Source organism: Limnohabitans sp. Jir72 (genome assembly GCF_003063575.1).
Classification (GTDB): domain Bacteria; phylum Pseudomonadota; class Gammaproteobacteria; order Burkholderiales; family Burkholderiaceae_C; genus Limnohabitans_A.
In genome coordinates this window covers 1-54540 of sequence record NZ_NESC01000005.1, presented here as the reverse complement: position 1 = coordinate 54540, position 54540 = coordinate 1, and the positions used below count along the sequence as shown (strand labels likewise).

At 59.1% G+C, this 54540-nt stretch carries 60 protein-coding genes; 38 read left to right on the top strand and 22 right to left on the bottom strand.

Going from position 1 to position 54540, the window contains the following annotated elements; all coding sequences use genetic code 11:
• Window positions 1–132 precede the first annotated feature (132 nt).
• From B9Z52_RS08215 to B9Z52_RS08175, 9 genes are all read left to right on the top strand, one after another.
• Window positions 133–321: a Flp family type IVb pilin gene (locus B9Z52_RS08215; protein ID WP_108413371.1), complete on the top strand. Its 189-nt coding sequence runs from the start codon at window positions 133–135 to the stop codon at window positions 319–321.
• 29 nt (window positions 322–350) lie between these two features.
• Entirely contained in the window at window positions 351–887 is a 537-nt protein-coding gene (locus B9Z52_RS08210; RefSeq protein WP_158270524.1) for a prepilin peptidase, read from the top strand.
• Between the two features lie 22 nt (window positions 888–909).
• On the top strand, window positions 910–1776 hold the full coding sequence (gene cpaB / locus B9Z52_RS08205; RefSeq protein WP_108413369.1) for a Flp pilus assembly protein CpaB: 867 nt from the start codon (window positions 910–912) through the stop codon (window positions 1774–1776).
• A 132-nt stretch (window positions 1777–1908) separates the two neighbouring features.
• Window positions 1909–3183 (top strand): type II and III secretion system protein family protein, encoded by a 1275-nt coding sequence (locus B9Z52_RS08200; RefSeq protein WP_233251889.1) that lies wholly within the window; start codon window positions 1909–1911, stop codon window positions 3181–3183.
• Window positions 3180–3497, top strand: a complete 318-nt coding sequence (locus B9Z52_RS08195) for a hypothetical protein (RefSeq protein WP_146182812.1) — start codon at window positions 3180–3182, stop codon at window positions 3495–3497. Before B9Z52_RS08200 ends, B9Z52_RS08195 begins: the two co-directional genes overlap by 4 nt.
• 8 nt (window positions 3498–3505) lie before the next feature.
• The gene (locus B9Z52_RS08190; protein WP_146182811.1) at window positions 3506–4687 is read left to right on the top strand and encodes an AAA family ATPase; all 1182 of its coding nucleotides are present in this window, start codon (window positions 3506–3508) and stop codon (window positions 4685–4687) included.
• Window positions 4680–6080, top strand: a complete 1401-nt coding sequence (locus tag B9Z52_RS08185) for a CpaF family protein (protein ID WP_108413365.1) — start codon at window positions 4680–4682, stop codon at window positions 6078–6080. Before B9Z52_RS08190 ends, B9Z52_RS08185 begins: the two co-directional genes overlap by 8 nt.
• Entirely contained in the window at window positions 6077–7054 is a 978-nt protein-coding gene (locus tag B9Z52_RS08180) for a type II secretion system F family protein (RefSeq protein ID WP_108413364.1), read from the top strand. The genes B9Z52_RS08185 and B9Z52_RS08180 overlap by 4 nt, the downstream gene beginning before the upstream one ends.
• Before the next feature lie 14 nt (window positions 7055–7068).
• The gene (locus B9Z52_RS08175; protein WP_108413363.1) at window positions 7069–8028 is read left to right on the top strand and encodes a type II secretion system F family protein; all 960 of its coding nucleotides are present in this window, start codon (window positions 7069–7071) and stop codon (window positions 8026–8028) included.
• A gap of 15 nt (window positions 8029–8043) precedes the next feature.
• Here B9Z52_RS08175 and B9Z52_RS08170 read toward each other — a convergent pair whose 3' ends face one another.
• Window positions 8044–8640, bottom strand: coding sequence for a hypothetical protein (locus B9Z52_RS08170; RefSeq protein WP_108413362.1), 597 nt, complete (start codon window positions 8638–8640; stop codon window positions 8044–8046).
• A 185-nt stretch (window positions 8641–8825) separates the two neighbouring features.
• On the opposite strand from B9Z52_RS08170, the gene phaP reads away from it, so the two are divergent.
• The 3 genes from phaP (at window position 8826) to B9Z52_RS08155 (ending at window position 12312) form a co-directional block, all read left to right on the top strand.
• Window positions 8826–9383 carry a TIGR01841 family phasin gene (gene phaP, locus B9Z52_RS08165; protein WP_108413361.1) on the top strand — a complete coding sequence of 186 codons (558 nt, stop codon included), beginning with the start codon at window positions 8826–8828 and terminating at the stop codon, window positions 9381–9383.
• A gap of 74 nt (window positions 9384–9457) precedes the next feature.
• Window positions 9458–10246, top strand: coding sequence for an enoyl-CoA hydratase/isomerase family protein (locus B9Z52_RS08160; RefSeq protein WP_108413580.1), 789 nt, complete (start codon window positions 9458–9460; stop codon window positions 10244–10246).
• Window positions 10247–10254: 8 nt separating this feature from the next.
• The gene (locus B9Z52_RS08155) at window positions 10255–12312 is read left to right on the top strand and encodes a TonB-dependent receptor (protein ID WP_233251888.1); all 2058 of its coding nucleotides are present in this window, start codon (window positions 10255–10257) and stop codon (window positions 12310–12312) included.
• 3 nt (window positions 12313–12315) lie between these two features.
• On the opposite strand, the gene B9Z52_RS08150 is transcribed toward B9Z52_RS08155, so the two are convergent.
• Complete coding sequence (locus tag B9Z52_RS08150) at window positions 12316–13173, bottom strand: DMT family transporter (protein ID WP_233251887.1); 858 nt, start codon at window positions 13171–13173, stop codon at window positions 12316–12318.
• A gap of 164 nt (window positions 13174–13337) precedes the next feature.
• Between B9Z52_RS08150 and yajC the strand changes: the two genes are divergently transcribed.
• From yajC to secF, 3 genes are all read left to right on the top strand, one after another.
• Complete coding sequence (gene yajC / locus B9Z52_RS08145; protein WP_108413359.1) at window positions 13338–13670, top strand: preprotein translocase subunit YajC; 333 nt, start codon at window positions 13338–13340, stop codon at window positions 13668–13670.
• A gap of 70 nt (window positions 13671–13740) precedes the next feature.
• A complete protein-coding gene (gene secD, locus B9Z52_RS08140; RefSeq protein ID WP_108413358.1) occupies window positions 13741–15618 on the top strand; it encodes a protein translocase subunit SecD in 1878 nt (625 codons plus the stop codon).
• Window positions 15619–15630: 12 nt separating this feature from the next.
• Entirely contained in the window at window positions 15631–16581 is a 951-nt protein-coding gene (gene secF / locus B9Z52_RS08135) for a protein translocase subunit SecF (RefSeq protein ID WP_108413357.1), read from the top strand.
• A 129-nt stretch (window positions 16582–16710) separates the two neighbouring features.
• Here the strand turns inward: secF and B9Z52_RS08130 are convergent, their stop codons facing one another.
• Both B9Z52_RS08130 and purU read right to left on the bottom strand, forming a co-directional pair.
• Entirely contained in the window at window positions 16711–17586 is an 876-nt protein-coding gene (locus B9Z52_RS08130) for a LysR substrate-binding domain-containing protein (protein ID WP_108413356.1), read from the bottom strand.
• A 7-nt stretch (window positions 17587–17593) separates the two neighbouring features.
• Window positions 17594–18442 carry a formyltetrahydrofolate deformylase gene (gene purU / locus B9Z52_RS08125; RefSeq protein ID WP_108413355.1) on the bottom strand — a complete coding sequence of 283 codons (849 nt, stop codon included), beginning with the start codon at window positions 18440–18442 and terminating at the stop codon, window positions 17594–17596.
• A gap of 224 nt (window positions 18443–18666) precedes the next feature.
• On the opposite strand from purU, the gene B9Z52_RS18115 reads away from it, so the two are divergent.
• The 4 genes from B9Z52_RS18115 (at window position 18667) to B9Z52_RS08105 (ending at window position 22378) form a co-directional block, all read left to right on the top strand.
• The gene (locus B9Z52_RS18115) at window positions 18667–19101 is read left to right on the top strand and encodes a hypothetical protein (RefSeq protein ID WP_146182810.1); all 435 of its coding nucleotides are present in this window, start codon (window positions 18667–18669) and stop codon (window positions 19099–19101) included.
• 250 nt (window positions 19102–19351) lie between these two features.
• Window positions 19352–19753 (top strand): hypothetical protein, encoded by a 402-nt coding sequence (locus B9Z52_RS08115; protein ID WP_146182809.1) that lies wholly within the window; start codon window positions 19352–19354, stop codon window positions 19751–19753.
• Window positions 19754–19903: 150 nt separating this feature from the next.
• Window positions 19904–21238 carry an aminotransferase class III-fold pyridoxal phosphate-dependent enzyme gene (locus B9Z52_RS08110; protein WP_108413352.1) on the top strand — a complete coding sequence of 445 codons (1335 nt, stop codon included), beginning with the start codon at window positions 19904–19906 and terminating at the stop codon, window positions 21236–21238.
• A 63-nt stretch (window positions 21239–21301) separates the two neighbouring features.
• Window positions 21302–22378 carry an AbrB family transcriptional regulator gene (locus B9Z52_RS08105; protein WP_108413351.1) on the top strand — a complete coding sequence of 359 codons (1077 nt, stop codon included), beginning with the start codon at window positions 21302–21304 and terminating at the stop codon, window positions 22376–22378.
• A gap of 27 nt (window positions 22379–22405) precedes the next feature.
• On the opposite strand, the gene B9Z52_RS08100 is transcribed toward B9Z52_RS08105, so the two are convergent.
• The 3 genes from B9Z52_RS08100 to B9Z52_RS08090 are packed head-to-tail and all read right to left on the bottom strand — an operon-like array spanning window position 22406 to window position 24707.
• Window positions 22406–22687, bottom strand: a complete 282-nt coding sequence (locus B9Z52_RS08100) for a DUF3567 domain-containing protein (protein WP_108413579.1) — start codon at window positions 22685–22687, stop codon at window positions 22406–22408.
• Window positions 22688–22740: 53 nt separating this feature from the next.
• Complete coding sequence (locus tag B9Z52_RS08095) at window positions 22741–23871, bottom strand: DUF3108 domain-containing protein (protein WP_233251886.1); 1131 nt, start codon at window positions 23869–23871, stop codon at window positions 22741–22743.
• Window positions 23872–23885: 14 nt separating this feature from the next.
• Window positions 23886–24707 (bottom strand): IclR family transcriptional regulator, encoded by an 822-nt coding sequence (locus B9Z52_RS08090; RefSeq protein ID WP_108413349.1) that lies wholly within the window; start codon window positions 24705–24707, stop codon window positions 23886–23888.
• Between the two features lie 102 nt (window positions 24708–24809).
• On the opposite strand from B9Z52_RS08090, the gene B9Z52_RS08085 reads away from it, so the two are divergent.
• On the top strand, window positions 24810–25820 hold the full coding sequence (locus tag B9Z52_RS08085) for a fumarylacetoacetate hydrolase family protein (RefSeq protein WP_108413348.1): 1011 nt from the start codon (window positions 24810–24812) through the stop codon (window positions 25818–25820).
• Between the two features lie 34 nt (window positions 25821–25854).
• Here the strand turns inward: B9Z52_RS08085 and B9Z52_RS08080 are convergent, their stop codons facing one another.
• From B9Z52_RS08080 to gatC, 5 genes are all read right to left on the bottom strand, one after another.
• A complete protein-coding gene (locus B9Z52_RS08080) occupies window positions 25855–26574 on the bottom strand; it encodes an alpha/beta fold hydrolase (protein ID WP_108413347.1) in 720 nt (239 codons plus the stop codon).
• Window positions 26575–27210: 636 nt separating this feature from the next.
• On the bottom strand, window positions 27211–27699 hold the full coding sequence (locus tag B9Z52_RS08070) for a hypothetical protein (RefSeq protein WP_108413346.1): 489 nt from the start codon (window positions 27697–27699) through the stop codon (window positions 27211–27213).
• A gap of 17 nt (window positions 27700–27716) precedes the next feature.
• Window positions 27717–29213, bottom strand: coding sequence for an Asp-tRNA(Asn)/Glu-tRNA(Gln) amidotransferase subunit GatB (gatB, locus tag B9Z52_RS08065; protein WP_108413345.1), 1497 nt, complete (start codon window positions 29211–29213; stop codon window positions 27717–27719).
• Between the two features lie 4 nt (window positions 29214–29217).
• Entirely contained in the window at window positions 29218–30678 is a 1461-nt protein-coding gene (gene gatA, locus B9Z52_RS08060; RefSeq protein WP_108413344.1) for an Asp-tRNA(Asn)/Glu-tRNA(Gln) amidotransferase subunit GatA, read from the bottom strand.
• Between the two features lie 3 nt (window positions 30679–30681).
• Complete coding sequence (gatC, locus tag B9Z52_RS08055) at window positions 30682–30981, bottom strand: Asp-tRNA(Asn)/Glu-tRNA(Gln) amidotransferase subunit GatC (RefSeq protein WP_090140383.1); 300 nt, start codon at window positions 30979–30981, stop codon at window positions 30682–30684.
• Window positions 30982–31190: 209 nt separating this feature from the next.
• Between gatC and B9Z52_RS08050 the strand changes: the two genes are divergently transcribed.
• The 4 genes from B9Z52_RS08050 (at window position 31191) to mrdA (ending at window position 35771) form a co-directional block, all read left to right on the top strand.
• The gene (locus B9Z52_RS08050) at window positions 31191–32234 is read left to right on the top strand and encodes a rod shape-determining protein (RefSeq protein ID WP_108413343.1); all 1044 of its coding nucleotides are present in this window, start codon (window positions 31191–31193) and stop codon (window positions 32232–32234) included.
• A 71-nt stretch (window positions 32235–32305) separates the two neighbouring features.
• Entirely contained in the window at window positions 32306–33265 is a 960-nt protein-coding gene (gene mreC, locus B9Z52_RS08045) for a rod shape-determining protein MreC (RefSeq protein WP_108413342.1), read from the top strand.
• Window positions 33262–33783 (top strand): rod shape-determining protein MreD, encoded by a 522-nt coding sequence (mreD, locus tag B9Z52_RS08040; RefSeq protein WP_108413341.1) that lies wholly within the window; start codon window positions 33262–33264, stop codon window positions 33781–33783. The genes mreC and mreD overlap by 4 nt, the downstream gene beginning before the upstream one ends.
• 2 nt (window positions 33784–33785) lie before the next feature.
• Window positions 33786–35771 carry a penicillin-binding protein 2 gene (gene mrdA / locus B9Z52_RS08035; protein ID WP_108413340.1) on the top strand — a complete coding sequence of 662 codons (1986 nt, stop codon included), beginning with the start codon at window positions 33786–33788 and terminating at the stop codon, window positions 35769–35771.
• A gap of 38 nt (window positions 35772–35809) precedes the next feature.
• On the opposite strand, the gene B9Z52_RS08030 is transcribed toward mrdA, so the two are convergent.
• The 4 genes from B9Z52_RS08030 to B9Z52_RS08015 form a co-directional block, all read right to left on the bottom strand.
• On the bottom strand, window positions 35810–36223 hold the full coding sequence (locus B9Z52_RS08030; protein ID WP_108413339.1) for a VOC family protein: 414 nt from the start codon (window positions 36221–36223) through the stop codon (window positions 35810–35812).
• Between the two features lie 41 nt (window positions 36224–36264).
• Complete coding sequence (locus tag B9Z52_RS08025; RefSeq protein WP_108413338.1) at window positions 36265–36639, bottom strand: hypothetical protein; 375 nt, start codon at window positions 36637–36639, stop codon at window positions 36265–36267.
• A 22-nt stretch (window positions 36640–36661) separates the two neighbouring features.
• On the bottom strand, window positions 36662–37021 hold the full coding sequence (locus B9Z52_RS08020; RefSeq protein ID WP_108413337.1) for a TraR/DksA family transcriptional regulator: 360 nt from the start codon (window positions 37019–37021) through the stop codon (window positions 36662–36664).
• A gap of 163 nt (window positions 37022–37184) precedes the next feature.
• On the bottom strand, window positions 37185–37832 hold the full coding sequence (locus B9Z52_RS08015; RefSeq protein ID WP_108413578.1) for a glutathione S-transferase: 648 nt from the start codon (window positions 37830–37832) through the stop codon (window positions 37185–37187).
• Window positions 37833–37963: 131 nt separating this feature from the next.
• Here B9Z52_RS08015 and B9Z52_RS08010 point away from each other — a divergent pair, with 131 nt between their 5' ends.
• The 6 genes from B9Z52_RS08010 (at window position 37964) to B9Z52_RS07985 (ending at window position 43844) form a co-directional block, all read left to right on the top strand.
• Window positions 37964–38320 (top strand): DUF2946 family protein, encoded by a 357-nt coding sequence (locus tag B9Z52_RS08010; RefSeq protein WP_233251885.1) that lies wholly within the window; start codon window positions 37964–37966, stop codon window positions 38318–38320.
• 159 nt (window positions 38321–38479) lie between these two features.
• The gene (locus B9Z52_RS08005; RefSeq protein ID WP_108413335.1) at window positions 38480–40762 is read left to right on the top strand and encodes a TonB-dependent receptor; all 2283 of its coding nucleotides are present in this window, start codon (window positions 38480–38482) and stop codon (window positions 40760–40762) included.
• Between the two features lie 14 nt (window positions 40763–40776).
• Window positions 40777–41319, top strand: a complete 543-nt coding sequence (locus B9Z52_RS08000; RefSeq protein ID WP_108413334.1) for a YcnI family protein — start codon at window positions 40777–40779, stop codon at window positions 41317–41319.
• 36 nt (window positions 41320–41355) lie between these two features.
• Window positions 41356–41829: a copper chaperone PCu(A)C gene (locus B9Z52_RS07995; RefSeq protein WP_108413577.1), complete on the top strand. Its 474-nt coding sequence runs from the start codon at window positions 41356–41358 to the stop codon at window positions 41827–41829.
• 66 nt (window positions 41830–41895) lie between these two features.
• Window positions 41896–42603 (top strand): PhaM family polyhydroxyalkanoate granule multifunctional regulatory protein, encoded by a 708-nt coding sequence (locus B9Z52_RS07990; protein WP_108413333.1) that lies wholly within the window; start codon window positions 41896–41898, stop codon window positions 42601–42603.
• Window positions 42600–43844, top strand: coding sequence for an FIST N-terminal domain-containing protein (locus B9Z52_RS07985; RefSeq protein WP_108413332.1), 1245 nt, complete (start codon window positions 42600–42602; stop codon window positions 43842–43844). Before B9Z52_RS07990 ends, B9Z52_RS07985 begins: the two co-directional genes overlap by 4 nt.
• 81 nt (window positions 43845–43925) lie before the next feature.
• Here B9Z52_RS07985 and tgt read toward each other — a convergent pair whose 3' ends face one another.
• Together tgt and B9Z52_RS07975 are read right to left on the bottom strand one after the other, a co-directional pair.
• Window positions 43926–45098 (bottom strand): tRNA guanosine(34) transglycosylase Tgt, encoded by a 1173-nt coding sequence (tgt, locus tag B9Z52_RS07980; protein WP_108413331.1) that lies wholly within the window; start codon window positions 45096–45098, stop codon window positions 43926–43928.
• Between the two features lie 21 nt (window positions 45099–45119).
• Window positions 45120–46034: a LysR family transcriptional regulator gene (locus B9Z52_RS07975; protein WP_108413330.1), complete on the bottom strand. Its 915-nt coding sequence runs from the start codon at window positions 46032–46034 to the stop codon at window positions 45120–45122.
• Window positions 46035–46240: 206 nt separating this feature from the next.
• Here B9Z52_RS07975 and B9Z52_RS07970 point away from each other — a divergent pair, with 206 nt between their 5' ends.
• From B9Z52_RS07970 to B9Z52_RS07960, 3 genes are read left to right on the top strand one after another with little or no spacing between them, the layout of a single operon-like run.
• Window positions 46241–47506: an aromatic ring-hydroxylating dioxygenase subunit alpha gene (locus B9Z52_RS07970; protein WP_108413329.1), complete on the top strand. Its 1266-nt coding sequence runs from the start codon at window positions 46241–46243 to the stop codon at window positions 47504–47506.
• Between the two features lie 11 nt (window positions 47507–47517).
• Window positions 47518–47982: a nuclear transport factor 2 family protein gene (locus B9Z52_RS07965; RefSeq protein WP_369907869.1), complete on the top strand. Its 465-nt coding sequence runs from the start codon at window positions 47518–47520 to the stop codon at window positions 47980–47982.
• Window positions 47983–47996: 14 nt separating this feature from the next.
• Window positions 47997–48308, top strand: coding sequence for a non-heme iron oxygenase ferredoxin subunit (locus B9Z52_RS07960; RefSeq protein ID WP_108413327.1), 312 nt, complete (start codon window positions 47997–47999; stop codon window positions 48306–48308).
• Window positions 48309–48329: 21 nt separating this feature from the next.
• On the opposite strand, the gene B9Z52_RS07955 is transcribed toward B9Z52_RS07960, so the two are convergent.
• Genes B9Z52_RS07955 through queA form a run of 3 tightly spaced genes read right to left on the bottom strand, consistent with a single transcriptional unit; the run spans window position 48330 to window position 50049 of the window.
• Window positions 48330–48638: a type II toxin-antitoxin system RelE/ParE family toxin gene (locus B9Z52_RS07955; RefSeq protein ID WP_108413326.1), complete on the bottom strand. Its 309-nt coding sequence runs from the start codon at window positions 48636–48638 to the stop codon at window positions 48330–48332.
• An 18-nt stretch (window positions 48639–48656) separates the two neighbouring features.
• Entirely contained in the window at window positions 48657–48941 is a 285-nt protein-coding gene (locus B9Z52_RS07950; RefSeq protein ID WP_233251883.1) for a YlcI/YnfO family protein, read from the bottom strand.
• Between the two features lie 37 nt (window positions 48942–48978).
• Complete coding sequence (gene queA / locus B9Z52_RS07945; protein ID WP_108413325.1) at window positions 48979–50049, bottom strand: tRNA preQ1(34) S-adenosylmethionine ribosyltransferase-isomerase QueA; 1071 nt, start codon at window positions 50047–50049, stop codon at window positions 48979–48981.
• Window positions 50050–50242: 193 nt separating this feature from the next.
• Between queA and B9Z52_RS07940 the strand changes: the two genes are divergently transcribed.
• The 5 genes from B9Z52_RS07940 (at window position 50243) to B9Z52_RS07920 (ending at window position 54324) form a co-directional block, all read left to right on the top strand.
• Window positions 50243–51274, top strand: a complete 1032-nt coding sequence (locus tag B9Z52_RS07940; RefSeq protein WP_108413324.1) for an ABC transporter substrate-binding protein — start codon at window positions 50243–50245, stop codon at window positions 51272–51274.
• Window positions 51252–52091: an ABC transporter ATP-binding protein gene (locus B9Z52_RS07935; RefSeq protein WP_369907868.1), complete on the top strand. Its 840-nt coding sequence runs from the start codon at window positions 51252–51254 to the stop codon at window positions 52089–52091. Before B9Z52_RS07940 ends, B9Z52_RS07935 begins: the two co-directional genes overlap by 23 nt.
• A gap of 9 nt (window positions 52092–52100) precedes the next feature.
• Entirely contained in the window at window positions 52101–52940 is an 840-nt protein-coding gene (locus tag B9Z52_RS07930; RefSeq protein ID WP_108413323.1) for an ABC transporter permease, read from the top strand.
• 128 nt (window positions 52941–53068) lie between these two features.
• A complete protein-coding gene (locus tag B9Z52_RS07925) occupies window positions 53069–53614 on the top strand; it encodes a porin family protein (RefSeq protein WP_158270523.1) in 546 nt (181 codons plus the stop codon).
• 158 nt (window positions 53615–53772) lie between these two features.
• The gene (locus tag B9Z52_RS07920) at window positions 53773–54324 is read left to right on the top strand and encodes an outer membrane beta-barrel protein (protein ID WP_108413321.1); all 552 of its coding nucleotides are present in this window, start codon (window positions 53773–53775) and stop codon (window positions 54322–54324) included.
• 84 nt (window positions 54325–54408) lie between these two features.
• On the opposite strand, the gene B9Z52_RS07915 is transcribed toward B9Z52_RS07920, so the two are convergent.
• The coding region (locus B9Z52_RS07915) for an IS3 family transposase (protein WP_146182808.1) at window positions 54409–54540 on the bottom strand (132 nt) is incomplete at its 5' end.

The window sequence follows — 54540 nt, the reverse complement described above, 5'->3', positions numbered from 1 at the left end:
TGCATGGTTTTTGTGTGCTGGAGAACAGACCCAAGCCTTTTCGATTTTTAAAGTTGCTCCACGGTGCTTGGAAATTCCTTCAGGACCGGCGTGAACCATCACGTTTCATTACTTTTGATTTGGAGTTCCATCATGAAAAACTGGACAACAGCTGTAACGCAATTTTTGAACGATGAGTCTGGCGCGACGGCCATTGAATACGGCCTGATTGCAGGCCTGATTTCGGTGGTCATCGCCGCCTCAGTGACCACCATCGGCAGTGATTTGAAAACCATCTTTGCATCGATTGCCACCAAGCTGACCACAGCCGCAACGCCTTGATGGTCCAGAGAAACACCAGGAGGGTCACCATGCACAGCTTTAACACCCATTCGTTCGGCTTGTGGGTCTTGGGCCTTGTTTTGCTGATTGCCATGTGGAAAGACATGACGCAACGCAGGATTCCCAATGCCTTGCTGGTCGTGGCCAGTGGTCTGGCATTGCTGTGGTCCATGACCGCAGGCGGTGTGGGCCTGAGCGCTGCATTGGCCGGTGGCTTGGCGGCACTTTTGGTGTTTCTCGTTTTCCATGTCATCGGCGCCATGGGCGCTGGTGACGTCAAGCTCATGGCGACTGTGGGCTTGTTTCTGGGTCAGGCCGATGTGTTGGGGTTGTGCATCTCGGTGTTGATTGCAGGCGGTGTGCAGTCTCTGATCTGGGCCATCTGGACATCGCGGCTGCGTGAAGTCTTGCGCAGCACTTGGCAGTCATTGAGCAACAGCATGTTCTCTTTGGCCGGTGGTGCTTGGCCCGTCACCTCAGAGCCGACCACCGTGCACGGCTCGATGCCGTATGCATTGGCCATCGGTGCAGGCACTTTCTCGCACCTGCTGCTGAAGTTTTGGTAATGCCAATCAGAAAGACAAAAACATGAGAAACATTCGCGTCGCAGTGATGCTGTTGCTGGCCCTTGGTATGGGCATCGCTGCGGTGGTGATGGCCGCGTACTGGCTCAACAGCAAGTCTTCGGTCATGACCAGCCATGTGGTGGTGAGCAAGGAAGATTTGCAACTTGGCACACGTTTGCAGCCCAACATGGTGGAGGTGGTCGATTGGCCCAGCACCAGCCCGATCAAAAACCCCATGACCTCGGTTCAGCAGGCATCAGACCGGGTGGTCAATGTGCCTGTGTTCAGAGGCGAGCCGATCTTGATGTCCAAGTTGGCAGCCGTCGGCGAGACCGGGGGCTTGTCAGCGGTGCTGCACGAGGGGCGACGTGCTGTGACCGTGAAGGTCAATGAAATTGTGGGTGTGGCCGGATTTGCCTTGCCCGGGACTTTTGTGGATGTGATGGTCAACACCGTGGATGTACACAACAGCGCGGTCTCCAAGATCGTGATTGAGCGCATCAAGGTGCTGGCGGTGGCACAAGACGTCTCCAATCTGGAGACCAAACCCAAAGTCGTGAATGCCGTCACGCTGGAAGTCACACCTGCGCAGGCCGAAAAGATCGACCTGGCGCGCAGCGTGGGCTCTTTGTCATTGGTGTTGCGCAGCCAGGTGGACATGCAAAGCGTCTCGACCCTTGGGGCACGCAAGGACGATTTGCTCGAAGGCAGCGAAAGTCCATCCAGCAGTTTGACGGGTGTCTTGAGCAGTGCGATGTCCAACATCAAGACACAGGTGGCCAAACTGAGCGCGCAGCCCGTGCGCACGCCAAGCAACGCCAGCAAAAGCAACGTCCCGATGACGGACAAGACCGAAGTCATTCGCGGACTGAATAAAACCACGGAGTAAGAGATGAAGTTTCCTCATAAGCGCAACACAACGAAAAGTGTGCCCAGGCCCTTGTGGGGTCAAGGGCCTGTGGTATTGGCTTGTCTTTGGGTTGGCATGGTCTGTGCGGCAGAGCCCTCCGGGGTAAACACCATGGGCAAAGCGGCTTTGCATGGCAGCAAAGCCACGGTGGTGGCCACCGGTGGTCATGGCCCTGTGCAGGTAGAAGCGCCCGTGCGTTTGACTGCTGGCAAATCGATGGTCATGGGTTTGCCCGAAAAGGCGGTTCGCATCTCGATTGCCAATCCGGATGTGGCCGATGTGATGTTGGTGAGCCCCAAAGAAGTTTATTTGTTGGGCAAAAAAACCGGCACAACCAACTTGTTCGTCTGGTCAGCGGGCGGTGCCACCAGCCTGCGCGATGTCATGGTGAATGTGGATACCGATGCCTTGCAGTCCAAGCTGCGGGAGTGGGTGCCAACCGCCGGGGGCGTGAGCGTGGATTCTGTTGCCGACACTTTGGTGGTGCGTGGACAGGTGAGCGATGCCCTGAAGGCACAGCGGATCATGGGCTTGGCCGATGCGTTTACGGGTGGCAAAAAGGCCATCAACATGCTGCGTGTGGAAGGCGGACAACAGGTGATGCTGGAGGTCAAAGTGGCCGAGGTGTCCAAGACCTTGCTGGAAGATTTGGGTGTGGACTTGAACTTCACACGCAACATTGGTGGGGCATCGGTGAATTTGTTGTCACAGTTGTTGACCAACGGCTCCACCACCATCACCAGCACGCGCACGGGCAACAACGTCGCCTTGACGGCTGAGATGAAAAAAGGCTTGGTCAAAGTGTTGGCCGAGCCGACCATCACTGCGGTCAATGGGCAGGAAGGATCGTTCTTGGCGGGCGGGCGAATTTACATTCCCGTACCGCAATCGAACGGGCTGGGAGGCACTTCGATCATTCTGGAAGAAAAAGAATTTGGTGTGGGTCTGAAGTTTTTGCCCACAGTGCTGGAAGACGGGCTGATCAATTTGCGGGTCACACCCGAGGTGTCTGAGTTGTCGCAATACGGCACCACGATCCAAAGTCCAGGCGGGCAAGTCAGTTTGCTGCCGTCCATCACGACACGGCGCGCATCGACCACGGTGCAGCTGCGTGACGGAGAGAGCTTCGCCATCGGCGGCTTGATCAAGAGCAACGTGACGGAGTCGATCAAGGCGCTTCCCCTGCTGGGCGAGTTGCCGGTCTTGGGGGCTTTGTTTCGCAGCACGGCGTTTCAAAAAGAGCAATCTGAGCTGTTGTTTGTGGTGACGCCGCGCTTGGTCAAGCCCACCGCAGCGAGGACGGTGCTGCCCACCGACAACTTCAAACAACCCACACGCACCGAGTTGTTTATGGATGCCGAACTGGAAGGAAAGGACAAGCCATGAGAAATCTGTATGTGGGCCTTTTGGAGCGGTCATGCAAGGGCATGCTGGTGTTGGCCACGATGACGCTGGGGGCCTGCGCATCGTCGCCCTGGACGCCCGATGCCACCTTTGGTGAAGCGGTGCGTCAAGCGCAACATACCCAAGTGTTGGATGCAACTGCGCCAGTGGCTGTGCCACTGCTCTCGGGCACCGATGGTGTGATCGCCAAATCGGCGGTGGACCGGTATCAAAAATCTTTTGAAGTGCTGCCACTGCCCGTCAATGTCTTGAACATTGGTGTGGGCACGGGTGTTGGCAATGTGGGCGCGCGTTGAGCAATGCCATGAATGCCGATTTGATTTTGTCCAATGCCGCTTTGGCCAAAGCGGTGGCGGTGAGCTTGTCTGCCGCAGGCATCGAGGTGCACACCCAAAGTCTGAGGCAGCCGGTGCATGCCCTTGATTTGGCCGATTTGGCCGGTGATGTGTTGATTGTGGAGAGTTCGCAGTTCCATGAAATGGCCGACCTCAAGGCGATCGAAGGCTTGACCTTCGTTCGCCCCCAGTTGTATGTGATGTTGATCACGGACAACGCCGACAAAACTTTGCTGGTCAGCGCCATGCGCGCCGGGGTCCGTGAGGTGCTGAATTTGCCTTTGGACGATGGCGCCCTCGGTGAGGCGTTCAAGCGCTGTGCTTCTCACCAAAGCAAGCTTCAGGACTCACCCGACCATGTCAGATCCAAGGGCAAGATGGCGGCGTTTGTGTCTTGCAAAGGTGGCAATGGCGCCAGTTTTGTGGCCACGAACATGGCGTACCTGATGGCCAGTGAGTTTTCAAAAACATGTGCATTTTTGGATCTGGATTTGCAGTACGGTGACGCTTCCTTTTACCTGGGGGGCGGTGGCGTTAAAAACAACATCAGCGATTTGACGCAACAAATCGAGCGGCTTGATGGCCAGCTGCTGTTGAGTTGCATGCACCAAGTGGCGCCGGGCTTGGCGCTGCTGGCGGCGCCGCATGACATTGAAACGGCTTTGTCAGTGACCACCAAGCAGCTGGAGAAGGTGCTGCAATTGGCCAGACAAAGGTACGAGGTGGTCGTGCTGGACATTCACCGTGCGATGGACGGGCTGGCGATCCAGTCGCTGGACATGGCCGATGTGGTGTACCTCGTCATGGACAACACCATGCCTTCGGTGCGCGACGCCAAGCGCTTGGTCAAGTTGTTCAGAACCTTGGCCTACAGCGACGACAAATTGCGCTTGGTGGTCAACCGTTATGACAGCAAAGGGTTTGTGGACCTCAAAAGCATTGAGGAGGCCGTTGGCTTGTCTGTGGCCCAGACATTGCCTGCGCATTTCGACGAGGTGAGCGAGTCCATCAACTTGGGGCAGCCTTTGGTCAAGATGCATCCCAAAAATCCGGTGGTCGATGCTTTGCGTTTGGTGGTTGCGAATTTTCTGCAAACAGAGCCGCCTAAAAACAAAACATGGCTGTCACGATGGGTGGGCGTTCATGCTTGAAAACCTGACCGAAACCGACGCTGTGCACAGTGTGGTGCCGCCCAGCATTCGCCGTCAGTTTGAAGCCCGAACGGTCGATTTTCCGGGGCTGCATTCGGTCGGCGCCAGCAAGTTGTCGAATATCAGGTTTGATCAGATCAAGTCGCAGATTCACCGGCAAATCCTCGAAGAGATGGACTTGCGCCGATTGGAAAAGCTGCCCCCTGAGCGCTTGCGCGCTGAGCTCAAAAGCCTGACAGAGAGTTTGATCGGGCAGAACCATTTCGTCTTGAATGAAGTCGAGCGAATACAAATTGGCCAGGGCATTCAGGATGAAATGCTGGGTTTGGGGCCGATCGAACCCTTGCTGAGCGACGAGACGGTTTCCGACATTTTGGTCAATGGCCCGTTCAAGGTGTTTGTCGAACGGCGCGGCAAGATCGAGTTGACGCTCATTCGCTTTGAAAACGATGCGCATCTGTTGCGCGTGATTGACCGAATCGTTTCGCGCATGGGGCGGCGCATCGACGAGATGAGTCCCATGGTCGATGCGCGCTTGGCCGACGGTTCGCGCGTCAATGCGGTCATTGCGCCGCTGGCCATTGATGGTCCATTGTTGTCGATTCGTCGATTTGCCGTAGTGCCTTACACCATGAAGGATCTTCTGGACTTTGGCACGATGACTGCCGACATGGCGTGCTTGATGGACGGCGTGATCAGGGCCAAGCTCAATGTGTTGATCTCGGGGGGCACAGGCAGTGGCAAGACGACGTTGCTGAATGTGGTCTCCGCCAGCATCCCCCCTAACGAGCGCATTGTCACGATTGAGGATGCGGCCGAATTGCAGTTGCAACAACCGCATGTGGTGCGCATGGAAACCCGGCCTCCCAACATGGAAGGCGTGGGCGAGGTGTCGCAACGCGCGCTGCTGCGCAACAGTTTGCGCATGCGCCCGGACCGCATCATCTTGGGTGAAGTTCGCGGTGTGGAAGTGATGGACATGCTGCAGGCCATGAACACCGGGCATGAGGGCTCCATGAGCACCATCCACGCCAACACGCCACGCCACGCCATGACGCGGCTGGAGCACATGCTGGGCATGGCAGGCATGCAGACCGATACGCGCAGCTTGCGCCAGCAAATTGCGGGCGCGCTGACGGTGGTGATTCAGGTTTCCCGTTTGTCAGATGGCAAAAGAAAAATCACCAGCATGCAGGAAATCACCGGCATGGAGGGGGATGTCATCACGATGCAGGAAATTTTCAAATACGAACAAACGGGTCTGTCGAGCGATGCGCAAGTGCAAGGGCGTTTTGTGGCCACGGGCATCCGGCCCAGGTTTGTACAGCGCTTGCATACGCGCGGCATCGAATTGAACCCGGCGATGTTCACGCTCGAAGGAGCAGCCCCATGAGCGGTATGTTTTATGCGGTGATCCTCTGTGTCGTTGGCGTGGCAGTGGCTTTGTTGGTGGCGGGTTTGATCATGACTTGGGACGCCACCATGGGCCCCGGGCGCAAACGTTTGAATGAGCGTTGGCGGGTGGTGTCCAAAAACGATGGTGTGGAGGCGGCTGTCCGCTTGTCGCAAAAGCGTCTTTTGAGTGAAAACGCTGCCGTGCAGGCTTGGTTGCAGCAAAGTTCTTTCATCAGGGCTCTGGATCGCGTGTTGATTCAGGCGGGTTTGCAGATCAGTTTGGCGCAGGCTTTTGGCTTGTTTCTGGTCTTCACGGTGTCGGGTGCTGCGGTGGCTTTTTTCTCCGGTGCGCCTGTTTGGGCTGCGCTCTTGCTCATGCCTGTGGTCTGGGTCTTGCTGGCTTGGTATGTGTTGTACCGAAAACGCCGGCGCTTGTTGCAGATTGACCTTCAGTTGCCCGCCGCACTGGAGATGATGGCTCGGGCCTTGCAAGTGGGGCATGCCTTGAGTGGGGCATTGTTGATCGCGGCCAAAGAGTCCCGCGACCCGATGGCCAGTGAATTGCAAACAGTGTTTGATGAAATGAACTTCGGCATTTCGCTGCAGGTGGCTTTGCCGCATCTGGCCGAGCGCATCGCCAGTGACAGCGTGCGTTACTTCGTCGTGGCGGCGATGGTCCAGAGCGAAACCGGCGGTAATTTGGCCGATATTTTGAACAGCACCGCTTCTTTGATTCGGGATCGCCACAAACTCACGGCCACCGTGAAAGTGTTGTCGGCCGAAGGGCGGCTGTCGGCCTGGATTTTGTCGGTCTTGCCATTTGCCATTGCCGCCTTGCTCAGTTGGGTCAACCCCGAGTTCATTGGCAAGCTGTGGACCGACCCTTTGGGCTTGAAACTGCTGACGGGTTCTTTGGTCTTGGCTGTGGTGGGGGTCATCTGGATGCAGCGGCTCGTCAGTGTCCGAATTTGAAGTGAAAGTCGCCTATGTCCTGGATGCTCATTTTGATTTATGCCTGTGTGTTTGCGCTGACGTGCGGTTTCAGCTATTGGGCGTTGACTGGCTTGATGCCCAGCGGCATGACGCAGCGTCTGGACAGTTTGAAAGACACGCCCCACTTTGTGTTGACAGAGCCGTCTGCACGTTGGCAGAGGTGGCGCGACAAGTTGCAACGAGCCCTGTCTTGGCTGGGGCCTTTGTCATCGGCCACAGAGCCCGAAGACGCTTCACACACCTTCAGTTCGCGGCTGCGCTTTTACAACGCAGGCATCCATTCGCATTTGGCACCTTTGGTGTATCTGGCCAGCAAGACGGTGCTGACGTTCGCACTGCCCAGCATTGCGATAGGTGTTTTGTGGTACAGCCAAGTGAGTTTGTCACAAGCCCCGGGCATGGCGCTTGTGCTGGTGTTTGCCATGCTGGGCTACTACTTGCCCAATGCCATCTTGGCGCATCGTGTGGCGCGTTATCAGCAAGCCTTGTTCAATGCCTTTCCGGACGCGCTCGATTTGATGCGTGTGTGTGTGCAGGCCGGATTGGGGCTGGACGCGGCCATTGACCGCGTCGGACATGAAATGCATTTGAGCTGCCCCGAACTGTCCAACGAGTTCGAATTGACCGGGCTCGAATTGCGCGCAGGTGCCAGCCGTGCCGATGCGCTGCGCCATCTGTCCGCGCGCATTGGCCTGGAAGATGTGGAGGCCTTGGTGGTGATGCTCATCCAGGCGGACATGTTGGGCACCAGCGTGCATGAGTCTTTGCAAGTCCATTCGGAGTCGCTGCGCACCAAGCGGCGGCTGTTGGCCGAAGAAACGGCGGCCAAGCTGCCCATCAAGTTGTTGATCCCTTTGGTGTTTTGCGTGTTCCCGGCTTTGCTCACAGTGTTGTTGGGCCCGGCGGTGATCAGTGTCCACGAAATTCTGGCACCCACCGCGCAGGGCGCTTGACTGCTTTGCGCCGACTCAGCCTTGAACCACTGCCAGATAGGCCTGACGCGTTTCAGGGCTGACGGCTTCCAACGCTTGTTCGTAGCGCGTCTGGTGCTGCCTGAGCATGCGGGCCGAGGCGATGGTTTTGGATTTGCAGAACCAATGGCAGCTGTGCTGCATCAAAAACATCTCGGCCATGATGCGAAACGAGCGCTCTTTGGCCGCCTCTGGTGTCAGGGCGATGGCGCGGCCAATGCCTTGTGCGTGAACGACCAGCAGGCGGCGCATGTCAAAAGTGGTTTTGGGCGAGAGCTGGTCGATGAAGGGCAGCGCGATTTTGAAGCCGCGTGTCACCGGCGCGGCCAGCCGCCCAAATTCGGTGGCCACGGCCTTGAATTCTTCGGCCAACTGTTGCTCGGCCACTTCTTGCAGCTGCAAAATCTGTTGTTGCCGTGCGGCCTCGGGCTCGCTCAATGCGCGCATGTAGGCCTCGGTCAGTTGCGCCATGTGCTTTTCGATCTGGTAGGGGCGCAAGTGCTCGGCCAGCAAGGCGGTGCGTTGGCGCTGACCCTGACTGTTCAGCCAGTGGATGCCCACGCCCAATAAAAACAAAAGACTCAGAAGTTCCATACCCGCCCATTCATGGGCCACATGGCCCGATGCCTCAAGTGTAAAGAGCTGGGCCTGGCCCGGCATCTGTGCGTTGTCACCCCTGATTTGGAGTGTCGCCTCTAAAGCGCGGGTTTTCCCTTGTGTCGCCCCGCTGGCGGTGTTCAAATTGCTGCATCGCAACAAACCTTTCCAAGGAACACACCATGAACTTCAATGCTGAACAACTCGTCGCCGCTCAACAAGCCAACCTGAAGGCCGCATCCGGCCTGTCACAAACCGCTTTCGCCGGTTTCGAACGCCTGGTCGAGCTGAACATGGCCGCTGGCAAAGCCGCTGTGGGTGAGTCTTTCGCCAACGCACAAGCCCTGTTCGCTGCCAAGAACCCCCAAGACATGCTGGCCGCTCAAGCTGCCTTGGTGCAGCCTGCTTTCGAAAAAGCCGTGTCTTATGGCCGTCACCTGACCGACATTGCCAACAACACCGGCGCTGAGTTCACCAAGGCTGTTGAAGGCAAGTTCGCCGAGACCGAGCAAGCGGTCAAGAGCCTGGTCGAGAACAGCCTGAAGAACGCACCTGCTGGCTCTGACGCTGCTGTGGCCGCCATCAAGACCGCCATCGAAGCCGGTCAAAACGCTGCTGAAACCCTGAAAAAAGTGGCCAAGCAAGCCGCTGACACCGCCGAGTCCAACCTCAAGGCCGCCACTGCCCAAGCTGAAGCTTCGGTCAAAGCCGCTCTGAGCAAGGCCAAAGCCAAGGCTTGATGCCACAAGCACTCTCGCAGTGCTTTCTACAATCAAGGCGTCTTCGGACGCCTTTTTTGTTTCTGGATGCCCCCATGCCCCTCTTGCCTGCCCAGCCGTCTGCCCCTGCCTTGCACATCGAAGGCGGCGTGGCCATCATCACCTTGAACCGCCCCGCGCAACGCAACCGGCTCGAAAACGGGGATCTGAAGACTTTGCTGGGGCATTTCGAGCAGGTCAACCAGAACGCCCAGGTGCGCGTGCTGGTGCTGACGGCCAACACCGAAGGCCAGCCCAAGCCGGTGTTTTGCGCGGGCTACGACATCAGCGGTTTCAACGAACCCGGGCATGGCGCGACCTTTTTTGAAGAGATCCCCGACGCACTGGCCAAGCTGCGCCCGGTGACGATCTGCGCCTTGAATGGCAGCGTGTACGGCGGCGCCACCGATGTGGTGCTGGCCTGCGACCTGCGCATCGGCCTGCAGGGCATCGAGTGGCGCATGCCCGCCACCGCGCTGGGCTTGCATTACTACCCCAGCGGTTTGCAGCGCTATGTCAGCCGCTTTGGCGTGGCGGGCACCAAGCGGGCGTTTTTGACGGCACGGCCTTTCTCGGCCGAGCAGCTCAACGCCATGGGCTTGTTCGAGTCCCTGGTGACGGACGCCGATTGGGCTTCGACGCTGCAAGTGCTGGTCAGCGACATCTTGGCCCTCGCCCCTTTGGCCGTGCAAGAGACCAAGAAGTCGATCAACGAAATTGCGGCGGGCCAGATGGACACCGAGCGCTTGCGCGCCCGCGAGCACATGACCAGCGACAGCGTGGACTTTGCCGAAGGCCGCGCCGCCTTTGTCGAGCGCAGAAAACCCGTGTTCGTTGGGCGCTGAGCGCCCCGATGGCCATGCCCCTTCGTTGGCGCCCGTTGCTGGCCCGTGTGCTGTGGGCTGCGGCCTGCGTGGGTCTGTGCACCTGTGCGCAGGCGCAAGGCGCCGACACGGTGGAGGTGCGCGCCGAGCTGGAGAACATGACGGGCCTGGCGCGTTCTGCCAGCGAAGGCATCGTCTCGGGCGAGCGTTTGCGTGCCATGCCCTTGCTGCGCCCCGGCGAGGTGATGGAGATGGTGCCCGGCCTGATGGTCACGCAGCATGCGGGCGACGGCAAGGCCAACCAATATTTTTTGCGCGGCTTCAACTTGGACCACGGCACCGACTTCGCCACCTTTGTGGCCGGCATGCCAGTCAACATGCCCAGCCATGCGCATGGTCAGGGCTACACCGATCTGAACTTTTTGATTCCGGAGCTGATTCAGAAGGTGCGTTACCAAAAGGGACCTTACGACGCGCAGGTGGGTGACTTTGCCTCGGCGGGTGCGGCGCACATCGACTACCTGCGCCAAATGGACAGCCCTTTGGCGCAAGTCACCTTGGGCCAGGGCGGCTTTCAGCGCATCTTGTTGGCGGGTTCCCCCGCTGCCGATGCCGGGCGGGGCAAGCTCTTGTACGGCCTGGAAATGTTCCGCAACGATGGCCCCTGGCAAACACCCGAGGACTTGCGCAAGCTCAATGGGGTGCTGCGTTACAGCGATGGCAGCGCGCTCAACGGCTTTGCGCTCACGGCCATGGCCTACCGCAGCCAATGGACGTCGACCGATCAGGTGCCCCAGCGTGCCATCGACCAAGGCTTGATCGGCCGCTTTGGCAGCTTGGACAGCACCACGGGCGGGCAAACGCAGCGCTACAGCCTGTCGGGCGAATGGTCTTGGCTGCAAGGCGACTCGCGCACACGCGCCAGTGCGTGGTGGCTGAAGTCATCGCTCGATCTGTGGTCCAACTTTCAATATTGCCTGAGCGACCCCAGCATCCACTGCCCCACCGGTGACCAGTTCATGCAGCGCGAGCAGCGGCAGGCGATGGGTTTGTCGCTGTCGCAGTCGGTGCCTGCGCTATGGGGCGACAAGGCGGTGGACAACAGCTATGGCCTGCAGGTCCGTCAGGACAACATCTCGCCAGTGGGCCTGTACGCCACGCGAGCACGCGAGGTGCTGAGCACCGTGCGGCAAGACCAAGTCTGGCAGCGCAGCACGGCGCTGTGGTTCCAAAACGAGGTGCGCTGGCTGCCTTGGTTGCGCTCGATTGCGGGCCTGCGCGCCGATGCCTACCAGTTCGATGTGCAGTCGAGTCTGCCTCAGCATTCGGGCCAAACCAGCGCGCACATGACCTCGCCCAAGCTGGGGCTGGTGTTGGGGCCGTGGGAAAAGGCCGAGCTGTACCTGAACCACGGGTATGGCTTTCATTCCAACGATGCGCGGGGCACCACCCAGCCGGTGGACCCGGTCAGCCCACTGGTGCGCACACAGGCGTCCGAGCTGGGGGTGCGCTGGACCGTGCGGCCCGGCTGGACATCGACCTTGTCCTTGTGGCAATTGAAGACGGCTTCGGAATTGTTGTTTGTGGGCGATGCGGGCACCACCGAGCCCTCTCGCCCCTCGCGCCGCACCGGGCTGGAGTGGGGGCACTTTGCGCGGGTGGGCCAGCATGTGGCGCTGGACGCCGACCTGTCGTGGTCGCGGGCGCGCTTCACCGATGGGGATGCGGCCGGCCCGTTCATTCCGGGTGCTGTCACCACCACGGCCAATCTGGGCATCACGCTGGACGCTTGGGGGCCCTGGTCGGCGGCTTTCAGGCTGCGCTATTTCGGGCCCCGGCCTTTGCTGGAAGACGGCTCGGTCCAGTCGGCTTCGTCGCTGACCGGCAACCTGCGCGTGGGCTACCGCGTGGACGCGCGCAACCGGCTGAGTCTGGACGTGTTCAATGTGTTCAACGCCCGCAGCAACGACATCGAATACTTTTATGCATCCCGTCTGCCGGGGGAATTGGCCCCCGTGTGGGACCGCCACGTTCACCCGGCCGAGCCGCGCCTGCTGCGCCTGAGTTGGAGCCACCGCTTCGGTTGAGCTTTATGGGCTGCTGGCGCTGCGTTGTCCGGCCGACCAGGCACTGCCCATCGAGGCCGTGATGATGAAGCCCATGGCCGCCCATTGGCTGGGGCTCAGTCGCTCGGCCAGCACGACCCAGCCTGCCACGGCGCCCACGGCAGGCTCCAGGCTGAGCAAAATGCTGAAGGTGTTTTTGGGCAGGTGTTGGAGGGCGACCATCTCTAGGGTGTAAGGGACGGCGCTGGACAGCAGGGCCACGGCCAGACCGGCGGCCAACCATTGGGTGTTCAGCAGGGCGCTGCCTGCCTCGTACAGGCCAAAGGGCGTGACCACCAAGGCCGCCGCCAGCATGCCCATGGGCGTGGCCATGGTGCCATAGCGCTTGGCCACGCGCTGGCCAAAGACGATGTACATCGCCCAGCAGGCACCAGCCGCCAGCGCAAAGCCAATGCCCATGGGGTCGAGCGCATCGTGGGCACCGGGCATGGGCAAGATCATGCCAAGCCCCAGCACCGCCAGCGCCACCCAGACCAGATCGCTGGCCCTGCGCGAGGTCCACAAGGCCACGGCCAGTGGGCCGGTGAACTCGATCGCGATCGCCAGGCCAAAGGGGATGGTCTTGATGGCGTTGTAAAACAGCAAGTTCATCACCCCCAAGGTGACGCCGTACAGGCCCAGCGGCCAGGCATCTGCCCACACCCAATGCCGTCGCCAAGGGCGCCAAAAGGCCATCAGCATCAGCGTGGCAAACACCAGCCGGTACAGCGTGGTGCCCCCGGCCCCGATGGCCGGGAACAGGCTTTTGGCAAACGAGGTGCCAATGGACAGGGAAACCAGGGAGCCGAGCAAGGCGCCCACGGGCCAGATGGGGAATGACAAATCGAGACTTTCGGGGTGGCCGCTGGGTAGGGGCTTGCAAAACCCGGCGGGGCCAGGTGCATTCGGGGGGGATCATAGCCCCGCATACAATCCTCCGTTGGTCTGCAGTGCCGTCCCCGGGGGCGCTTGCAGAAGACTGAGATCCCGTTTTTGTGGAGTTACCCATGTTCATCTCTTCCGCCTTTGCCCAAACCGCTCCTGCTGCTGCCGCTGGCGGCGACATGCAGTCCACCCTGATGAGCATGCTGCCTTTGCTGCTGATGTTTGCGGTGCTGTACTTTGTCATGATCCGCCCCCAGATGAAAAAGCAAAAAGAGCACCGCACCATGATCGAAGCCTTGGCCAAGGGCGACGAAATCGTGACCGCTGGTGGTTTGCTGGGCAAGGTCAGCAAAATCGGTGACAGCAACATCAGCGTGGAAATCGCTTCGGGCGTCGAAGTGCAGATGCAGCGCAGCGCTGTGGTGCAGGTCTTGCCCAAAGGCAGCCTGAAGTAATTCGGTCCGTTTTCGGCTTTTTCAGCGGGGCGCTTGTCGCCCCGGTTTTTCATCCTGTACGCGAGTCCTTATGAACCGTTACCCGGTCTGGAAATACGCGATCATCGTGATCGCATTGTTGCTGGGGGTGGTCTACACCCTGCCCAACTTCTTTGGTGAGGCCCCTGCGGTGCAGGTGTCTTCGGGCAAGGCCACCATCAAGGTGGACACTGGCACGCTGCAAAAAGTCGAAGACGCCCTCAAGGCCGCGGGCGTGAGCGCCCAAAGCGTGGCGCTCGAAGGCGGCTCCATCCGGGCCCGCTTTGACAGCACCGACAACCAGCTCAAGGCCAAGGATGCGGTTCAAAAAGCCCTGATCCCGGATGCGGCCGATCCCCAGTTTGTGGTGGCGCTCAATTTGGTCTCGCGCTCGCCCGAGTGGCTCGGTGCCTTGCACGCTGCGCCCATGTACCTGGGCCTGGACTTGCGCGGTGGTGTGCACTTCATGCTGCAAGTGGACATGCAGGCGGCCCTGACGCAGCGCGTGGAGGCGCTCACCGGCGACCTGCGCAGCTTGCTGCGCGAGAAAGACATTCGCCACGGCGGCATCAGCCGCAATGGCCAAAACGTCGAAATCCGCTTGCGCGATGCGCAACAGCTCGAAGCGGCCAAGCGTTTGTTGTCGGCCCAGTTTCCTGACCTGCAAACGCAGGACGTGGCCGATGGCGCCGAGTTCCGCCTGATCGCCAGCAACAAACCCGAAGCCGCCCGCCGGGTGCAAGAGCAGGCTTTGAAGCAAAACATCACCACTTTGCACAACCGGATCAACGAACTGGGCGTGGCCGAGCCGGTGATCCAGCAGCAAGGCCTGGACCGCATCGTGGTGCAGCTGCCCGGCGTGCAGGACACGGCCAAGGCCAAGGACATTCTGGGCCGCACCGCCACGCTGGAAGTGCGCATGGTGGACGAAAGCACCGAAGCGCGTGCGGCCGAGCAAGGCGGCATCGTGCCTTTTGGTGCCGAGCGTTACCTGGAGCGCGAAGGCCGTCCGCTGATTGTCAAAAAACAAGTGGTGCTCACGGGTGACAACCTGACCGATGCGCAGCCCGGCTTTGACAGCCAGACCCAAGAACCCGTGGTCAACTTGACGCTGGACGCCAAGGGTGCCCGCATCTTCAAGGACGTGACGCGTGACAACATCGGCAAGCGCATGGCCATCTTGCTGTTTGAAAAAGGCAAGGGCGAAGTCGTGACCGCGCCGGTGATTCGGGGCGAAATCGGGGGCGGCCGGGTGCAGATTTCGGGCCGCATGACCACGGCCGAAGCCAACGACACCGCGCTGCTGCTGCGTGCCGGTTCGCTGGCCGCGCCCATGGAGATCATCGAAGAGCGCACCATCGGCCCCAGCTTGGGTGCCGAGAACATCGCCAAGGGCTTCAACAGCGTGACCTGGGGTTTCCTGGTGATCGTGGCTTTTATGTGCCTGTACTACGCGATGTTTGGCTTGGTGTCGGGCATTGCGCTGGCGGTGAACCTTTTGTTCTTGGTGGCGATTTTGTCGATGCTGCAAGCCACATTGACGCTGCCCGGCATGGCCGCGATGGCGCTCGCTTTGGGCATGGCCATCGACTCGAACGTGCTGATCAACGAGCGTGTGCGTGAAGAGCTGCGCAACGGCGCCAGCCCGCAAGCGGCCATCCATGCCGGTTACGACCGCGCCTGGGCCACGATTTTTGACTCCAACATCACCACGCTGATTGCGGGTGTGGCCTTGCTGGCCTTTGGCTCCGGTCCGGTGCGCGGCTTTGCGGTGGTGCACTGCATCGGCATTTTGACCAGCATGTTCTCGGCCGTGTTCTTCTCACGTGGCTTGGTGAACCTCTGGTACGGCAGCAAGAAGAAACTCAAGTCGGTGTCGATTGGCACCGTGTGGCGGCCTGACGGCGGCTCTGCGGTGAAGGCCGATTAAGGGGAACAGATCATGGAATTTTTCAAAATCAAAAAAGACATCCCGTTCATGAAGAACGCGTTGGTCTTCAACGCGGTCTCTTTCGTGACCTTCGCGTTGGCGGTGTTTTTCCTGTTCAGCAAGGGCCTGCACCTGTCGGTGGAATTCACCGGCGGCACGCTGATGGAAGTCAGTTACAGCCAGCCAGCGGACCTGAACAAGGTGCGTGCCACGGTGGGCACCTTGGGTTTCAGTGAAGTGCAAGTGCAGAACTTCGGCACCGCACGCGACGTGATGATCCGCCTGCCTGCGCAAAAGGGCGTGAGCTCGGCGCAGCAAAGCGAAAAAGTGCTGAGCGCGCTCAAGGCCGACAATGCCGAGGTGACCTTGCGTCGCACCGAGTTTGTGGGCCCTCAAGTGGGCGACGAATTGGCCCACGACGGATTGAAGGCGCTGGCCTTTGTGGTGATTGGCATCGTGCTGTACTTGGCCATCCGTTTCGAGTGGAAGTTCGCCGTCTCGGCCATCATTGCCAACTTGCACGACGTGATCATCATCTTGGGCTTCTTCGCTTTCTTCCAGTGGGAGTTCTCGCTGGCGGTGTTGGCCGCTGTGTTGGCGGTGCTGGGTTATTCGGTCAACGAATCGGTGGTGATTTTTGACCGGATCCGCGAGAACTTCCGCCGCTTTCGCAAGATGAGCACGGTCGAAGTCATCGACAACGCGATCACCTCCACCATCAGCCGCACCATCATCACCCACGGCTGCACGCAGATCATGGTGTTGTCGATGTTGCTCTTCGGTGGCGAGACGCTGCACTACTTCGCCATGGCTTTGACCATTGGCATTTGCTTTGGCATTTACTCGTCGGTGTTCGTGGCCGCGGCCATTGCCATGTGGCTGGGCATACAGCGCGAAGACCTGATCAAGCCGCTCAAGAAGGACAACGATCCGAGCGACGAAAACGCAGGCGCTGTGGTCTGAGAATCCGCCAAGCAAACCAGGGCACCTTCGGGTGCCCTTTGTTTTGGAGCTTGCGCTGGCTTGAGTTTTAACGAGGGCGGCGGCGGCAGCTGCTGCTGCGGCAGGAACAGTGCTATGCCTTTGCAGTGTTCACGCCAAGACGCTTTTGAGCCAGTCGGCAAAGGTGGCGCATTCCCAGCGTTCCATGGTGCCGGTGCGCCAGCACAGGTAGTGGGCGTGGGGGCTGGGCACGCTGCGCTCAAACAGGCGAACCAGCTGGCCGTTTTCCAGCCAGGGTGCGCCCAGCTTGGTGCGGATCAGGCCAATGCCCAGGCCTTGGGCGGCGGCGTCGCACATCAGGCCGATGTCGTTGAACGAGGAGCCGTCCACCGGCTCGGGCCAGTCCAGGTCGTGCGCGGCAAACCAGGTGCGCCAGGGCTCCAGCGGGCTGCGCAGCAGGGGCTGGCCTTGCAGGTCTTCGACGCTGGTGAAGGGGCCGTTTTCGCGCAGCCAAGCTGGGGATGCCAGCGGTGTCACTTCGTCCTTGGCCAGGCAGACGTGTTCCACATCCGAATAGCGTCCGGTGCCAAAGCGCACGGTCAGGTCGGCGTCTTCGGCCACCACGTCCAGCAAGGGAATACTCACCTGCATGGTGATGTCGATCTCGGGGTAGGCGTCCAGAAAGTGCTTGAGGCGCGGCATCAGCACCGACCGGGCAAAGGTGGGCGTGACCGCCAGGCGCAGTTTGCGGCGGCCAGGCGTGTTGCTGGCGCTGGGAAAGCGCTGCAGCGAGACCAGACCTTCGCGCACATGGGCCAGGTATTCGATGCCTTCGGTGGTGAGTGAAAAATCGGCCCGGCCAAACAGCTTGGTGCCGATGATTTGCTCCAGCTGCTTGACCCGGTGGCTCACCGCGCTGGGCGTCACGCACAACTCTTCAGCGGCCTGCGTCACGCTGCGCAATCGCGCCAGGGCCTCAAAGGTCAGTAAGCACTGGATAGGTGGGATGCGGGAAGCGACAGACATGCGGGGCTTACTTGAAGATCACGGTTTTGTGGCCGTTGATCAGCACGCGGTGTTCGCTGTGCCATTTCACGGCGCGGGCCAGCACCTGGCTTTCGGTGTCGCGGCCCAGCGTGGTCAGGTCTTCGACGGTTTTGCTGTGGTCCACACGGGCCACGTCCTGCTCGATGATCGGACCTTCGTCCAGGTCGGCGGTCACATAGTGGGCGGTGGCGCCGATCAGTTTCACGCCCCGGTCGTGCGCTTGGTAGTAAGGCTTGGCACCCTTGAAGCTGGGCAAGAACGAGTGGTGGATGTTGATGGCGCGACCGGCCAGTTTGCGGCACAGGTCATCCGAGAGGATCTGCATGTAACGCGCCAGCACCACCAGCTCGGCGCCTTCGGCTTGGATGATCTCGTGCTGGCGGGCTTCGGCTTGTGCCTTGTTGTCTTTGGTCACCGCGATGTGGTGAAAGGGCACGTTGTAACTGGCGGCCAGTTGGTAGAACTCGCGGTGGTTGCTCACGATGGCGCGGATGTCCAGCGGCAGCAGGCCACTCTTCCAGCGGAACAGCAGGTCGTTCAGGCAATGGCCTTCTTTGCTGACCATGATCACCGTTCGCATGGGCTGGGTGGTGGCGTGCAGGTCCCACTTCATGGCGAAAGTTTGGGCAAATTCGCCCCACTGCGCGTTCAGCGTGTCGGCGTTTGCCTGATCACAGGCAAACTGAACGCGCATGAAAAACAGACCCGTGTCGTGGTCGTTGTACTGGGCCGCTTCTTCGATGTTGCCCCCGCGCTCCAGCAAAAAACCCGACACAGCATGCACGATGCCGGTGCGGTCGGGGCAGGAGAGGGTCAGGATATAGGTGGTGGTCATGGATGGAAAGGTACTTACAAGGCTTGAGCAGGTGACAGGTCATTGCGCAGCAATGGTTGGCTCTGCAGCTTGTACTTATTGTAGAGACCAGAGCATGCAGTGGTTTCAAGCGCCAGAAGGCAGTGGGGAGTTCAAGCAGAAGACAAGTTGATGGTGTGATTCACTAAAGCATGTAACTGACTTTTTTGATAATAAAATGAATACTTTTAAACTATTTTATTGTCATGAAACGCATAACCCAACTTTTCATCACCCTCGGTACTTTTTTCTTGATGACAGCCTGTGGCGGAGGTGGAAGCAGTGACTCTTACACCGCAAACATCAGCGTGGGACCAACAAGCCATGTGTGTAAATCCGAAGTCACGGCCAACCTCTGCCTAGCAGGCGATTGTTCGCAGTGTCAATGCTTGAGCGGATGTCCCGCTGCCCCAGGCGAAGCGATCACTCTGTCATGCATTTTCTATGATGGCATTGCGCGTGTGCCATCGACAGGTTGCACATTGGCCACGACGCCGGTGCGCACGCTGGCTTGTTCAGGTACAAAATTGTTTGTTCTGGATGGTCAAGGCTACACGCGGACGGACGTTTTGCAGGGCACTTCATTCAACGGGCTGCAACCCTATGAACTGTTTGGATTTAAGTTCAACTGCGGTGCTTGAGCAGAAGTCGACTTTGTCATATTGACACGCATATTGGGGTACCAATCCCCCCATCGCGTGGCATTCTCCCAAAACTGTCTTCGAGGGCACAGCCTCACTGCAAGCCCTGGGCCATGTGAGGCTGGAGACCGTGATGACCGACAGGGTGAACGCGGCCACATCGACAGGCTGGAATAGGACCTGTTGGGGCGAAACAACTACCTGGACCAATTGCCACGACCGCCCTTGGCGAGATGTCAAAGCCGTGAATGTGGATGCGCTGGAAGGCGTCAAGACAGAGGTGTTCCACCAGCGCACCAAAGAGTCCAACTGCGTCGTCTGGCAAAAGCATATCAACCAAGGCAGTAAAACCGAAACGCTGACGCTGCGCAGCTTCAGCGGCACGGTCAACACGCCCTTCAAAGCGTCTGGCGGCGTCAGTGTGCAGATTCCTGAGGGCGAGTTCATGAGTCATATCGCCACCCTGTCGAGCCAACCGGGCAAGGGCTACCTGAAGGAGCTGGCCCAGCGCTATGACGTCAACTGTCAGCCCGTCAAACTGACGCATGACAAATGGGATGGTAAGCAAGAGGGCTTGACGCCAACGCTTTGGCCAATGCGGCTTTTGCCAGCTTGGCCGCACAGGCCAGGATCACACCGATCAACGCTGTGAGGGAGTAAAAATTTCTAACTTCCGTGTGCCGGATCAATAGGGCGATGTGGGCAAGACGCTCAAAGAGTTCTGCCAATGTCGCTAAAGCGCTGCTCACTGACGGTGCGCCATTTAAACTGCTTGGCTGAACTGATTTCAAGGACTTTTGCCGTGGCCCACACCGACTTGAACATGGACAACCAGTGGTTGCCCTTCACGCCCAACCGCACTTTCCGCAATGACCCCCGGGTGTTCGTGGGCGCTGAGGGCATGCACTTCACCACCCACGATGGCAAAAAGGTCATCGACGGCATCTCCAGCCTGTGGTGTGTGGGCGCAGGACACAACCGCAAGCCGATCAACGAGGCCATCAAAAAGCAGCTGGACACGCTGGACTACGCCACGGCTTTTCAGGCCAGCAACGACAAGGCATTCAAAGCCGCCGAGATGATCGCCGCCATGGCGCCGGGTGACTTGAACAAGGTGCTGTTTTGCAATTCGGGCTCTGAGGCGGCCGACACCGCGCTGAAGGTTGCCCTGGCCTACCACCGTGCTCGGGGTGAGGGCCACCGCAATGTGTTCATTGGCCGTGAAAAGGGTTACCACGGCGTCAACTTCGGCGGCATGAGCGTGGGCGGCCTGCCGGCCAACCGCAAGGTGTATGGCGCGCAGCTCTTGCCGCGTGTGGACCACATGCGCTTCATCCACGATCCGGTGAACCACGCCTACATCCACCACGAAGAACCCGTCTGGGCCGAAGACCCGCTGCTGGAGCTGGAAAACCGCATTCTGGTGTTGCACGACCCGAGCAACATTGCCGCTGTGATCGTCGAGCCGATCGCGGGCAGCGCGGGCTGGTACATCCCACCCCAAGGTTATGTGAAGCGCTTGCGCGAGATTTGCGACAAGCACGGCATCTTGCTGATTTTTGACGAGGTCATCACCGGCTTTGGCCGCCTGGGCGTGAACTTTGGTGCGGACTACTACGGTGTGGTGCCCGACATGCTGAACTTTGCCAAGGCCGTGACCAATGGCGTGATCCCGCTGGGCGGCGTGATCTGCCGTGACTTCATCTACGACGCGATGATGAGCGCCAACGCGCCTGAGCATGCCATTGAGTTTTTCCACGGCTACACCTACTCCGGCCACCCCGTGGCTTGTGCGGCGGCCATTGCCACCCTGGACCTGATGAAGGAAGAGAACCTGTTTGCCCGCGCAGGCCAGCAAGGCCGCGTGCTGGGCGATGCGATGCACAGCGCCTTCAAGGGCCTGCCCAACGTGATCGGCATCCGCACGCTGGGCTTGGCCGGGGCGGTGGAGCTGGCCAGCATCGCGGGCTCGCCCGGCAAGCGGGCCTATGACATCTTCATGGACTGCTTCCACAAAGGCGTGTGGGTGCGGCCTGCTGGCGAGAACATCGTCATTTGCCCGCCTTACATCGTGGAAGACGCGCACATCGACCAGATCGTGCAGACCGTGGCCGACAGCATCCGCCGGCATGCGTGAGCTTGACTCCGCAGGTCGGAGCTTCGGCTGCGACGATGGCGACTCGAGCTTGACCTGCGAGGCATGAACGCAGTTCTTCGAACGGGATTGACGCTGCTGGCCGCGTGGTGCGCGGCGCAGCTGTGCCTGTGGCTGCACACGCCGATTCCCTGGATGCTGGGGCCTTTGATCGTCACGGCGCTGGCGTCCATGTCGGGCTTGCCCACGCGCAGTTCAGGCCGGCTGCGCAATGCGGGGCAATGGGTGATCGGTGCGGCTTTGGGCTTGTATTTCACGCCGCAGGTCAGCGCCTTGGTGGTGAGCCTGTGGTGGGCGATCGTGTTGGCCATTGCCTGGGCCTTGTTGTTGGGCGCTTGGTTTGGCATGTGGTTGCATCGCCAGCATGCGGCGGATTTTGCGCAGCTGTCGCCGCGTGCTTTGCGGGCCACCACCTATTTTTCCAGCGCGATTGGTGGGGCCTCCGAGATGACCTTGCTGTCCGAGCGGCATGGCGCCCGGACCGATCTGGTGGCGGCGGCGCACAGCGTGCGGCTGCTGTGCGTGGTGATCGCTGTGCCTTTTGGCATGCAGTGGGCGCAGCACCGCTGGGGCTTGCATGTCGATGCGAGTTTGTTGCCCGGCCCGCGGATCGCACAATGGCCGGGCTTGCTGTGGCTGGCGCTGGCCACCGCCGCCGGTGCGGGCGCGATGGTGCTGGTCAAACGCACCAACCCTTGGTTCATGGGGCCGTTGCTGGTGTCGATGGGCTTGACCTTGTCGGGGGTGGAATGGTCGGCCGTGCCCAATGGCTTGTCGAATGCTGCCCAGCTGGTGATCGGCATCAGCCTGGGCGTGCGCTTTCGCCGTGAGTTCATCCACACGGCACCCCAATGGCTGCTGTCGGCGGCAGGCGGGACGTTTGTGATGATGGCGCTGTCTTTGGGCTTTGGTCTGCTGATGGCCTGGTTGACCGGTTTGCACCCCGCCACCATGATTTTGGGCACCGCGCCCGGCGGTATTGCCGAGATGGCGATCACCGCCAAAGTTTTGCAGCTCGGGGTGCCGGTGGTCACAGCGTTTCAGGTGTGCCGCCTGGTGGCGGTGCTGATGCTGGTGGGCCCCTTGTTTCAATGGGTGCTGGCCCATGAAAAAACCGCCTGACGGCGGTTTTTTTTCAGGCAGGTCGTTTCAGTGCACCACGACAGGCTGCTGAGCCAGACCGGTATAACCTTCCAGCGTGTCTTCGACTTCTTCTTGCGTCGGCGTGTGTTGTTGCCAAGCCTGGATTTGCTGCTGGAACATTTCGGCCCATGAGCCGTCCAGATAGACCTCTTTGCCTGAGCGTTTGTCAACGATTTCAAAACCATGGCGCTCCAGCATCGGCTTGCTGGTGGCGGGCGCAGTTTCTGCAGGCGCGTTGGCCAACAAGTGCATCACGGCAAAGGTTTCGGATTCGTACAGCAGGTTCATGGTTTCATTCTCCCTCAAGTTCTGTGGCTCAGGTGGGGCTTTTTGAATGAACTTCAAGGCGGTGTGGCTTTTTCTGTAACGGGCAATGCCGCCAGCGTTTCGCGGCCGCGCAAATTCAGGTCGATGAAGCTGCCACTGACTTGCGTGATGCGGATTCGCACAGGCAGCCAGTGGTGCTCGGCCGCCACCCAGAACTCAACTTTGGCATCAAACCGGTTGCGTGGCTGGCACACCCATTTGACGGTGTTGAGCGATTTGCCGTCGACCGTCAGGGTTTCGTTTTGCTCGAAAGTAAGTAGCCAAGGCAAGGCGTCGCGCAGGGTCACCGTCTGGATCTGCAAGCGGCTGCCGGGCGTGAAGCGTTCGGGTGAACCGGCCATGGCGGCGGCCAGTTGCACATACAGGCTGATTTGGTCTTGTGCCCCTGCGATCAAGGGCACTTCGGGCGCGTTGCCGCTGAAGACGATGCGGTTTTTCTCTCGGTCGAAATGCGAGGCGCGCTCGCCCCGCCAGCTGTCTGAAAAACGCCGAGGGGCCAGGCCCGCTGCGGTGATCTCGCCCACGCTGCGCCAATGGCGTGAGCCCACCAAAAAGGCCTTGACCGAGAGCGCCAGCGCATAGGCCTGGTCGTTGTGCTGCCAGTTGAGCTCGCCGCTGGCGTAGTAAGTCAAGCCTTTATCCTGGCCCGTCAAGTCGTAGCGCAGCAAGCTCGAAGGCGGCAAAGCCCCCAAGGGGATGTGAGGCAGCACTTCTGCGGGCGGCAAGGACACCGTCGGCTCGCTGGCCGCCGTGGGTGCTGCGGCTGCGGCCGGTGGCGCTTCGGGCGTGGCAGGTGTTTCTGGCAAAGGTGTGCTGGTCTGCGCGGGCTCTGCAGGCGCGCTGACGGGGACCTCCTCGGCGGCGGTGGCCGTGGGTTCCGGGGCCAGCTCTTGTGCAATGCGCGGGCGATGCGGTTTGGGGGCAGGCGCGGCCACAGGGGCTTTCGGTGCAGGTGGCGCAATCATGCGGGTTTGCAAAGGACTCACCTGGGCCGATGAACGTTCTGGCAGCTGGAAATCCAGCACGCCCGACATGCCCAGCAAAAGCGCCACATGCACCAGCAGCACGATGCCCGCCAGCCACGCCAGTGTGCGGCGGGCGGGGCGGCCTGTGTGGCTGCCTTGAGTGGCGGGGACGGTGTTCACGGGCCTGGCGTGTTTCAGCGGGCGTGCCAGCCCAGATCGGTCGACAGCTGGGCGGCGAACTGGCGCAGGGCCTGGGCCGCAGGGCCTGTCCATTCGGCATTGAAGGTGGCCGAGGAGCCCAGCGCAACCACCCCCAAGGCGAGGTGACCATCGGCGTCAAAAACAGGGGCACAAAAACCGGAGATGCCCGGCAGCAAGACGTTGACCACGCGGCCCAGGCCTTGTTCGCGGGTCTCTTTGAGAATGGCTTTGACCTGTGCCGCGGTGCCGGGCAGGTCGCTGCGTCCGAGCTTGCGCGTCAGGGCCAGCTCGGCCTCGATCATGGGCAGGGCTTTGTCTGCGCTGCCGCCGTGGCCTGCGAAGGCCGCAAAGCAGCGCCCTGTGGCCGACGACAGCAAGGGCATCACATCGCCCAGTCGCAAATTGACCGAGGCGGCCATGGGCGACTCTTGCCAATGCACCAGCGTCGGGCCGTGGTTGCCCCAGACGGCCAGTGCCAGCGTGTGGCCGATTTGCGCCATCAACGCGGGCAGGCGTTCACGCGCCATCTTGACGGCGTCCAGCCGCGACAAGGTGGCCAGCCCCAAGCGCAAAGTGGCCGGTCCCAGTTCGTAGCGGGTGCTGGTGCTGTCTTGCACCACCAGACCCAGGCGCTGAAAGCTCACCAGATAACGGTGGGCCTTGGCGGCGCTCATGCCGGCAGCCGATGCCAAGTCGCGCAGCATCAGGGGGGCGGGGGCCTGCGCCAGCACGTCCAGCAGGGTGAAACCCACTTCGACCGACTGGATGCCAGCGCGTTCTTTGCCGTCACTTGTGGGGTGGGTGTCATGGGCCATATCGTCTAGAATCAAGTTTCGTTTAGTTAAACGAGTTTAACAATGCGTAATTCTCGCGCTGGCTCACTGTAGCGCATCGCGGCACCAAGGGGCACACACAACATGAAATTGGCGACCTACAAAGACGGCTCACGCGATGGTCAACTGGTGGTGGTTTCGCGCGACCTGAGCACCGCCCATTATGCGACCGGCATCGCCAGCAAAATGCAGCAGGTGCTGGACGACTGGAACTTTCTGGCACCACAACTGGAAGACCTGTACAGCACCCTCAACCAAGGAAAGGCGCGCCATGCTTTTGCGTTTGACCCCGAGCGCTGCATGGCCCCGCTGCCCCGCGCCTACCAGTGGGCGGACGGCTCGGCATACATCAACCACGTGGAGCTGGTCCGTGCGGCCCGCAACTCGGAAGTGCCCAGCAGCTTTTACACCGACCCCTTGATGTACCAAGGCGGCAGCGATGATTTCATCGGCCCGTGCGACCCCGTGGTTTGCGCCAATGAAGCGTTTGGCATCGACTTTGAAGCCGAGATCGCCGTCATCACCGGCGATGTGCCCATGCAAACCAGCGCCGACGACGCCATCGACGCCGTGCGTTTGATCATGCTGGCCAACGATGTCAGCCTGCGCAACCTGATCCCAAATGAATTGGCCAAAGGCTTTGGCTTCTTCCAGAGCAAGCCTGCCACCGCCTTCAGCCCCGTGGCCATCACGCCCGATGAACTGGGCGATGCTTGGCAAGGCGGCCGTGTGCACCTGACGCTGCAGTCCACCTGGAACGGCCGCAAAGTGGGCATGTGCGAAGCGGGCCCCGAGATGACCTTCCACTTCGGCCAGCTGATCGCCCACATCTGCAAGACCCGCAATGTGCGTGCAGGCTCGGTTGTGGGCAGCGGCACCGTGAGCAACAAGAGCGTGGAAGTCAAAGGCAAACCCGAGTGGCCCAAGGGTTACAGCTGCATCGCCGAAAAACGCGCCATCGAAACCATCCTGGACGGCAAGCCCAGCACCGAGTTCATGAAGTACGGCGACACCATCCGCATCGAGATGAAAGGCCAAAACGGCGAAAGTTTGTTTGGGGCGATCGAGCAGGAAATCGTGCCACTCGAAGCCTGACCATCGGTCTGTCAAGCCAGATGGCGGGGCTTTGTCAAACCCCGCCAAGCCAGCGGATGAAATTGCTGGCCACGGCTTCAGGCTTTTCCATCATCATCATGTGACCTGACCCTGGCACCACTTGCACGGCAGGCCGCGCTGGGATCAGCTCGGCCATGGCCTGGTGTTGCAGGGTGCTGGCCCAGCTGTCCCATGCACCGGCCATGACCAACGTGGGCACGCGCACTTGCTGCAGCACCGCTGACGCATCGGGACGCGCCAGCAAAGCCCGGATCTGACGCCCGAAAATGTCGGCCGATTGGCGCTCGAACATTTGAACCACCGCTTCCAACAGCGGCGCATCGGACAGGCGGGCTGGTGCCACCATGTTTTGCACCCAGGCTTGTGCCATGGCCCGCACACCATCGCGCTGCGCCAGATCCAGCAAGGCTTGGCGTGTCTGGATTTCCTTTTCTCCCGCTGCGCCAGCCTCCTTGGGCCGGTAACCCGTGCCCAGCAAGGCCAGCGCTTGCACGCGCTCGGGCGCAAGCCGCATCACCTCCAGCGCCACCCGACCCCCCATGGAATGCCCCGCCAGATGGAATGCGCAAGGTGCAGCGTCCAGAATCTGCTGCGCCATCCCGACCAAATCATCGGCCTGGCCGTGATCGACCACCGTGCAGTGCGCGTGCCCCTGCAAGGCAGGCAGCATCGGTGCCCACGAGGCGGCATCGCACATCAAACCAGGGACAAGAATCAAATGCGGTGTGGTCATGGTGTTTGGGGGTGAATGTAGGGACAGGTCAGTTCTGAAGTATGTCCCATCACCACCGGTCTGAGCTTGGGGTGGGGAGGTGCAGTGATGCACACATGGCTGAACATGGGTCGCCTTCAGTTCAAGTTCGCGGCTTGAATCTGAATACCCAGTTTGGGTGGATCGAAATCGATGCCTTCACCACCCGGAATGCCGTCCATCAACGCCAGCAGGGGGGGCTGATTTTCCGGCCATGCGGTAACAGTCGTCGATTTTGAGCATTGCAAAAGCAGGGCGACACCGCTCTGTGATGAACACCGGACCCTCTAAGGCCGCGCGTTTGGCGGCTGACACATCGCGCGTGAAATCGCGGCTTGTAAACGTGTGCAGGTCAAGTCACTGGATTGGCGTGTTCGCCAAGCCAAAAAGAAAGGCGCGGTGCCTGAAGAGGTGCTTCAGGATGTCCGCGCCAAGATCAAGGCCTTGCTGCAAATAGGCTGACTTCTCTGATTTGCCAACGGCATGCGCACCGAGAAATAAGTGAACCTCTGCCGCGTGTCACGCGCCTCGGTTGACCGGGCACTCACGGCGCTGTGCGAGATGGGCGTGTTGGTGCAAACGGGGATGGGGCGGGGGACACGGTATCGGCTGCAACCATCACTTCAAATAATTGAGCATCTCAATGATGCCGCTGGCCTCAGATGAGCTCTTGCTTTTGCGGTCATGGCAGAGGTCATGCAAGACCTGCCGGTATGAGATGAGTTCAACGCCTGAAGCTTGCATCAGGGGCAGTTCCGCGTCGTCCTTCAAAACCGCATGGACGAGGAAGTTCCGCCACTGTGCATCGGGCAATATTTCATTTCTGCGCTGAATTTTGCGTTGACCCGTGAACTTCTTTTCAACCCATTGCGCCACACCGGCACTCAATTCATCGGGTGTACGCCGTCGTGCGTTTGTATCTCCGCCAATGTACCCAACAGGGCGATAGCTGATCTGAACTTCTACATGCCAACATTCAAATCCGGCTGATACAGGTCGGATGGCTAACAGGTCAATTTCATCAACGCCGCACTTGATGCCTCGCATCGTGAAGAAATTTTGGCGATTCAGCCATTCCTCGACCAGTTGTTCATCAAGCAGTGCCATCTGTTACCAGAAAGTCTTCAGCCCAGCTTCTTCATCAACAGCGCATTCACCTGCCCAGGATTGGCCTTGCCCTTGCTGGCTTTCATGATCGGGCCGACCAAACCGTTCAGAGCCTTGGCATTGCCCGCCTTGAACTCTTCCACGTTTTTGGGGTTGGCGGCCAGCACGTCGTCGATGATTTTTTCCAACTCGCCGGTGTCGTTCATCTGCTTGAGGCCTTTGGCTTCGATGAGTGCGTCGACATCGCCTTCGCTACCGGAGGGGCCTTCTTTGTTCCACAAGCCTTCAAACACCTGACGCGCCGCGTTGTTGCTGATGGTGTTGTCGCTGATGCGGCCAATCAGGGCGGCCAGTTGGGCGGCGCTGACTGGGGCTTGCTCGATGGCCATTTCGCTGGCGTTCAATCGGCGCGAGACTTCGCCCATGATCCAGTTGCTGGCCAGTTTGGCTTGGCCGCAGGCTTTGGCGGTGGCTTCAAAGTAGGCGGCAACCGCTTTGCTTTGGGTCAGTTGCGTGGCATCGTATTCGGGCAGGGCGTAGTCCTTGACGAATCGCTCGGCCATCACGCGGGGCAACTCGGCCATCTCGCCTTTGACGCGCTCCACCCAGTCGCGGCCAATCACCAGCGGCGGCAGATCCGGATCGGGAAAGTAGCGGTAGTCGGCGGCGTCTTCCTTGGTGCGCATGGCGCGGGTCTCGCCCGAGTCGGGGTCGAACAGCACGGTGGCTTGCTGGATGGCGTGGCCGTCTTCGATCTGGTCGATCTGCCAGCGCACTTCGTAGTCGATGGCTTGCTGCATGAACTTGAAGCTGTTCAGGTTCTTGATCTCGCGGCGTGTACCCAGCTCGCCACCGGGTTTGCGCACCGACACGTTGGCGTCGCAGCGGAAGCTGCCTTCTTGCATGTTGCCGTCGCAGATGCCGATCCAGGTGACGATCTTGTGCAGCTCTTTGGCGTAGGCCACGGCCTCTTCGCTGCTGCGCATGTCGGGCTGGGTCACGATTTCAAGCAGCGGTGTGCCAGCGCGGTTCAAATCGATGCCGCTTTGACCCCGGCCATCTCCGATGGACGCTCCCAAGCTCGAGTCTTCGTGCAGCGATTTGCCCGCGTCTTCTTCGAGGTGGGCGCGCTCCAGACGCACGGTTTTGCGCACGGTCTCTTTGCCCACTTCCAGAAAGAACGACACTTCGCCGCCTTGAACGACAGGGATCTCGAACTGGCTGATCTGGTAGCCCTTGGGCAGGTCAGGGTAGAAGTAGTTTTTGCGGGCAAAGATGCTGCGCTCGGCAATGTGCGCGTTGATGGCCAAGCCAAATTCAATCGCGCGTTCCACAGCGCCGATGTTCATCACGGGCAGCGTGCCGGGCAGGGCTATGTCCACCGCACAGGCTTGTGTGTTGGGCTCGGCGCCAAACGCCACGCTGGCGCGGCTGAAAATTTTGCTCTTGGTCGAGAGTTGGGCGTGTGTTTCAAAGCCGATGACGACTTCGTAGCCTTGGACGAGTTTGCTCATGGTCTTAAACCCCCACTGGTTTCTGGAGGTGGAAATCGGTCGCTTGTTGCAGGCGGTGTGCGGCGTTCAACAATTGGGCTTCCTTGAAGTAGTTGCCGATCAACTGCAATCCCACGGGCATGCCCTGTGCGCCAAAGCCTGCGGGCACGCTCATGCCAGGCAGCCCGGCCAGCGATGCGGGCAGGGTGAAGATGTCGGCCAAGTAATCGGCCACCGGGTCGTTGGCGTTTTCGCCAAACTTCCAGGCCACGGATGGGGCCACGGGGCCGGCGATCACGTCGCACTCTTTGAAGGCGTTTTGGAAGTCGTCGGCGATCATGCGGCGGATTTTTTGCGCTTGCAGGTAGTAGGCGTCGTAGTAGCCGTGGCTCAGCACATAAGCGCCCGTCATGATGCGGCGCTTGACCTCGTTGCCAAAGCCTTCGGCGCGGGTCTTTTTGTACATGTCCACCAGATCGGTGTAGTCCTTGGCGCGGTGGCCGAACTTCACGCCGTCAAAGCGGCTGAGGTTCGAGCTGGCTTCGGCCGGGGCAATGATGTAGTAAACCGGAATCGACAACTCGGTGCGTGGCAGGCTGATGGGCACCAGCTTGGCGCCGAGTTTTTCGTATTCGCGCAAGGCGCTGTCTACGGCGGCACGCACATCGGCCGCCAAGCCTTCGCCAAAGAACTCTTTGGGAATGCCAATGCGCAGGCCTTCAAGGGAGTTGTTGAGCGATGCTGCAAAGTCTTCGGTGGGCATGTCCAGCGACGTCGAGTCACGGTCCAAATCTGCGCCGCACATGGCGCTCAGCAAGAGCGCGCAGTCTTCGGCGCTGCGGGCCATGGGGCCAGCTTGGTCCAGGCTCGATGCGTAGGCGATCATGCCGTAGCGGGATGCGCGGCCATAGGTGGGCTTGATGCCGGTGATGCCACAAAAGCTGGCGGGCTGGCGGATCGAGCCGCCGGTGTCGGTGCCGGTGGCGGCGGGGGCCAGGCCAGCGGCCACAGCGGCGGCGCTGCCGCCAGAAGACCCGCCGGGCACGCGGGCCGAGTCCCAGGGGTTTTGCACCGGGCCATAGGCCGAGTTTTCGTTGGCCGAGCCCATGGCGAATTCGTCGCAGTTGAGCTTGCCCAAGCTGACCATGCCCGCCGTGCGCAGGCGCTGCACCACGGTGGCGTCAAACGGTGAGCGGTAGCCGCTCAGAATTTTGGAGCCTGCGGTGGTGGTGAAGTCGCGGGTGACGAACACGTCTTTGTGCGCGACCGGCACGCCTTCGAGTGGGCCAGCGGTGCCGTCGGCCAGCTTGGTGTCGGAGGCACGGGCCTGGGCCAGCGTCACTTCGCTGTCGATGTCCAAAAAGGCGTTGTGCGGGTTGCCGCCCATGCGGGCCAAGAATCGCGTGGCGACTTCGACCGCGCTGACTTCTTTGGTTTGCAAAAGGCTGGCCAGCGCTTTCACGCTGAGGTTGTGCAGATCACTCATGGCTTACTCGATGACTTTGGGGACCAGGAACAGGCCGCGTTCGACGGCCGGGGCGCTTTGCTGGTTCAAATCGCGTTGGTTGGGCTCGCTGGCCACGTCGGGGCGCAGGCGCAGCGTGATGTCCTGAATGGCCGCCACGGGGTGGGCCATGGGGGTGATGCCGGTGGTGTCGACCGCCTGCATGGCTTGGACGATGCCAAAAAAGCCATTGATTTGAGTGAGCATGCGCTCGCTTTCTTCGGGCTTGAGCTCCAGACGGGCGAGATTGGCAATGCGGGCAATATCCTGCGGGGTCAGGGACATGGTTTGAAAAGAGTTGTAAAGGTCAGATTTTCCAAGGCTGGCGTGACGCAAGGCAACATGCCAGACCGGGGGATCGGGTATTATCCTGTGTTTGCTGCAGTGTCAAGAACTGTCTTTACACAAGACCGCATGCCACCCCCGATTTGATTGTTGCGTCCGTCCTTTCCAGGCTTTTTCGTGGATCGGTCGTGGCCTCTAAGGATTCCAGAATGTTTTCTTCATTCCGTCGTTATTTTTCCAGTGACCTGGCCATTGACCTGGGCACTGCCAACACCCTGATTTTTGTGCGAGACAAGGGCATCGTGCTCGACGAGCCCTCGGTGGTGGCGATCCGTCACGAAGGCGGCCCCCAGGGCAAGAAAACCTTGCAGGCCGTGGGCCACGAAGCCAAGGCCATGCTGGGCAAGGTGCCCGGCAACATTGAAGCCATTCGCCCCATGAAAGACGGCGTGATCGCCGACTTCACCGTGACCGAGCAGATGCTCAAGCAGTTCATCCGCATGGTGCACCCCCGCAGCACCTTCCGCCCCAGTCCACGCATCATCATTTGCGTGCCCTGCGGCTCTACCCAGGTCGAGCGCCGCGCCATCCGTGAATCGGCGCTGGGCGCAGGCGCCTCTGAGGTGTACCTGATCGAAGAACCCATGGCCGCAGCCATCGGCGCGGGTCTGCCCGTGTCGGAGGCTTCGGGTTCGATGGTGGTCGACATCGGCGGCGGCACCACCGAGGTGGGCGTGATCTCGCTGGGCGGCATGGTCTACAAAGGCAGCGTGCGTGTGGGCGGCGACAAGTTCGACGAAGCCATCATCAGCTACATCCGCCGCAACTACGGCATGCTGATCGGTGAACCCACGGCAGAAGCCATCAAGAAAAACATCGGCTCGGCCTTTCCTGGCAGCGAAGTCAAGGAGATGGAAGTCAAGGGCCGCAACCTGTCAGAGGGCGTGCCTCGCAGCTTCACCATCAGCTCCAACGAGATCCTGGAAGCGCTGACCGATCCGCTGAACAACATTGTGTCGGCCGTCAAAACGGCTTTGGAGCAAACGCCTCCTGAGCTGGGTGCCGACATTGCAGAGCGCGGGATGATGCTCACGGGCGGTGGCGCTTTGCTGCGTGACCTGGACCGCTTGCTGGCCGAAGAAACCGGCTTGCCCGTGCTGGTGGCCGAAGACCCGCTGACTTGCGTGGCACGTGGCTGCGGCATGGCGCTGGAGCGCATGGACCAGCTGGGCAGCATCTTCACAAGCGAGTAAAACAGAGATGGCCTGTCTCCGGGCTGTCTGCATTTTCTTTTTCAATTTTTTGAATCCGGTGCATCTCGACTATGGCTCTGGATACCCTTGACCGAAGTGTGCCGCCGATTTTTCGGCAAGGCCTGTCAGCCACCTCCAAACTGGTGTTGCTGGGGCTTTTGTCCATCTTGTTGATGGCGGCAGACCATCGGCTCAAAATCTCCTATCCCATTCGTGCTGGCATTGCAATGGTGTTGGCACCTTTGCAATGGTTGTCTTTACAGCCCGAGCGAATGGTGCATGGTTTGGGGGATTATTTTGTCGACCTCGACAAGGCCAGGGATGCGGCGCAAAACTTCCAAGCGCGGTCCATTGGACAAACCCAGCGTTTGCAGCAAGTTGAGCAGCTTTTGCAGGAGAATGCGCAGCTGCGTGAGCTGCTTGAATTGCGTAAGCAGTTTGCGGGGCCTTCCAAACCGGTTCAAGTGCTCTACGACACCACGGATGCCTACAGTGAACGTGTGGTCGTTGACCGTGGGCAATTGGCTGGCATCAAGCCGGGCTCTGCCGTGATTGACGCGGCGGGCGTATTTGGTCAAGTCACGCGTGTTTATCCTTTGATCAGTGAAGTGACGCTGCTGACTGACCGAGATCAAAGCATACCCGTCATGAATGCCCGTACCGGGACGCGCCATGTGGCTTACGGAGATCCCAGCATGCTGGGGGGCTCGCTTGAGTTGAAATTTGTGCCTGCTGGCGCAGACATGAAACAAGGCGATTTGCTGACCACCAGCGGGGTGGACGGGGTTTATCCTGCAGGCCTGCATGTGGGCTCCATCACACAGATTGACCGCCGCATTGACTCTTCGTTTGCCCGAGTGCATGCCAAACCGATGGCTGTGGCGCGCGGACGCCATTTATTGGTATTGATGCCGGTGAAAGACTGGCCGAGCTTGCCAGCGCCAGAAGATGTGCCCAAAGGCGGTGCCAAGCACAAGGCGTCGGCAACGGGCATGCTCGTCGCCCCCCCGACCGCAGGAGTCAAGCCATGATCATGCCCGCAGGGCGGCCATTGCTTTTGCCTGCCAATCCTCGTTTCGTCGCATTCACCTTGCTGCTGGCGCTGCTGATCAACATGTTGCTGGGTCTTACAGGCATGCGCTGGCTGCCCGATGTCTTGGCCATTGTGGTGGTGTTCTGGAACGTGCATCAACCGCGACGGGTGGGCTTGTTGCTGCCGTTCTTCTTGGGCTTGGCGCTGGATGTGCATGAGTCAGCTTTGTTGGGGCAAAACGCCTTGTCTTACGTCGTCCTCAGCAGCATGGCTTTGGCGATTCAACGGCGATTGTTGTGGTTCCCATTGCGTGAGCAAGCCTTGCAAATTGTCCCTTTGTTTGTGATTTCCGCTTTGGTGGAGTGGATCACCCGTTTGATTGTGCAAGACGCTTGGCCACACTGGAGTCAGCTGTTCGCACCATTGTTGCAGGCGGCCCTGTGGCCGCTGGTGGGCGCCTTGTTGCTGGCCCCTCAAAGACGTGCATTTGCACCTGACGATATTCGTCCACTTTGAACATGCCGATCAGTTTGCCATCTCTTGCTGAGCTCCGGGATACGCAGGCCGACATTCAGCGATTTCGCGAACGCGTGATTGTTGTCCAACTGGTGGTGTTGGTGTGTTTTGTCTTGCTGTTGACCCGATTGGCGTATTTGCAGGTCGTGCGTCACGATGATTTGTTGGAGCAAGCTGAAAACAACCGCACTGCGGTCTTGCCTACAGTGCCCCCGCGCGGCACGATCTTGGACCGCAATGGTGTTGTGCTGGCCAGTAACTATTCGGCCTACACCCTGGAGATCACGCCTTCCAAAGTCCAGGATTTGGAGGCCACCATCAATGAATTGGCTGATTTCATCGACATTCAGACCAAGGACCGTCGGCGTTTCAAGCGGCTTCGTGAAGAGTCAAAGAGTTTTGACTCATTGCCCATACGAACCCGATTGACCGATGAAGAGGTGGCTCGTTTCAGTGCTCAAAGATACCGCTTCCCTGGTGTGGACATCAAGGCAAGACTGTTTCGTCAATACCCATTTGGTGAGCTGGCCAGTCATGTGATTGGCTACATTGGACGCATCAACGTTCGAGAAAAAGAACGCATTGAGGAGGACGATGAGTCGGGCAACTACAGGGGCACGGAATACATCGGCAAGCTCGGTGTGGAGCAGCGCTATGAGCGTGAGCTGCACGGCATCACTGGGGTCAACCAAGTCGAAACATCTGCAGGGGGGCGCGCAACTCGCAGCTTGTCAAGTCGCCCCGCCATTCCTGGTAAGAATGTGGTTCTGTCGATCGACATTCAACTGCAAAAAATGGTTGAGGACTTGTTTGGTACGCGCAGGGGTGCTCTGGTGGCCCTCGATCCCAACACCGGTGAGGTGCTGGCGTTTGTGAGCAAGCCGACCTTCGACCCGAACTTGTTTGTTGATGGTATCGATTCTGAAAACTGGCAATTGCTCAATGAGTCAATTGACAAGCCATTGCTCAACCGGGCATTACGTGGCACTTACCCACCTGGCTCAACCTACAAGCCTTTCATGGCCTTGGGCGCGCTGACCACGGGCAAGCGCAGCGCCAGCGCCATCATTCAGGATAACGGTGCTTGGACCTATGGCGGCCATACGTTCCGCAGTCATGGAGACACGGGGTTGGGTCCTGTAGACATGGTGCGCTCGATTGTGTTGTCAAGCAACGTTTATTACTACTCATTGGCCAACGACATGGGGGTGGATACCATCCATGACTTTATGAAACCCTTGGGTTTTGGGCAGATCACGGGTATCGACTTGCCTGGCGAGGTGCGCGGGATATTGCCCAGTACGGAATGGAAGCGTAACTATTACAAGCGGCCTGAGCAAAAGAAATGGTTTGGTGGGGAGACGATTTCATTGGGTATTGGTCAGGGTTATAACAATTTCACCATGCTTCAATTGGCTTCTGCCACGGCCACTCTGGCCAGTGGCGGGCAGAAGTTCACGCCTCGTGTGGTCAAGGCAACGCAAGATCCTCTGACGCACGCGCAGGAGTCGGTCGCGGATACAGCGCCTGTGAATTTGGGCTACAACCCAGATCACATTGCAGTGGTGCGAAATGGCTTAATCGGTGTGGCCACTTCGGGCACATCGGCGCAGGTGTTTGCCGGTGCCAGCTACCAAAGCGCTGGCAAGACCGGTACGGCCCAAGCGGTGACGATTGGACAAAAAGAAAAATACAACGCCAGCAAGTTGAGCGAGTACCAACGTGATCACGCGTTGTACATGGCGTTTGCACCTGCAGAGCAGCCGCAAATTGCACTGGCGCTGGTGGTGGAGAACGCGGGCTTTGGTGCGGCCCATGCGGCACCTATTGCGAGGCGTGTGTTTGACTACTGGTTGTTGGGACAGTACCCCAGTCCCGAAGACATGGCGGCCACCCAGCAAGGCCAGAGTTCACGGCCTATTGGTACGCCCCGATCCAAACAGGACATCGCATTGGACGGCAAGAAGTCCAGCGATGGCACGCGTTGAGGCAAGTCTGAGGGCTTGATCCTCTCAAGCTCAGCACCTTAGCTTTGGTAGACGGTTTCCAAAGTTGCGAACCCTTTGACCTCTATGGGGTTGCCAAATGGATCCAGAAAAAACATGGTCCACTGCTCGCCTGGCTGTCCGGCAAAGCGACGGTGTGGTTCGATCACAAAGGCCATGCCTGAGGACTGCAGGCGATCGGCCAATGCCTGCCAGTCTTGCTTTTGCAGGACCAGTCCAAAGTGCGGCATGGGCACCAAGTACTGGCCTACATGACCGGTGCAACTTGTTTTGAAGGGTTCGCCCAGATGCAAAGAAATTTGGTGCGTGAAAAAATCAAAATCCACCCAAGTGTCTGTGGAGCGACCTTCCTTGCAACCGAGCAGGCCACCATAAAAGCGGCGGGCTTCGTCAAGGTTGGTGACATTGAAGGCTAAATGAAACAGGCTGCGCATACCGCAAAGCATAGCAGCCCATGGACGGATGTGCCGCAGTCTCAGGCTTGCGAGGGGTTGGGTGCCATGACATCGAATTTCTTGAAGTACTGTTTGGCCAAGGCCGCCAGCTGCGCATCGCTGGGGTGATCGCTGGCGATGCTGTCTACGATCACTTGGGCTGTGGCGCTTTGCTGTTGTTGGCACCATGTGCGGAATTCTTGTCGAGCCAAGCCCGGACCGGTGAGCAGCACTTCGTGTGTACCGTTCAGGGCCTTGGCGATGTCTTGGTAAAAAGACACGGCATCGCCCACCTTGCCTTGGTGTTTGTGGTGGCTGCGTGACTTGATGCGTTGCGCCTGGATGTGCTCACGGTCAAACATGACCACGTGCGCTTCGTTGTGGTCCATCCAGACGACGGCGTGGAAAGTGCTCATGGTGATTCCTTGTGTTCAATGGTCAATGGGTCTTCTCGGAAACGGTCTGGCAGGCAATGCAGCGAAGCGCCGCCGGGTAGGCCGCCAAACGGGCCTCTGGGATGTGCACGCAGCAGTCTTTGCAGGTGCCATACAGGCCTGCAGTCCAGCGTTCCAGCGCTGCATCGAGTGCACCGAGCTCTGCGGTTTCATGCTCGTTCATCGCGAACTCGTCGTCACGCTCGGAAATGGCTTGGGCCCGGTTTTCAAAATCGCGCACATCGTGCTCAGCGGCCATGTCAACGCGGGAGGCCAAACCGCCGCGTTCCTGGGCGATGCGTTGGAGAAGTTCAGCGCGCTCGCGGAGCAGGCGTTCTTTGTGGCGTGGGTTGGATGGGTTCATGGGCTCATCCTAGGCTTGGCATGCGTGTGCATGTTGATCTGCGTCAATGCCTGAGCGGCATCCATGGCCACGCGTGGTAGAGCTTGATGCAGCGCAAATGGTCTGCTTGCCAAAAGCAAGGGCCGCCCATTGGGAGGCCCTTGGCGGTTAACTTCGCAGAAGTTTATTTGGCTTTCATGCGCGAGAGCATCAGCTCCATATTGGCTTTGCGGTCAGCGTTGACTTGCTGCAAGCTGGTGCGCTCACCCATGAATTTCATGTAGTCTCGTGTCGGCAGATCGGCCATGAAGTCGCGTCCATAGATCAGCTTGGTGGCACCCGAAATCAGCGGCAAGTGGACCACGGCAGCACAATCGGCCAAGGTCAGCGTGTCGCCGGCCACGTAAGGGGAGAATTTGGCCAATGCTGCGAAGGCGGCAATGTTCTTTTCCAGCTGGGCACCTGTTTTTTCTTTGGCGCTGTCGCTGACTTTGCCGCCAAAGAAAGCCTCTGGGTAGAGGTTGCGAGCCACCAGCTCCAGGTGCAACTCCAGAAAGGTCACCAGTTCACGAACCTTGGCCGCTGCAAACGGATCGGAGGGCAACAGGGGCGCTTGCGGGTATTGCTGTTCGATGTACTCCATGATCACAGCCGATTCGCACACAGGGCCTTGTGGCGTTTTGATGTAAGGCACTTTGCCAATGGGGCTGGCTGCGGGATCGGTCTTGCCAACCCAGGCAAGTTCTTCCTCGAAGGGCACGCCTTTTTCGAGCAAGGCAAATTTGACTTTGTTGTAGTAGTTGCTGGCTGCAAAGCCGCAGAGTGTGAGCATGAAGGTCTCCAATGGGGATGAGGTGCAAGCAAGACTAAAGGATGAGGTGGGTATGCGGCGTCTCCGAGTTGACGCGCAAAGCCCGTGGGCCGTTGAATGGCCCCTTAAATAATTGTTAGATAATAAGAACCATGCAAACCCTGCGCAACGCCCATGTCATTGCACGCCTGTTGTTGGTGTGGTTTGCGTTGTTCATTGGGGCTTCGGTGGCCTCACCACTGGTCAATCCCCAAGATACGCAGATGGTGTGCTCGGTCATGGGCATGAAAATGGTGGCCAGCGACGACGCCACAGGTGACAGTGCGCAGCCATCGGCCAGCATGGATTGCCCTTTGTGCGCCCATGTGATTGCACCGCCGGCACCGGTGGCAGGCCAATTTGATGTGTCCAGTGCCTTGGCTTATGCCTTGCGCCCCTTGCCGTCAGCCCATCTTGCTTGGCTGACCCGGTCTCCCCTGCCGCCTCGCGGCCCCCCTGCCCATTCCTGAGCCTCGTTATTGGCGCTGCAGCTTGAGCTGACGGCGTCTTTCGTGTTTCATTCAGGAATTACGCCTGTGTAAAAACCGAGTGCGCTGGCCCTCGTTGCAGCCTATTTCCTTGAAAAAAACAAACACCCAGAGTGCAAGAATTCTTCAAGAAAGTCGAACATGAACAAGTTCAAAAAGACCCCTGTGGCCCTGATGTGGATGGCTGTGTTCAGCCCCGCATTCGCACAAGGCAATGTGCAGACCGTCAACGTCACCGCAGAAAAGACCACAGCGGAAAAGTACCAATTTCCCAATACGGTGGAAAGCACCAAGGCCGAAAAAATAGCCGAAACGGTCAACATCGTCGATACCCCGGACGCATTGAAATACATGCCCAGTTTGATGGTGAGAAAGCGTGACTCAGCAGATTTTGGCGGCGCTACTTTGGCCACCCGGATCTGGGGTGTTTCTTACAGTGCAAAAAGCATCGTCATGGTCGACGGTATGCCTATTTCTAACCAACTGTACAACGACAACAACTATGGGCCGCCCAAATGGTTTGTTGTGTCGCCAGAAGAAATTGACCATATTGATGTGATGTACGGCCCCTTCTCGGCAGCTTACTCAGGCAACGCCATGGGTGCAGTCGTGGACATCACCACCAAACGGCCCACCCAGTCATTTGAAGGCTCTTTGGGACTGACCTCTGCAACCCAGTCCTTCAGTCAATTCAAAACCCATGAAACCTACAACACGGTGCAAGCGGCGGCCTTGTTGGGGGCGCGCAGTGAGGACATGTCTTGGCGATTGGCCTTCAATCATCAAGATGCTCACACGCAACCCAGAGCTTTTGGGACGGGCACGACCAACATTGCGGCAGACCAATCTTTCCCATACACCAAGAAGGATGGAACCAACGGCGGTTACTACTTGGGTGCCACCACATTGCTCCATGGCGTGAGTGACAACATCAATGCGAAGTTGAAAATCGATCTGAACCGGGATGCCCAGCTGTCCTTGAGTTCGGGGGTTTTCTTGGGCAACACCGATTCGACATCGCAGTCCTACATGGCCAATGGCTTTTGCTCTACAGGAAGTGGACCCTGCACCACCTTGGCCAGTGGTGTGTATGGCTACAAGCAAGAACATTGGGTCAATGGGGTCGGGCTGAAATCGTCGACACGCGGTGCTTGGGACTATGAGGTAAACCTGTCCAATTTCAGGTACCAAAACGATGTGCAGCGCACGGCAGCTTATTTGAACAACGATGGCTCCGTGGTGAACAACCTCACGGGCAAGCCAGGCAGCGTTCGCGATATGTCGGGTACCAATTGGAGCAACTTTGACGCCAAGGCCATATATCGACCTGTTCAAGCACCAGCCCATCAGTTCAGCTTTGGTTACCACCAAGACAACACACGCTTGAAAAGCCTGACCAACAACGTTTTAGATTGGCAAAACAGCAACGATGGGGCGATGACTGCATTGGCGCAAGGCACCAATGAGACCAAGGCCGTTTGGGTGCAAGATGCCTACAAAGCTTCGCAGCAAGTCCAATACACTTTGGGCGGGCGTTATGAAAGTTGGAATTCCTACAACGGTGGTGTTTTTGCGAGCGCAACGCCTGCATTGAACCAGGCAACTGTTTCGGTCAATCATTTTTCGCCCAAATTCTCAACCTTGATTGGGCTGGATGATGGTGCGGTGGTCAACGTGTCGCTGGCCAATGCGCTGCGCTTTCCAACGGTGGGCGAGCTCTACAACGTCACGACGTGCACAACAGGGTGTGCCGGAAACCAAACCTTTCCCTATTCGCCCAATCCAGCGCTCATCAAGCCTGAAAACGTCAACTCATTTGAAGTGACTTACTCCAAGCGCATTGAACATGCGAATTTCCGTGCTTCGCTTTTTGCAGAAGACGTGAACGATGCGCTCATCTCCCAGTACGGCAATGTGAATCCGGATCAACCCAACGGGCTTTACAGCTATTGGATGAACGTCAAGAAAGTCCGTTCGCGCGGTCTGGAGTTGAGCGCTGATGTGCATAAATTCCTGTTCGACAAGCTGGACGTTTTCTCTGCAGTCACGGTTGTGGACTCGGTCATTGCCGAGAACGATGGTGTGACCAGTGCGGGGAAGTCTGTGGTGGGTAACAAAACCCCAGGCGTTTCACCACTGCGGATCAAATTTGTCGCCACCTACCGACCTGACGAAAAATTGTCCATCGCCCTGGGTGGCAGCTATCAGAAGCAGTTTTATTCATCCATTGAAAACAATGACGTGAACCCAAACACATACCAGGGTTTTTCTGGGTACACCGTATTTGACATCAAGGCTCGCTACAAGTTTGACAAGAACCTCACGGCATCGGCGGGCATTGATAACTTGACAAATCAGAAGTACTTCTTGTATCACCCCTTTCCTCAACGCACCTTCGTCGCGCATCTGAAATACAACTTTTGAAACCAGGACCTTCCATGAAACTCCCATCTCTCTTCGCGGGCGCTTTGGCGCTCACACTTTGCAGTTGGGCTTCGGCCCACACGGTGCTGGAATACCAAGTCGCCACGGCAGGCCAAAGCTACAAAGCCACCTTCAAGGTGGGCCATGGTTGCGGGCCATCCCCTACCCGCCAGATCGTGGTGGACATTCCCGCGGGCGTGCAAGGCGCCAAACCCATGCCCAAGGCCGGTTGGCGTCTGGAGGTGACCCGCGAGAAGTTGGCACAGCCCTACACCAGTCACGGGCGCACCATCACCGATGACATCACCCGCATCAGCTGGACGGCCAAGACCGACGACGACATGCTGCCCAATGGGCATTACGATGAGTTTGTGTTGGTGGGCACCTTGCCCGATCAAAACGGCATGATCTACTGGCCTGTGCAGCAGTTGTGCGCGCAAGGGCGCATGGATTGGACCGAGATCCCCAAGACGGGACAAAATCTGTCTGACCTGAAATCACCGGCCGCAGCGCTGGAGCTCATGCCCGGGGCTGCTGCGGGTGCGCACAATCACTGATCGAAAACTGAACTGAAACAACCAAGGATGATGAACATGTCGACATTTCTGAGACTCTCCAGCTGCTTGCTGGCCGCCGCACTGAGCAGCCCTGTGACCGCTCAAACGGCCGTCAAGGTGGAAAGCGCCTGGGCACGTGCCACGGTGCAAGGCCAACAAGCTACCGGTGCTTTCATGAAGCTCACGGCACCCCAAGCCACACGCTTGGTGGCTGTGTCTACGCCAGCAGCTGGCGTAGCCGAAATTCACGAGATGAAGATGGACGGTGGCGTGATGAAAATGCGCGCCATGCCGGTGCTGGATCTGCCCGCCAATCAAGCGGTGGAGCTCAAGCCCGGCAGCTACCACCTCATGCTGATGGACCTGAAAACACCTTTGATGAAGGACAGCAGCCTGGCATTGACCTTGACCTTCAAAGATGCCAAGGGCGTCGAGAGCAAGCAGCAAATCAATGTGCCGGTCAGCAGTGCAGCGCCCGCACAGCCAGGCCACAGCGATCACAAACACTGAGGATGTCAACCGACTTGAAAGCCGATTGGTTTAAGCTTCGCCCACTACCCCTTTGAGGAGACATCCATGAGCGACGCAACCGCCTTCGGCTTTGGCAAGTTTGTGCCCGGTTTTGACTTCTTGCAAAACCTCCCTAAAACAGCAGCGCAAGCTGCCCCTGCTGCTGGCGTGGGCGCGGTGCCCGGCATGGCCAGTTGGGTGGCACCCACGCTGAGCGTCGAGGAAATCGACAAGCGTATTCAGGAGCTCAAGTCGGTTTTGTTCTGGTTAGAGCAAAACACCACGGCGCTCAAAGCCACCATCCAGGCGATGGAGGTGCAGAAGATGACGCTGTCCACCTTGCAGAGCATGAATGTGAGCATGGCCGATCTGGCCAAGGCCTTCACAGCCAGGCCACCGTCTGCCGAGCCTGCTGCCGCGGCGACTCAGGGCATGCCCAAATCAGAGCCGGTGGAGCCTGCGGCATCACCCGAAGTCGATAAAGAAGAGCTCACTGCCGCATCCTCTGAAAAAACGTCAGCCAAGCCCGCAGTGGATCCGATGCAGTGGTGGGGTGCCTTGACCCAGCAGTTCCAGGACATTGCTGCAGCTGCTGTGAAAGACGTGGCCGCTGAGGCCATGAAGGCCGGCATGACGCCCAAAGGTGCCAGCACTTCAGCCGCCCGCAAAAAGTCACCCGCGGCTAAAAAAGCACCCGCCAAGAAAGCCGCCAGCGCCAAAGCCGCTGGCAAATCGGCGCCTCGCAAAGCGACCTCCAAGCGCGCAAGCCCATGAGTCTCTTTCCCTACGGCCACGCCACCCACCCGCAGTGGCGTATGGCCGCTGGCCTGGTACTGGCCCAGTTGCGGGCGCAGCTGACCTTGCCCGACTATGCGCCCGAGCCTCGGCTGGCGCTGGTTTACATCACCGACCACTACGCCCACGAAGCGCAAGCGCTGCTCGACCATTTGCGCCAGGAGCTGCCTGAAGTCACCGATTGGGCTGGCACCGTAGGTGTGGGCATTGCGGTCAACAACGCCGAATACTTTGACGAGCCGGCGCTGGCCGTGATGCTGTGCAATGTGGCACCCGCGCACTACCTCGTGTTTTCGGGCGTGTCGCCCTTGCCGGCCGACTGGGCCGATGCCGCACTGGTGCATGCCGACCCTGCCACCCCCGATCTGGCCGAGCTGATCACCGAGATGGCTGGGCGCACCCAGCAGGGCTATTTGTTTGGTGGCTTGACCTCCAGCCGCACCCGCAGTGTGCAGTTCGCCATCAGCGCTGACCAGCCGCAAACGCTGGCGGCGGGGGGCGTGTTTGAAGGGGGTCTGAGTGGCGTGGCTTTTTCATCGCGGGTGGGTTTGCTGTCCCGCGTCACGCAAGGCTGCCAACCTGTGGCCCCCGAGCGTGAGATCACCGAGGCCGACAAGCATGTGGTGCTGAGGCTCAATGGCGAAGCTGCACTCGATGTGATGCTGGATGACCTGAAGATCAGCCTGAGCGAGCCGCAAAAAGCCATCCCTGTGGTGCGGTCCACCTTGGTGGGCCTCAGTCCTGCAGGGCAGTCGGGCGTGGGCCGTGCGGGCAATTTGGGCAGTGATGTGCTGGTGCGTCACATCGTGGGCCTGGACCCGATGCGTCAGGGTGTGGCGGTGGCCGAACACCTGGAGCCCGGCATGCGTCTGACGTTTTGCAAGCGCGATGTGAACGCTGCACGTGCCGATCTGGTGCGGGTGTGCGCCGAAATCCGTGAAGAACTCGAACCCGAGATGCTCTCCATCGAAGCCATCAACGGACTCAGCGATGACCCTGTGGCGACCCTGCCCCAAGCAGGCAAGCGCATCGCAGGCGCGGTGTACGTCAGTTGCACCGGTCGCGGCGGACCCCACTTTGGCGGCCCCAGCGCCGAGATGCAGATCATCCGCCACGCCTTAGGCGATGTGCCACTGGTGGGCTTCTTTGCCGCTGGCGAGATCGCGCGCCACCACCTGTATGGCTACACCGGGGTGTTGACGGTTTTCACAACAGATTGAATGCGGCAGGTCGGACCGTCAGGTCCGACAAGCTTTTCTCAAGTGCCCGATGTGTCGGACCTGAAGGTCCGACCTGATAGGTCAGACCCCACGAGCGCGGTCGCTCTTGAACTGCGCCCGGAATTCTGAGAATTTGCCCGCATCCAGCGATTCGCGCACTTCGCGCATCAGGTTCAGGTAGTAGTGCAGGTTGTGGATGGTGGTCAGCATGGGGCCGAGCATTTCGCTGCAGCGGTCCAGGTGGTGCATGTAAGCGCGGCTGAAACCGTCTCGGCCACCGTTGTCCCATGACACACCGGACGTTCCTGCGCAGGCATGGCAGGTGCAACTGGTGTCGAGTGGTTGCGGGTCGTTTTTGTGGCGGGCGTTGCGCAGCTTGAGGTCACCAAAACGGGTGAACACCGTGCCGTTGCGGGCGTTGCGGGTGGGCATCACGCAGTCGAACATGTCCACGCCATCGGCCACGCCTTGCACCAAATCCTCAGGGGTGCCCACGCCCATCAGGTAGCGGGGCTTGTGGGCCGGCAGGCGGTGCGGCGTGTGCGCCATGATTTGCAGCATCAGGTCTTTGGGCTCGCCCACGCTCACGCCGCCTACGGCATAACCCGGAAAGTCCATCTCCACCAGCGCATCCAGCGATTCTTGGCGCAGGTTTTCAAACATGCCGCCTTGCACAATGCCAAACAGCGCGTTGGGGTTTTCCAGTCGCGCAAATTCGTCTTTGGAGCGCACGGCCCAGCGCCGGCTCATCTCCATGGATTTACGCGCCTCGGCTTCGGTGGTGAGATGCCCCTTGGTCTCGTAAGGCGTGCACTCGTCGAGCTGCATCACGATGTCCGAGTTCAGGATGGTCTGGATCTGCATGCTCACTTCGGGCGACATGAAGAGCTTGTCGCCGTTCACGGGGCTGGCGAAGGTCACGCCCTCTTCGGTGATCTTGCGCATGTCGCCCAGCGACCAGACCTGAAACCCGCCCGAGTCGGTCAGGATCGGTTTGTCCCATTTTTCAAACTGGTGCAGGCCGCCAAAGCCTTTCATGATGTCCAGGCCCGGGCGCATCCACAGGTGGAATGTGTTGCCCAAAATGATCTGCGCGCCCATCTCGTGCAGGCTGCGCGGCATCACGCCTTTGACGGTGCCATAGGTTCCGACCGGCATGAAGATCGGCGTTTGCACCACGCCATGGTTCAGGGTCAGGGTGCCGCGGCGGGCGTGGCTGGAGGGGTCGGTTTTGAGCAGGTCGAATTGGAGCATGGCAGGGATTGTAGGAGGGGGTCAGTCGGTGCCGTCGCCAAAGCATTGCATGACCAACTCGCGCAGCCATTGGTGCCCCGGGTCTTTGTGCAGTCGGGCGTGCCAGAACTGGTGGATGGCGCTGCCATCCACCGCCAGCGGCAGGGCGCGGGTGGTCAGGGCAAAGGGGCCGGTCACGCGCTGGGCAAAGCGTTCGGGCACGGTGGCGATCAGGTCCGAGTGGCCCAGCACATCGCCCAAAGCGACGTAGTGCGGCACCGTGAGGCGAATGCGGCGCTGCAGACCTTGGCGGTCCAGCGCTTCATCGACCCTGCCGTGCCCTGTGCCTGCGGCGATCACGCGCACATGGCTGGCGGCGGCAAAGTCGGTGAGCGTCAGTGCAGCGGCTGTCGCCAGCGGGTGGCCTTTGCGCATCAGACACACATAGGGCTGGCGAAACAGCGCTTGCTGAAAAAACCCCGCCTGCAACTGCGGCAGCAGGCCCAGCGCCAAGTCGGTGCGGCCAGAGGCCATGTCGTCCTTCAGGCTGTCGCTGGTCACCGCCACCACATTGAGCGTCACGCCCGGGGCAGCTTGGGCCAAAGCGTCCATCAGCACGGGCAAAAAATACATTTCGCCCACATCGGTCATGGCCAGGGTGAAGCTGCGCTCGCTGGTGGCTGGGTCAAACGAGGCGCGCACATTGAGCGCTTGCTGCAAGCCGTCGAGCGCGGTGGCCACGGGTTCGGCCAGCTGCAGGGCGTAGGGCGTGGGCGCCATGCCGCGCTGGGTGCGCAAAAACAACTCGTCGCCCAAGCTGCTGCGCAGGCGGCCCAGCGCGCTGCTGACGGCGGGCTGGCTCATGCCCAACAGGGTGGCCACCGACGACACGCGCTTTTCGCGCAGCAGGTGGTGAAACACCAGCAGCAGGTTCAGGTCGAGGCGGGCGAGTTCCATGCGATGAGTGGTATTTGAAATTCAGATAATGATTATCTTTGAAATTCGATTTACGAAATTCAAAGCTTTGCGCATGATGGCCTTCTGTGTAGGAGCCCACCCCGTGGGCGATGGCGTGCATGAGCGATACAAGCAGCATTTGGTGATGTTTGAACCCCCCATCGCCCACGGGGTGGGCTCCTACAAAAGACATTGAAGGAGACCCCATGACCGAGCAACCCATCCACTGGGAAACGGAAGGCACCAGCCGCGTTCCGTTTGCCGTGTACACCGACGAAGACCGGCACAAAAAGGAGCTGGAGCGCTTCTTTTACAAAAGCCACTGGAGCTATGTGGGCCTGGAGGCCGAGATCCCGAACCCCGGCGACTTCAAGCGCACGGTGGTGGGCGAGCGCTCGGTCATCATGACGCGTGCCACCGACGGGCAGATCCATGTCGTCGAAAACGTCTGCGCCCACCGGGGCATGCAGTTTTGCCGCGAGCGCCACGGCAACAAAAAAGAGTTTTTCTGCCCCTACCACCAGTGGAGCTACACGCTCAAGGGCGGCTTGCAGGGCGTGCCTTTTCGGCGTGGCGTGCGCCAAGACGGCAAGGTCAACGGCGGCATGCCCGCCGACTTTGACCCCAAGGACCACGGCCTCACAGCCCTGAAAGTGGCCACCCGAGGTGGGGTGGTGTTCGCGTCGTTCGACCACAACGTGGAGTCGCTCGAAGACTTCATGGGACCGACCATCCTGAAATACTTTGACCGCCTGTTCAATGGCCGCAAGCTCACGATCTTGGGCTACAACCGCCAGCGCATTCCGGGCAACTGGAAGCTGATGCAGGAAAACATCAAAGACCCCTACCACCCCGGCCTGCTGCACACCTGGTTTGTGACCTTTGGCCTTTGGCGTGCCGACAACAAGAGCGAGCTGCGCATGGACGCCCACCACCGCCATGCGGCCATGGTTTCGACCCGAGGCAGCGCGGGCCAGGCCACGGGGCAGGCGTCGCAGGTCACGCAAGTGAGCAGCTTCAAAGAAAGCATGCAGCTCAACGACCCGAGCTTCTTGGACATCGTGCCCGAAGACTGGTGGAAGATGGAAGACAAGATGCCCTCGGCGGTGATGATGACGCTGTTCCCCAGCGTGATTTTTCAGCAGCAGGTCAACAGCGTGTCCACCCGGCACATCCAGCCCGATGGGCATGGTGCATTTGATTTTGTCTGGACGCACTTTGGCTTTGAAGACGACACGCCCGAGATGCACGAGCGCCGCCTGCGCCAGTCCAACCTGTTTGGCCCGGCCGGTTTTGTGAGCGCGGACGATGGCGAGGTGATCGAGTTCTCGCAGCAGGCGTTTGAGACCAAACCCGAGCACCGCATGCTGGTGGAGCTGGGCGGGCGCGACGTGGGCGAGACCGACCACATGGTGACCGAAACGCTGATCAGGGGCATGTACGCCTACTGGCGCAAAGTGATGGAGGCTTGATGATGGTCGATATGAATACCTGGTTCGGCATCCAGCAGCTCTATGCCGATTACGCCAGCGCTGTGGACAGCGGCCACTGGGACCTGTGGCCCGAGTTTTTCACCGAGCAGTGCGTCTACAAACTGCAGCCGCGAGAAAACTTTGAACGCGGCTTTCCGCTGTGCACGCTGTCCTTTACCAGCAAAGGCATGCTCAAAGACCGCGTGTACGGCATCCAAGAGACGCTGTACCACGACCCCTATTACCAGCGGCATGTGGTGGGCGCGCCCATCGTGCGACGTGTGGCAGACGGCCGTATCCACGCAGAAGCCAACTACGCGGTGTTCCGCACCAAACTCGACAAAGAAAGCACCGTGTTCAATGTGGGCCGCTACATCGACACCATCGTGCAAACCCCCGAAGGTTTCAAGTTCGCCGAGCGCCTGTGCGTGTACGACAGCGAAATGATCCCCAACTCCATCATTTACCCGATCTGATCAAGAGCCACCCTATGAGCAACTGGACTGACGTGGCCGCCGAGGCCGATTTGTTTGAAGGCGCAGGCATTGCCGTCGCCCCCGAGGGCCAAGACATTGCCCTCTTCAGCGTGGAAGGTGAAGTCTTCGCCATCAACAACCTGTGCAACCACGGCAACGCCAAGCTGTGCGACGGCTTCGTCGAAGGCCACCACATAGAGTGCCCGTTCCACCAGGCGCAGTTCAGCCTGCGCGACGGTTCGGTGGCCTGCGGCCCTGCGACCGAGCCGGCCAAAACCTGGCCGGTCAAGATCGAAGGCGGGCGGGTGTTTCTTCGGCTGGGCTGATGCCTGCAGGGCGAAATTTCATCAGTGGAAATCGTCTTCGCGCTGATGTCGCATTGCGAGGATGGTGACCGTATGGGCATTCTCAATTTCGAAAAGCGCCAGATAACCTGAGGCACCAAACGGGATGATGAGTTCTCTGAGCAAGGGGCCATGCGCACCGTCTACAGCTTTACGACACGAAAAGGGTGATTGACGCAGAAACCCCAGGCCATCTTCAATCGCTTGAAGTGAGCGCTCGGCGGTACGGATGTCAAATTCCAAAAGGAAGTCGTACAGCCGATTCAGGTCGGATTTTGCTTTTTCAGTAAAGCGGACCTGAAACTCACCCATGACCGAGTCTGGTCCGGTTCAGGATGCAGAAGATGTTGCTTTGGCCAGCTTACTTTTCAATTCTTGCAGCACTTCGTCTGCTGAAAAGTAAATCTGACTTTGGCGAGCCTCTTCGGCTGAGCGCAGCCCACGTGCGATGAACGCGTCTTCGGCCGCTCGGTGTGCAATGAACCTCTCCAGCGATGTTTCCATCAGTTTGGAAATGGTTTCATTGGGCCGGAGTGCCTTTTCGGCAGCTTGCCTCAGATCTGGGCTGACACGCAGCGCGGGGAGTGTTGCGGATTTCATCTTGAAACCTTTCAATTGCAATGCAATTGTAATGCGGTCGATAGGCGCTTGTTCAGTCCATTGGTGTGCGTGTCAGCAGCATCGCATCGCCATAACTGAAGAAGCGGTACTGGTTCGCAATCGCGTGGCGGTACAAGCCCATGATGTGCTCGTAGCCCGCAAAGGCGCTCACCAGCATCATCAGCGTGCTCTTGGGCAGGTGGAAGTTGGTGACCAGGCGGTCCACCACTTGGAATTCAAACCCTGGCGTGATGAAGATCTGCGTGTCCCCGCTTGCCTGGTCAAATTTGGCCCACGACTCCAGCGTGCGCACGGTGGTTGTGCCCACTGCCACCACCTTGCCGCCACGTGCCTTGCACTCGGCAATGGCTTGCTGCGTGGCTTCGGGCACCTCGTACCATTCGCGGTGCATGGTGTGCTCGGCAATGTTCTCGGTCTTGACGGGCTGGAAGGTGCCTGCCCCCACATGCAGCGTGACGCTGGCGCGCTGCACGCCACGGGCCTGCAGCTGTGCCAGCAAGGCCTCGTCAAAGTGCAGCGCTGCCGTGGGGGCAGCGACGGCACCGGGGGCGCGTGCAAACACGGTCTGATAACGCTGCGCGTCTTCTGCGGTGTCGGTGTGCGCAATGTAGGGCGGCAGCGGCACATGGCCGTGCTTTTCCATCAGCGCATGCGGCTCGTCGCTCAGCTGCAAATGGAACAGCTGGCCGTTTTCATCGGGCCAGCGACCCAGCAAGGTGGCATCAAAACCACCGTTCTGCGCGCCGCCCATCATGAGCATCTTGCCGCCCACGAGTGGCTTTTTGCTCACCTTCATGTGCGCGACCACCTGATGGCCAGGCAGAACGCGTTCGATCAGCAACTCCAGCTTGCCACCCGTGGCCTTCTCGCCAAAGATGCGCGCCTTGACCACCTTGGTGTCGTTGAAGACCAGCAGGTCACCCGCACCGAGCAGGTCGGGCAGTTCGTGAAAGATGCGGTCCACCACGGTGGCCGCAGAGCCGTCGAGCAGGCGCGAGCCACTGCGTTGGGCGGCGGGGTGCTGGGCAATCAGTTCGGGGGGCAGCTCAAAGTCGAAATCGCTGAGCGTGAAAGGGCGAGGGGCAGGTGCAGAAGAAGTCATGCTTCAGGGCCGGACAGGCCCGTTCGAAGTTGAATAAAGCGGGATTTTCGCATGTTCACAGGGGCTTTCTAGGTGTTTTCTCCCGCGCACAGCTGTCGGGAATCCTCGGGGGCGCGCTGGGCTTTGAATGCGTAAGAATGGGAGGCCTCGGGCGGGACAATCTGTTGTGACCCTGGCTCATACGGAGACATCCATGACATTCAATCGCCGTGACTTCATCGTCGGCAGCCTGGCCGCAGCAGCCGTGCCGCATCTGGCGCAGGCGCAAGCGCTTGAAAAACCCAAACTCACCATCGCCGTAGGCGGCAAGAACCTGTTTTATTACTTGCCTTTGACCATCGCCGAGCAACTGGGCTATTTCAAAGCCGAAGGCCTGGACGTGACCATTGTTGACTTTGCCGGTGGCTCGCGGGCATTGCAGGCTGTCGTCGGTGGCAGTGCTGATGTGGTGTCCGGTGCCTTTGAGCACACCATCAACATGCAGTTCAAGGGACAGCCCATGAGGGCTTTTGTGCTGCAAGGTGCGGCACCGCAGATCGTGCTGGGTGTGAACCCCAAGACGATGCCGCAGTTCAAATCTGTGGCAGACCTCAAGGGCAAAAAAATCGGTGTCACGGCACCGGGCAGCTCCACCAATGTGCTGGTCAATTATGTGCTGGCCAAAGCTGGCCTCAAACCCAGCGATGTGAGTTTTGTCGGCGTGGGAGCGGGCAGCGGCGCGGTGGCGGCCATGCGCGCCGGTCAGATCGATGCCATGAGCAATCTGGACCCTGTCATCACAATGCTGACACGCTCGGGCGATATGAAGATCATCACTGACACACGCAACATGGTCGAATCTGAGAAGGTATTTGGTGGCCCTATGCCTGCGGGCTGTTTGTATGCACCGCAGCCGTTTCTGGACAAACACCCCATCACGGTGCAAGCGCTGACCAACGCCATGGTGCGCGCCAACCAATGGATTCAACAAGCCGGTGGCGGCGACATCATCAAGGCCGTGCCTGAGAGTTATCTGCTGGGCGACCGTGCGGTGTACATCGATGGTTTTCTTGCCTCCAAACAAGCCATGTCGCCCGATGGCCTGTTTCCGGCCAAGGGGGCAGAGACTGCATTCAAGGCGCTGGCCAGCGTGGACGCCAAATTGGCTGCCGCCAAGCTCGACCTGAATGCGGTGGTGACCAACGACTTTGTGAAGAAGGCCCATGTCAAATACCCCAAGCGCTGATGTGAGCGTTCCGTCGATCGAGTTGCAAGGTGTTGCCTGCACATTTACCAGCGCCCATGCGCCAGGCCTGCGCTACACCGCGGTGGAGAACGTTTCGCTCAAAGTGACTGACGGCGAGTTTGTCAGCGTGGTCGGTCCGACAGGTTGCGGCAAGAGCACATTGCTCAACATGGCAGCGGGCTTGCTGCAACCGAGCCAAGGTGCAGTGCACATCTATGGCGAACCTTTGACGGGTGTGAACACCCGCGCCGGTTACATGTTCCAGGCCGAAAGTCTGATGCCCTGGCGCACGGCTGTACAAAACGTGATGGCCGGCTTGGAGTTTCGAGGCGTGGAAAAATCCGACGCACAAGAGCAGGCTCAGGACTGGCTGCGCCGTGTGGGATTGGGTGGTTTTGGTGACCGTTACCCGCATCAGATGAGCGGTGGCATGCGCAAGCGCGCCAGCCTGGCCCAGACGCTGGTGATGGACCCGGACATCATTTTGATGGACGAGCCTTTCTCTGCGCTGGACATTCAAACCCGCCAACTCATGGAAAACGAGCTGCTGGATTTGTGGCAATCGAGAAAGAAATCGGTGCTGTTCATCACGCACGATCTGGACGAAGCGATTGCCATGAGCGACCGTGTGGTGATCTTGAGTGCAGGCCCAGCCTCGCACCCGATTGGCGAGTTCACGATCGATTTGCCACGCCCGCGCGATGTGGCCGAGATCAAGATGACGCCTCGATTCATGGCCTTGCACCAAGCGATATGGGCGGTGCTGCGCGAAGAGGTCCTCAAGGGTTATCAACAGCAACTGCAAAAAACAGCCTGAGCGTTCACCATGTTGTCATCTGTCTGGAATCTGATCAAACCCCGTGCCGCTACCTTGCGCTTGTGGCAGCTGGGTTTGCTGGTGTTGTTGTTTGTGGTGTGGCACGTGCTGACCCAGCCGGGCTTGGTCCCGCCCTTCATGTTTGACAACGATCGGCAAGCAGCGTTTTTCTTTGGCGAGCCTGTGCAGATTTTTGAGCGTACTTGGTCCTGGTTTGTCACGGACGGCAACATTTACCAGCACCTGGGCATCACGTTGATCGAGACCTTGCTGGCGTTTGCCATTGGAGCCAGCACTGGTTTGCTGGGCGGTTTGTGGCTGGCGCTTTCACCCATGGCCTCGGCCATTTTGGAGCCCTACGTCAAGGCGATGAACGCCATGCCCCGCATCATCCTCGCACCGATTTTTGCGGTCTGGTTTGGTTTGGGCATCGGCTCCAAAGTCGCGCTGGGCGTGACGCTGGTGTTTTTCATCGTGTTCTTCAATGTGTACCAGGGGGTCAAGGAAGTCAGCCCTGTGCTGCTGGCCAATGCCCGCATGCTGGGGGCCAGTCAGCGGCAGTTGTTGCGCCATGTGTATTTGCCCAGTGCCACCAGCTGGGTGTTCAGTTCGCTGCACACATCGGTGGGTTTGGCTTTTGTGGGCGCGGTGGTGGGCGAGTACCTGGGCTCCAGTCAGGGCGTGGGCTACCTGATCTTGCAAGCCGAAGGCAGCTTCGACATCAACACCGTCATGGCGGGCATTCTGGTGCTGACGGCCTTTGCGTTGGCCATCGACGCGTTGGTGGGCCGCGTTGAAAAACGTTTGATGAAGTGGCGGCCACAAGTGGGTGAAGCAGAAAAGTTGTGACCATATCTTGACATTGGCAAGTAATAAAAATTAAGGCAATTGGTGGAATATTGAAGTTCAGGTGACTAGAATTTCTGATGGTGGACATGCGGTGTCTGCGTCCGACAAATCAGCAACTGAAAGTCACTATGAAAAAATCCATCCGTTTTCTGAGCGCCACAGCCCTTCTTGCTGCAACTGTTGTTGCTCAGGCGCAGGTGTATGTGGAAACGTCGGTCAATGCTTTAACGGCTAAAGAGTCATACCAAGGCATCAGTTACCAGGCCAAGCCATTGACTTTTTCGGGCCTTGTCGGTTACCAAGTCAATCCTTATTTGGCAGTTGAAGGCTATTTGGGCTTGGGTGCAGGCAATGCCACCACAACAGAGAACGGCACCAACTATGGCGAAAAGTTCAAAATCAACAGTTCATATGGCGTTTTTGTGAAGCCCAGGATCGCGATCAGCAACGACATGGAATTGTTTGCCCGCTTGGGTTATCTGGAAAGTAAATTCAGCGACAGCAACACGGACAACACCATCCCCAAAACAAAGCAAGGCTCAGTCGCTTTTGGCGCAGGCGTCAGTTACTACTTTGACCACCGCACTTATGTGACGGGCAGTTACATGAGCCATCACAGCAAGGACGGGTTCACCGTCACTGGTCTGAGCATCGGCGTGGGCTACAAGTTCTGAACTTGAACCACTGAAACGGCTGCAAGCATGATAAGTTTGCTTATATAGTAGCAACTAATATTTACAAATTCATCATAATTATTGAGTTTTTGGTGGCTAGAATTCGTACCCGGCGGGCACAGTGTTCGCATCCCAAAAATTAGCCATTGAAAGTCGATATGAAAAAAATGATCCGTTTCCTGGGCGTCACAGCCGTTCTCGCTACCGCCGCAGTTGCTGCGCAAGCGCAGGTTTATGTGGAAGGTTCGGTGGCCGCTTTGACAGCTAAGAGCTCCTCTAATGGCGTAAATATGGAAACCAAGCCCTCTGCATTTTCTGGTCTTGTGGGTTACAGCGTTCACCCCAATGTTGACGTTGAAGGCTACTTGGGCCTGGGTGCTGGTAAATCCAGCGTAACTGAAAATGGCAAGAACATCGGTATCGATGCCAAGATCAAGAGCTCGTTTGGCGTGTTTGTGAAGCCCAAAGTCATGGTCAGCCCTGAAGTCGAGGTGTTTGGTCGCTTGGGTTTTCTGGAAAACAAGCTCGAAGCTAGCGCTCAATCTGGCAATGCCAGCAATGTCTCGACACAAGGGTCCTTCGCTTTTGGCGTGGGCGCTAATTATTACTTCGATAAGCGCACCTATGTGTCTGGCACTTACATGAATTACCACAACAAAGATGGTTTGAAAGTCAACGGTCTGAGCATCGGCGTGGGCTACAAGTTCTGAACTTGAAGGGCTGAAAAGTCACACATCAAGACAAAGCCGCCTTCGTGAACTGACCCCAATAAGTTGGACGGTTTAAAAAGCTGATTAGGCCATAGAGGGCTGAGTTCTGTACTGCACAGGACTCAGCCCTTTTAGTTTGATCTTGATCCGATCGTTGTTGTAGTAGTGGATGTACTCCTTCAAGCCCATCTCAAGCTCTTTCACATTCTCGAATTT

Coding starts and splice junctions, on each gene's coding strand:
- B9Z52_RS08215 (WP_108413371.1), top strand. CDS start 133: ATGAAAAACTGGACAACAGCTGTAACGCAATTTTTGAACGATGAGTCT.
- B9Z52_RS08210 (WP_158270524.1), top strand. CDS start 351: ATGCACAGCTTTAACACCCATTCGTTCGGCTTGTGGGTCTTGGGCCTT.
- cpaB (WP_108413369.1), top strand. CDS start 910: ATGAGAAACATTCGCGTCGCAGTGATGCTGTTGCTGGCCCTTGGTATG.
- B9Z52_RS08200 (WP_233251889.1), top strand. CDS start 1,909: ATGGGCAAAGCGGCTTTGCATGGCAGCAAAGCCACGGTGGTGGCCACC.
- B9Z52_RS08195 (WP_146182812.1), top strand. CDS start 3,180: ATGAGAAATCTGTATGTGGGCCTTTTGGAGCGGTCATGCAAGGGCATG.
- B9Z52_RS08190 (WP_146182811.1), top strand. CDS start 3,506: ATGAATGCCGATTTGATTTTGTCCAATGCCGCTTTGGCCAAAGCGGTG.
- B9Z52_RS08185 (WP_108413365.1), top strand. CDS start 4,680: ATGCTTGAAAACCTGACCGAAACCGACGCTGTGCACAGTGTGGTGCCG.
- B9Z52_RS08180 (WP_108413364.1), top strand. CDS start 6,077: ATGAGCGGTATGTTTTATGCGGTGATCCTCTGTGTCGTTGGCGTGGCA.
- B9Z52_RS08175 (WP_108413363.1), top strand. CDS start 7,069: ATGTCCTGGATGCTCATTTTGATTTATGCCTGTGTGTTTGCGCTGACG.
- B9Z52_RS08170 (WP_108413362.1), bottom strand. CDS start 8,640: ATGGAACTTCTGAGTCTTTTGTTTTTATTGGGCGTGGGCATCCACTGG.
- phaP (WP_108413361.1), top strand. CDS start 8,826: ATGAACTTCAATGCTGAACAACTCGTCGCCGCTCAACAAGCCAACCTG.
- B9Z52_RS08160 (WP_108413580.1), top strand. CDS start 9,458: ATGCCCCTCTTGCCTGCCCAGCCGTCTGCCCCTGCCTTGCACATCGAA.
- B9Z52_RS08155 (WP_233251888.1), top strand. CDS start 10,255: ATGGCCATGCCCCTTCGTTGGCGCCCGTTGCTGGCCCGTGTGCTGTGG.
- yajC (WP_108413359.1), top strand. CDS start 13,338: ATGTTCATCTCTTCCGCCTTTGCCCAAACCGCTCCTGCTGCTGCCGCT.
- secD (WP_108413358.1), top strand. CDS start 13,741: ATGAACCGTTACCCGGTCTGGAAATACGCGATCATCGTGATCGCATTG.
- secF (WP_108413357.1), top strand. CDS start 15,631: ATGGAATTTTTCAAAATCAAAAAAGACATCCCGTTCATGAAGAACGCG.
- B9Z52_RS08130 (WP_108413356.1), bottom strand. CDS start 17,586: ATGTCTGTCGCTTCCCGCATCCCACCTATCCAGTGCTTACTGACCTTT.
- purU (WP_108413355.1), bottom strand. CDS start 18,442: ATGACCACCACCTATATCCTGACCCTCTCCTGCCCCGACCGCACCGGC.
- B9Z52_RS18115 (WP_146182810.1), top strand. CDS start 18,667: ATGAAACGCATAACCCAACTTTTCATCACCCTCGGTACTTTTTTCTTG.
- B9Z52_RS08105 (WP_108413351.1), top strand. CDS start 21,302: ATGAACGCAGTTCTTCGAACGGGATTGACGCTGCTGGCCGCGTGGTGC.
- B9Z52_RS08100 (WP_108413579.1), bottom strand. CDS start 22,687: ATGAACCTGCTGTACGAATCCGAAACCTTTGCCGTGATGCACTTGTTG.
- B9Z52_RS08090 (WP_108413349.1), bottom strand. CDS start 24,707: ATGGCCCATGACACCCACCCCACAAGTGACGGCAAAGAACGCGCTGGC.
- B9Z52_RS08085 (WP_108413348.1), top strand. CDS start 24,810: ATGAAATTGGCGACCTACAAAGACGGCTCACGCGATGGTCAACTGGTG.
- B9Z52_RS08080 (WP_108413347.1), bottom strand. CDS start 26,574: ATGACCACACCGCATTTGATTCTTGTCCCTGGTTTGATGTGCGATGCC.
- B9Z52_RS08070 (WP_108413346.1), bottom strand. CDS start 27,699: ATGGCACTGCTTGATGAACAACTGGTCGAGGAATGGCTGAATCGCCAA.
- gatB (WP_108413345.1), bottom strand. CDS start 29,213: ATGAGCAAACTCGTCCAAGGCTACGAAGTCGTCATCGGCTTTGAAACA.
- gatA (WP_108413344.1), bottom strand. CDS start 30,678: ATGAGTGATCTGCACAACCTCAGCGTGAAAGCGCTGGCCAGCCTTTTG.
- gatC (WP_090140383.1), bottom strand. CDS start 30,981: ATGTCCCTGACCCCGCAGGATATTGCCCGCATTGCCAATCTCGCCCGT.
- B9Z52_RS08050 (WP_108413343.1), top strand. CDS start 31,191: ATGTTTTCTTCATTCCGTCGTTATTTTTCCAGTGACCTGGCCATTGAC.
- mreC (WP_108413342.1), top strand. CDS start 32,306: ATGGCTCTGGATACCCTTGACCGAAGTGTGCCGCCGATTTTTCGGCAA.
- mreD (WP_108413341.1), top strand. CDS start 33,262: ATGATCATGCCCGCAGGGCGGCCATTGCTTTTGCCTGCCAATCCTCGT.
- mrdA (WP_108413340.1), top strand. CDS start 33,786: ATGCCGATCAGTTTGCCATCTCTTGCTGAGCTCCGGGATACGCAGGCC.
- B9Z52_RS08030 (WP_108413339.1), bottom strand. CDS start 36,223: ATGCGCAGCCTGTTTCATTTAGCCTTCAATGTCACCAACCTTGACGAA.
- B9Z52_RS08025 (WP_108413338.1), bottom strand. CDS start 36,639: ATGAGCACTTTCCACGCCGTCGTCTGGATGGACCACAACGAAGCGCAC.
- B9Z52_RS08020 (WP_108413337.1), bottom strand. CDS start 37,021: ATGAACCCATCCAACCCACGCCACAAAGAACGCCTGCTCCGCGAGCGC.
- B9Z52_RS08015 (WP_108413578.1), bottom strand. CDS start 37,832: ATGCTCACACTCTGCGGCTTTGCAGCCAGCAACTACTACAACAAAGTC.
- B9Z52_RS08010 (WP_233251885.1), top strand. CDS start 37,964: ATGCAAACCCTGCGCAACGCCCATGTCATTGCACGCCTGTTGTTGGTG.
- B9Z52_RS08005 (WP_108413335.1), top strand. CDS start 38,480: ATGAACAAGTTCAAAAAGACCCCTGTGGCCCTGATGTGGATGGCTGTG.
- B9Z52_RS08000 (WP_108413334.1), top strand. CDS start 40,777: ATGAAACTCCCATCTCTCTTCGCGGGCGCTTTGGCGCTCACACTTTGC.
- B9Z52_RS07995 (WP_108413577.1), top strand. CDS start 41,356: ATGTCGACATTTCTGAGACTCTCCAGCTGCTTGCTGGCCGCCGCACTG.
- B9Z52_RS07990 (WP_108413333.1), top strand. CDS start 41,896: ATGAGCGACGCAACCGCCTTCGGCTTTGGCAAGTTTGTGCCCGGTTTT.
- B9Z52_RS07985 (WP_108413332.1), top strand. CDS start 42,600: ATGAGTCTCTTTCCCTACGGCCACGCCACCCACCCGCAGTGGCGTATG.
- tgt (WP_108413331.1), bottom strand. CDS start 45,098: ATGCTCCAATTCGACCTGCTCAAAACCGACCCCTCCAGCCACGCCCGC.
- B9Z52_RS07975 (WP_108413330.1), bottom strand. CDS start 46,034: ATGGAACTCGCCCGCCTCGACCTGAACCTGCTGCTGGTGTTTCACCAC.
- B9Z52_RS07970 (WP_108413329.1), top strand. CDS start 46,241: ATGACCGAGCAACCCATCCACTGGGAAACGGAAGGCACCAGCCGCGTT.
- B9Z52_RS07965 (WP_369907869.1), top strand. CDS start 47,518: ATGAATACCTGGTTCGGCATCCAGCAGCTCTATGCCGATTACGCCAGC.
- B9Z52_RS07960 (WP_108413327.1), top strand. CDS start 47,997: ATGAGCAACTGGACTGACGTGGCCGCCGAGGCCGATTTGTTTGAAGGC.
- B9Z52_RS07955 (WP_108413326.1), bottom strand. CDS start 48,638: ATGGGTGAGTTTCAGGTCCGCTTTACTGAAAAAGCAAAATCCGACCTG.
- queA (WP_108413325.1), bottom strand. CDS start 50,049: ATGACTTCTTCTGCACCTGCCCCTCGCCCTTTCACGCTCAGCGATTTC.
- B9Z52_RS07940 (WP_108413324.1), top strand. CDS start 50,243: ATGACATTCAATCGCCGTGACTTCATCGTCGGCAGCCTGGCCGCAGCA.
- B9Z52_RS07935 (WP_369907868.1), top strand. CDS start 51,252: ATGTCAAATACCCCAAGCGCTGATGTGAGCGTTCCGTCGATCGAGTTG.
- B9Z52_RS07930 (WP_108413323.1), top strand. CDS start 52,101: ATGTTGTCATCTGTCTGGAATCTGATCAAACCCCGTGCCGCTACCTTG.
- B9Z52_RS07925 (WP_158270523.1), top strand. CDS start 53,069: ATGAAAAAATCCATCCGTTTTCTGAGCGCCACAGCCCTTCTTGCTGCA.
- B9Z52_RS07920 (WP_108413321.1), top strand. CDS start 53,773: ATGAAAAAAATGATCCGTTTCCTGGGCGTCACAGCCGTTCTCGCTACC.